Raw genomic sequence first — 47,060 nt, forward strand, 5'->3', positions numbered from 1 at the left:
TGCGTGCTCTGGGGGTACCCCCTGCTCGAAGAGCTTGGGGGAGTGCCGGCCGGAAGCCCTCGTGCTGGATGCACTCGGGCTTTCGGCCGGTGCGGCGAGAGGGCGTGCCGGGCGTCGCGACGGGGCGAACGTTGCCTGCTGGGGCACTAGGTCCCGGACCGGACCGTTCCCGCCCTCGGCGCCGTCCAGTCGGCGCCGCCGGCCGGAGCCGTGGCGGCGCTGGACGGCACCCCTCGCCCCGACACCGCCCAGCCGCCTCCGCCTGCGCGCTGGCCGGCTACGAGCGGCACACGATCACCTGCTCCGCACGGTTTCGGTCTCCGTTCCTGAAGCACTCCGGCAGGGCCGGGCCACCGGAGCCGGCGAAACCGTTTCACGGTCACAGCTGCCCGCCCCATAGGATTAGAACCTGGCGCCACATTCCCGCCTGCCGTGCGACGCCTGGCACGCACGCTCGCCGCGTTGCCGAATCGTCCACGTGGCTGTGCCACGAGGACGCTCCGGCGCCTTGCGATCGCACGCGCCGGACGCCGCACGGCCCGCCCCCCGGGCGGACGGCGGGAATGTGACGCCAGGTCCTAGGCCCCAAACCACTCACACTCACCCCAGAGGATCGCTGCATGCCTGGCATCACGCGCGAGGAGGTCGCCCACCTCGCCCGGCTGGCGCGTCTGGAGCTGAAGCCCGAAGAGCTCGACCACTTCGCGGGACAGCTGGACGACATCATCGGCGCGGTGGCCCGCGTCAGCGAGGTCGCCGACCAAGACGTACCGCCGACCTCGCACCCGCTCCCGCTGACGAACGTCATGCGCCCGGACGAGGTCCGTCCCTCGCTCACTCCCGAGCAGGCGCTCTCCGGAGCCCCGGCCCAGGAGCAGCAGCGTTTCAAGGTGCCGCAGATCCTGGGGGAGGAGTAACCCGCCATGACGGACAGCCCCATCATCAAGCTCACGGCCGCCGAGACCGCCGCGAAGATCGCCTCCGGCGAGCTCACGGCCGTCGAGGTCACCGAGGCCCACCTCGCCCGGATCGAGGCCGTCGACGAGAAGGTGCATGCCTTCCTGCACGTCGACCGCGAGGGCGCGCTCGCCCAGGCCCGTGCCGTCGACGAGAAGCGGGCCAAGGGGGAGAAGCTCGGTCCGCTGGCCGGCGTTCCCCTGGCGCTCAAGGACATCTTCACCACCGAGGGGGTCCCGACCACCGTCGGTTCGAAGATCCTCGAAGGCTGGATCCCGCCGTACGACGCGACCGTCACCAAGCGGCTCAAGGCCGCCGACGTGGTGATCCTCGGCAAGACCAACATGGACGAGTTCGCCATGGGGTCCTCCACCGAGAACAGCGCCTACGGGCCGACGGGCAACCCCTGGGACCTGACCAAGATCCCCGGCGGCTCCGGCGGCGGTTCGTCCGCCGCGCTCGCCTCCTTCCAGGCCCCGCTCGCCATCGGCACCGACACGGGGGGCTCCATCCGCCAGCCCGCCGCCGTCACCGGCACGGTCGGCGTGAAGCCGACGTACGGCGGGGTGTCGCGGTACGGCATGGTCGCCTTCTCCTCCTCCCTGGACCAGGGCGGCCCCTGCGCCCGCACGGTCCTGGACGCGGCCCTGCTGCACGAGGTGATCGCCGGCCACGACCCGATGGATTCCACCTCGATCGACGCCCCGGTCCCGCCGGTCGTCGAGGCCGCCCGCAACGGCAGCGTCGAGGGCATGCGCGTCGGTGTCGTCAAGCAGTTCCGCGGCGAGGGCTACCAGGCCGGTGTCATCCAGCGGTTCGACGAGTCCGTCACCCTGCTGAAGGAACTGGGCGCCGAGATCGTCGAGCTGGACTGCCCGTCCTTCGACCTGGCGCTGTCGGCGTACTACCTGATCGCGCCCTCGGAGTGCTCCTCCAACCTCGCCCGCTTCGACGGCCTGCGCTACGGCCTGCGCGCCGGCGACGACGGCACGCACTCCGCCGAGGAGGTCACCTCCCTGACCCGCGAGGCCGGCTTCGGCCCCGAGGTCAAGCGCCGCATCATGCTCGGCACGTACGCGCTGAGCTCTGGCTACTACGACGCGTACTACGGCAGCGCCCAGAAGGTCCGCACGCTCATCAAGCAGGACTTCGACAAGGCGTTCGAGCAGGTCGACGTGATCGTCTCCCCGACGACCCCGACCACCGCCTTCCCGATCGGCGAGCGCGCCGACGACCCGATGGCGATGTACCTCGCCGACCTGTGCACCATCCCGACCAACCTGGCGGGCAACGCGGCCATGTCGCTGCCGTGCGGCCTCGCCCCGGAGGACAACCTCCCGGTCGGACTGCAGATCATCGCCCCGGTCATGAAGGACGACCGCCTCTACAAGGTCGGCGCCGCCGTCGAGGCCGCCTTCGTGGAAAAGTGGGGCCACCCGCTGATCGAGGAGGCTCCGTCGCTGTGAGCGCACTGTCCAAGGCCAAGGGCTTCAAGAAGTCCAAGTCCGGTCTGTACATCTCGATGGCCACGTCGGCGTTCGGCGCCGTCGGGGTCTACAAGCAGATCAAGAAGGCCCGCGGAGACAACGACACGCTGCGGCTGCTCGACGCCGTCGTGACCGGAGCGGCGGTCGTCACCAACCTGGCCATTCTCTACCGCGAGCTGAAGCAGCTGGGCGACGACGACGTCCTGTTGGGCTGAGAGGGAAGTTTCACCGTGACCATCACGACCGACCTGGTGTCGTACGAGGACGCACTCGCGTCGTACGACCCCGTCATGGGCCTCGAGGTCCATGTCGAACTCGGCACCAAGACCAAGATGTTCTGCGGCTGTTCGACCGCCCTCGGGCAGGACGCCAACGCGCAGACCTGCCCCGTCTGCCTCGGCCTGCCCGGCGCGCTCCCGGTCGTCAACGCGACCGGCGTCGAGTCCGCGATCAAGATCGGCCTCGCGCTGAACTGCGAGATCGCCGAATGGTGCCGCTTCGCCCGGAAGAACTACTTCTATCCGGACATGCCGAAGAACTTCCAGACCTCCCAGTACGACGAGCCGATCGCCTTCAACGGCTACCTCGACGTACAGCTGGAGGACGGCGAGACCTTCCGCGTGGAGATCGAGCGCGCCCACATGGAGGAGGACACCGGCAAGTCCACGCACGTGGGCGGTGCGACGGGCCGTATCCATGGCGCCTCGCACTCGCTCCTGGACTACAACCGCGCCGGCATCCCGCTCATCGAGATCGTCACCAAGCCGATCGTCGGCGCGGGCGAGCGTGCCCCCGAGGTGGCGAAGGCGTACGTCCGTGAGCTGCGCGAGGTCATCAGGGCGCTCGGCGTCTCCGAGGCCCGCATGGAGATGGGCCAGATGCGCTGCGACGTGAACCTGTCGCTGCGCCCGAACGGCACCGAGAAGTTCGGCACGCGGTCCGAGACGAAGAACGTCAACTCGCTGCGGTCCGTGGAGCGCGCGGCCCGCTTCGAGATCCAGCGGCACGCGGCCGTGCTGAGCAGCGGCGGGACGATCGTCCAGGAGACCCGGCACTTCCACGAGGACACGGGGTCGACGACCTCGGGCCGCGTGAAGGAGGAGGCCGAGGACTACCGGTACTTCCCGGAGCCCGACCTCGTCCCGGTGGCCCCGTCCCGAGAGTGGGTCGAGAAGCTGCGGGCCGCGCTGCCCGAGCTGCCGCTGGTCCGCCGCAACCGGCTCCGCGAGGAGTGGGGCGTCTCGGCCACCGACATGCAGGCGATCCTCAACGCCGGTGCCCTGGAGCCCATCGTCGCCACCATCGAGGCCGGGGCCGACGCCGCCTCCGCCCGCAAGTGGTGGATGGGCGAGCTGGCCCGCAGCGCCAACGAGTCGGGCAAGGCGCTCGACGAGCTGGCGATCACGCCGCAGCAGGTGGCCCGGGTCACGGAGCTGGTCGCGAAGGGTGACCTGAACGACAAGCTGGCCCGTCAGGTCATCGAAGGCGTCCTCGCGGGCGAAGGCACCCCGGACGAGGTCGTCGACAAGCGAGGTCTGAAGGTCGTCTCCGACGAGGGCGCGCTCACCGCCGCCGTCGACGAGGCCATCGCCGGCAACCCGGCCATCGCGGACAAGATCCGCGGCGGCAAGGTGGCCGCGGCCGGCGCGTTGGTCGGCGCGGTCATGAAGGCGACCCGTGGTCAGGCCGACGCGGCCCGCGTGAAGGAGCTGATCCTTCAGAAGCTGGGCGTCAGCGAGGGCTGACCTCCGCGAACCCCACAGGGGGGATGCGCCGAACCGGTGCATCCCCCCTGTGCGCTTGTCCTGCGTGGGACTGCGCTTGTACCTACAGGCGACGGCCGACGACCCGGACGAAGCCCAGCGTGCGGCCCTGGTCGAGGCGCAGCATCTCGGCGCACTGTCCGGCCATCCGGATGTGCCACTCGTCCGTGTGCTCCTCGGCCACGACCTCGCACCACCGCAGCCAGTCGCGCCAGCCGTCCTCCAGCCAGTCGGCCGTCTCGACCTCCACGGCCCCGCTGCGGGTCCACTGGCGCCGCCACCAGGCGGCCGTGTGGAAGCACCAGAAATCCGGCTCCCAATACGGCTTGAGGTGCTCCGGCGGCTCGACGCCGTCGATCTCCTCGCGCAGCGCCGGTACCACGACCCCGATCCGCCCGCCCGGCTTCAGCAGCCGGGTCAGTGTGGGCAGATACAGGTCGTTGGTGCCGAAATACTGGTACGCGTCGACGGAGGCGATCGCCTCGAAGCCGCCCTCGCCGAACGGCAGGTCGTGGGCCTCGGCGAACACGGGCAGGACACGGTCCGCGACGCCGGCCTCGGCGATACGGGCCGCGTTCTCGTCGGGCTTGACCCACAGGTCGGCGGCGGTGACCTGGATGTCGTACTCCTTGGCGAGGAAGATCGACGTCATGGCGCGACCGCAGCCCAGGTCGAGCACGCGGGAGCCGGGGCTCAGGGTGTCGAGCCCCAGAGCCGGGGACAGCCACTCCAGCAGCCACAGCGCGTGCGGGCCCATCTGGTTCTCGATGGTCCAGCGGGCGTCGTAGCGGTTGCTGCGCGGGTAGCGGGGGTGGCTGACGCGGTCAGTGAGGGGGTCGCTCGAGGTCCGGGAAGTGATGTCCGACATCGGGGAACGGGCTCCTTGAGTCCTTGAGGAAGAAAGGGGATGCGTCGGAGCTCGGTCGGACCGTCAAACAATGCACCTGCTTCGGCCGGGTGGCGGGGCGCCGCGGGCGTACCTCGGACCAGCGGACGCTAACAGCCGCCCCGTCGGCCCCGCACTCGGTTTTCCCATCCGACGCGCTACCGTCTCGGCCATGAGTGGACGCGCTGATTCCGACACCGATCCTGAGATAACGGACCCGGGGGCAGCCGCCGCGCAGGACACCGAGCCGGATGCCGTGCCGGACGACGAGCAGACTGACGCCGGCGAGCCGGACGACGTCGACGAGCCCGACGATGCCGACGATGCGGCGGAAGGCGCGCGGCGGGCCCGCTGGACGGCCGCCGGCACCGGCGCCGTCCTGGCTCTCGCGGGTCTGGCCGCGGCACTGCTCCGCCTCACCCGCTCCGCACCCGCACTCGTCCCGGCGGCGTACGCCGGCGGAGCGGCCGTCTGCGCGGGCGCCGCCGTGCTGGGCTCCCGGGGACGCACTAGGCGAGCGCTGTGGCTGCTGATCGCGGGACTGATGGTGATGGCGCTGGGGGACCAGTTCGACTGAGGGCGACAGAGTTCATCTGATTGTCCTGTGAGCTGTCTCCCACCGTTGTGAATAAGCCCACGAATACGACAATTGATCTCGTGTGCCTGCAAGAGTGGCTTTGCATTGCTCATGCGTTCTTTGCGGGCTGTTCAGTTCATGGACGACTGCTCCCGGTCAAAGATCCAAAAAAGTCACCCTGGGAGCACGTTTCGTGGCAGCCCTCGCACGCTGGTGTGTCCGACGCCGTCTGGTCACCGTTCTGCTCTGGCTCCTCGCCTTCGCGGGGGTGGCCGCGGGTGCCGCGGTCGCCGGCTCCGCGTACTCGAACGACTACCAGGTCCCCGGCACCGAATCGGGCCGCGCCACCCAGCTGCTGCATGAGGGCTTCCCGCAGCTCGGTGGCGACAGCGACACCGTCGTCTGGCACACCGCGTCCGGCGGCGTCCGCGCCGCCGACGTCGAGCAGACGATGACCCGCGCCCTGGAACGCGTCGAGAACCTGCCCGGCGTGGCCTCCGTGACCAGCCCCTACGGCGGGCCGGGCGCGGGACGCGTCAGCGCGGACGGCCGTACGGCGTACGCCACCGTCACCTTCGACGACCAGGCGCAGGACATCAGCCGGTCCGAGGCGCAAGCCGTCGTCGACACCGCGAAGAGCGCGGAGACCGACGGGCTCCAGGTGGAGCTGGGCGGCAGAGCCGTCGGGCTCACCGAGTCCTCCGGCGGGCATGTCGCCGAGGTCGTCGGCGTGGTCGTCGCCGCGGTCGTGCTGTTCCTCGCCTTCGGCTCGCTCGCCGCCTCACTGCTGCCCATCGCCACCGCCCTGGTCGGCGTCGGCACCGCCTACGCCGGGATCGTGCTGCTCGGGCACGTCATGACCGTCGCCGACTTCGCCCCCATGCTCGGCATGCTGATCGGGCTCGGCGTCGGCATCGACTACGCGCTGTTCATCGTGACGAGACACCGGCGCGGGCTGAAACGCGGGCTGTCCGTCACCGAAGCGGCCACCAACGCCGTCGCGACCACGGGACGGGCGGTCGTCTTCGCAGGTGCCACCGTTTGCATAGCCCTGCTGGGCATGCTGATCCTGCGGCTGAGCTTCCTCAACGGCGTCGCCATCGCCGCCGGCCTGACCGTGATCCTCACCGTCGCGGCCTCCGTGACACTGCTGCCCGCCCTGCTGTCCCTCATCGGCATGCGGGCGCTCAGCCGCCGCGAGCGCCGCCGCCTGGCGGAGCACGGGCCCGAACCCGAGCTGCCCACGGGCTTCGCCGCCCGCTGGTCGGCGTTCGTGGAGCGTCACCCCAAGGTGCTCGGGGCGGTCGCGCTGGTGGTCATGGCCGTCCTCGCGCTGCCCACGTTCTCCCTGCACCTGGGCACCTCCGACCAGGGCAACGACCCGAAGACGTCCACCACCCGCCAGGCCTACGACCTCCTCGCCGACGGCTTCGGCCCCGGCGTGAACGGCCCGCTCACCCTCGTCACGAAGGTCGACGGAGCCGACGACAAGCTCGCCCTGGACAACCTCGACGGCACGCTCCGGGCCACCGAGGGCGTCGCCGCGGTGACGCCGGTGACGTTCGACTCCGGCGGCCACACCGCGTACCTCACCGTCATACCGGAGTCCTCGCCGCAGTCGAAGCGGACCAGCGACCTCGTCGACCGGCTGCGCGAGGAGGTGCTGCCCCGCGCCGAGTCGGGCACCTCGCTCGACACGCAGGTCGGCGGCATGACGGCCGGCTACGACGACTTCGCCGACGTCATCGTCTCCAAGCTGCCCGTCTTCATCGGGGTCGTGATCGGCCTGGGCTGTCTGCTGCTCCTGCTCGCCTTCCGGTCGATCGGCATCCCGCTGAAGGCCGCCGCGATGAACGTCGCCGCCGTGGCCTCCGCCTTCGGGGTGGTCGTCGCGATGTTCCAGTGGGGCTGGGGCAGCGAACTGCTGGGCCTCGGCAGCGCGGGGCCCATCGAGCCCTTCCTGCCCGTGATCATGGTGTCGGTGCTCTTCGGCCTGTCCATGGACTACCAGGTGTTCCTGGTGAGCCGGATGTACGAGGAGTGGCTGGAGACCGGCGACAACCGGCGGGCCGTCCGGGTCGGGCTCGCCGAGACCAGCCGGGTGATCAACTCGGCGGCGGTCATCATGATCTCCGTCTTCCTCGCCTTCGTCCTCAGCGGTGACCGCGTGATCGCCATGTTCGGCATCGCCCTGGCCGCCGCCGTCGCCCTGGACGCCTTCGTCCTGCGGACGCTCCTCGTCCCCGCCCTGATGCACCTGCTCGGCGGCGCCAACTGGTGGCTGCCCCGCTGGCTCGACAAGGGCCTGCCGCGGATCAGCATCGAACCGCCCGAGGCCCGGGCCGCCCATGAGAGGCTGGCCGCCGCGACGGACGCCGAGGTGGCGGACGTCCTGGCGGAGGAGGAGCGGCAGCGGGATGTACGCGATATCCCTGGGTGACGACGGCGCGGAACTGCGGCCCCTGGAGCCCTGGCACGCGGAGGAGTTCTTCGCGCACCTGGAGCGGGGCAGGGAGTTCATCGGGCGGTTCATCAACTTCGGGTCGCAGGAGACGGACGTGGAGTCCGCGCGGGCCATGCTCCAGCGGTACGCCGAGATGCGCGCCGCCGACACCCGCTCGCTGCACGGACTCTGGCTGAACGGCAAGCTCGTGGGCGGCGTGCTGTTCCTGAACTTCGACGCCGCGAGCGGCAACTGCGAGGTCGGCTGCTGGCTGGAGCCGGCCGGGACCGGGCGTGGTCTGGTCACCCGGGCGATGCGCGTCCTCATCGACTGGGCGGTCGAGGAGCGCGGCATTCACCGGATCGAGTGGGTCGCTGCCTCGGGCAATCAGCCGAGTCTGAACGTGGCCCGGCGCCTGGGCATGACCCGCGACGGTGTGCGGCGCGAGGCCCACCCCTATGGTGGCGTACGGCACGATCTCGAAGTCTGGTCGGTGCTGGCACCCGAGTGGCGCGCCGCACGCGCGCGTGCCGCTCAGGACGATCATTAAGAGACTTCTCAGACAGCGACCCTACGGTGCGAGACATGGCAACGAACGCAGTGGACGAGACCGAGGCCACCGAGGCCACGACCGACGAGAAGGCGGTGGACACCACCAAGTCCGACGAGGTGACCAAGACCGAGGTCCCGGCCGAGGCCGCCGAGACCAAGGAGGAGGGACCCTTCGGCGTCGGCCAGGGCGCTGCCGCCGTGGTCTCCGCAGCGCTGGGCGTCGTCTCGCTCACCGGCAGCTGGCTCGGCACGGTGGCTGCCGCACGCCAGAACCTCATCGGTCAGCTGGAGACGGCGCAGAACGCGGACGTGGCCAAGCAGATCCAGGCGGTCTACGGCGACGCCTGGCAGACCACGGCCCTGTGGGGCGGCTTCTTCGCGCTGGTCGCACTGGTCGTCGGCGTTGCGACGCTCGCCCGGCCGGCGTTCGGCACGCCCGGCAGGATCCAGGCCCCCTGGATCAAGTCGGTCGCCTGGGCGGGTGTCGCGCTCGGCGTGATCGGCCTGTTCCTGGCCGTCCTCAAGTACACCGGCATCCTGCTCGGACTGCCGTCAGCGAGCTGAGTCACCGCAGGTCCTGAGGGGTCTTAGGGCATCCGTGAGCACCTTACGGAGGCCCTGAGGCCCCTCAGCCTCGTCTAAGGCCCTGCCCGCCCCCGAAGATGCGGAACTCTCCCGATGTGGCGGCCCCGCCTGGGAGACGAAGGTGGAGGCATCGCAGAAAGCGAAGCCCTCACACCCGACTCTCACCAAGGACACGTCATGTACGAGTACGAGTTCCAGCAGTTGCGCGCCGCCGACCTCATCCGCCGCGCCGGCCACGAGCGTCAGGTCCGCGAGGTCGCCCGGGCCCGCCGCGCCGCCCGTCGCGGAGCCGCCGAAAGCTCCGCCGAGCACGAGAGCCATAGCCACCGCCTGCGCAGGCCCCGGTCCGCCCGGGCCGCGTGAACAGCGGGGCGGGACCGGCCGGCAGCGTGACCGTCCGTACGGATGCGGCTGTCGATGTGGCGGCCGTCCGTACGGATGCGGCTGTCGATGTGGCGGCCGTCCGTACGGATGCGGCCGCCGGTCCCATGGCCCGCAGCGGCAAAACCGGTGCCGTGCCGCCGGACCCGCATGCGATGCTCGGGTCCGTGGAGACCAGGTCCGTCAGTCCCGTGTTCGTCGGCCGGGCCGCCGAGTTGACCATGCTCGACGAGGTGCTCGCCGGTGCCGCCGCGGGCGCCCCGCAGGCGTTGCTCATCGGCGGCGAGGCCGGAGTAGGCAAGACCCGCCTCGTCGAGGAGTTCGCCGCTGCGGCCCGCAGGCGGGGCGCGGTCGTCGCGCTCGGCGGCTGCGTCGAGATCGGCGCCGACGGGCTGCCGTTCGCGCCGTTCTCCACCGCCCTGCGCGCCCTCCGCCGCGAGCTGCCCGGACAACTCGCCGCCGCGGCCGCCGGGCAGGAGGAGGAACTGGCCCGGCTGCTCCCCGAGATCGGCACGGCCGCCGCGCGCGGGGCGGCCCGGCACGACGAGGACGGCATGGCCCGCCTCTTCGAACTCACCGCACGCCTGCTGGAGCGCGTCACCGCCGAGCACACCGTCGTCCTCGCCCTGGAGGACCTGCACTGGTCCGACGCCTCCACCCGGCACCTGCTCACCTACCTCTTCCGCACCCTGCGCACCGGCCGCCTCGTCGTCCTCGCCACCTACCGTTCCGACGACATCCACCGCCGCCACCCGCTCAGGCCCCTGCTCGCCGAACTCGACCGGCTCCGCACCATCCGCCGCGTCGACCTCGCCCGCTTCAACCGCGAGGAGGTGTGCCGCCAGGTCGCCGGCATCCTCGCCCAGGAACCCGACCCGGACCAGATCGACGCGATCTTCGAACGCTCCGACGGCAACGCCTTCTTCGTCGAGGAACTCGCCGTCGCCGCCCAGGAGGGCTGCCGCACGGGCCTGACCGACTCCCTGCGCGACCTGCTGCTCGTCCGGGTGGAAGGGCTGCCGGAGACCGCCCAGCAGGTAGCCCGGGTCGTGGCCGAGGGCGGCTCCACCGTCGAGTACCGGCTGCTGGCCGCCGTCGCCCGGCTCGCCGAGGACGACCTCATCGAGGCACTGCGGGCCGCAGTGAACGCCGGCATCCTCACCCCCGCGCCCGGCGGTGACGGCTACCGCTTCCGCCACTCCCTGGTCCGCGAGGCCGTCAGCGACGACCTGCTCCCGGGCGAACGCTCCCGCCTCAACCGCCGCTACGCCGAAGCCCTGGAGACCGATCCGGCCCTCGTCCCCGCCGACGAGCACGCGACCCGCCTGGCCAGCTACTGGTACCACGCCCACGACGCGGCCAAGGCCCTGCCCGCCGTCCTCGACGCCTCCGTCGAGGCCCGCCACCGCCACGCCTACTCGGAGCAACTCCGGCTGCTCGAACGGGCGATGGAACTGTGGGACGCCGCCCCCGAAGCCGTACGCCGGACGCTGCGGCCCGTCCACCACGCCGGGGTCCGCCTTCCCTCACCGCCTGAACGGCGCGGGGGGACCTCCGGCGGCGGCGACCCGGAGGCCGGCGCGCCGCGCTACCTGGACCTGCTGGCCGAGGCGGCCGTCGCCGGACGGCTCTGCGGGGAGCGCGAGCGCGCCCTGAAGATCACCAAGCGGGCGCTGCGCCTCCTGGAAGAGGAGGACGATCCCCTGCGCGCCGCCTGGTTCTGGATCCAGCGCTCCCGGCTGGTGCAGCGGCTCGCCCGCGGTGACGGCTGGAAGGAGATCGCCAGCGCGCAGGAGCTGGTCCGCGGCCTGCCGCCGTCCGAGGTGCACGCCGAGGTGCTCGCCACGGTCGCCCACTGGTCGATGCTCCACCAGCCGGGCCCTCAGGCGCTGACGGCCGCCGAACGGGCGGTGGAGTACGCGCGCATGGTGGGCGCGGAGGACATCGAGGCCAACGCCCGGCTCACCCTCGGCGCACTCATGATCGACGCCGGGCAGATCGAGGCCGGGCTGGCCCATATGTACGAGGCCAGGGACGAGGTCGTGGCCCGACGGCTCGCGGCGGTCGTGGGCCGCAGCCATGTGAACCTGCCTTCCGCCCTGGAGGGCATCGGGCGTTCCGAGGAGGCCGTGGACGTCCTTCACGAGGGCCTGCGCCTCACCGGCAGGATGGGCCTGCGGGACGCGGAGGGCTGGGTCTGGGGCAATCTCGCCGAGTCGCTCATCTCCCTGGGCCGCTGGGACGAGGCGGCCGAGGCGGCCGTCAACGCCCAGCGGCGTGGGCAGACGGCCGCGCCGTACGGGTCCGGTGCCAACAGCCTGGCGTTTCTCGCGCTCGCCCGCGGCCGGGTGCCCGAGGCGGCACGTCATCTCGCCGAGGGCCGCGCCTCCTACGGCCCGCACGACCCCATGCCGCAGCACGACCTCCCGCTCTCCTGCCTCACCGTCGCCGTCGCCGTCGCAGAGGTCCGCCTCCCCGACGCCCGCGCCGAACTGGCCCGCACCCTGGAGTCCGGCTTCCCGCCCGGCACCCAGCGTTACGCCTGGCCGCTGCTGCTCGAAGCCGCCACGGCCGAGGCCGACGCCCGGGCGGTGCCGACCGCACGGGACGGCCGCGCAAAGACTCTGGAGAGCATCTTCGAGGCCGTCAAATGCCTCACCACGAACGCCCCCGTCTGGCTCGCCCACGAGAAGTGGGTCCGCGCCGAACTCCACCGCGCCGAGAGCCGGAGCACCCCGGAGACCTGGTCGGAGGTGGTCACCGTCTTCGAACCCCTGGAGCGGCCCTACGACCTCGCCCGCGTCCGGTACCGACTGGCCGAGTCACTGCTGACGGGCGGCGGCGAGGCCGACGAGCGCGACCGTGCCAAAGAACTGCTCCGCCTCGTCCATGCCGTCGCCCGCCACCTCGGGGCCCGGCCGCTCGCCGACGCCGCCACCGCGCTCGCCCAGCGCGCCCGCCTGCCGCTCACGCCCGCCGCGGAACCGGCCCCCGCCCCCGCGGACCCCGCCGGAGCCCTCGGCCTCACCAGCAGGGAACGGGACGTGCTGCGCCTGGTCGCCGCCGGCCACACCAACCGCCGGATAGCCGAGGAACTGTTCATCTCCCCGAAGACAGCGAGCGTCCACGTCTCCAACATCCTGGCGAAGCTCGGCGTCTCTGGTCGCGGCGAGGCGGCGGCGGTGGCGCACCGGCTGGGGCTGTTCCCGGCCGAATCCGTCACATCCCGGTCGGCGGGCTGAGGCATACGCTGTAAGAGACGTCGCGGATGTCGCGGCCGAGGGAGGCTCCGTTGTTCAACATGTTCGAGGAACTGTTCTCACCCGGCCGCAAACACACCCGTGACGAGCAGAACCGCCTGGAACTGACCCGCGAGGACGTCGGGGACGGGGATCCCGGACGCGGGCCGATAGACCTGTCGTCCGGGAAGGTCGTCGTACGATCGCCGCAGGAGCCGGAGGCCGAAGACCCCGAGGAGTGAGCCCGGGCTACGTCACCCGCAGTTCCAGGATCCGGTCGTCCCCGTCCTCCGGATTGCCCCGGCCGTCCGTGTTGCTGGTCACGAGCCACAGCCGGTCGCCGCCCGCCGGGACCACCGTGCGCAGCCGGCCGTACTCGCCCTCCAGGAACGCCTGCGGCTCGGCCGACGCCTCCGTGCCGTTCAGCGGGATGCGCCACAGCCGCTTGCCGCGCAGGCCGGCCATCCAGATCGAACCTTCGGCGTAGGCGATGCCGCTGGGCGAGGCCTCGGCCGTGGTCCACTGGTCGATCGGGTTGTGGAACCCGGAGTCGTCGGACCTGCCCTCCGCCTCCGGCCAGCCGTAGTTGTCGCCCGGCTTGATCGCGTTGAGCTCGTCCCAGGTGTCCTGGCCGAACTCCGAGGCGAACAGGCGCTGCTTGCCGTCCCAAGCGAGGCCCTGCACATTGCGGTGGCCGAACGAGTACACCGGCGAGTCCGGGAACGGGTTGCCCGGCGCCGGCTCGCCCTCCGGGGTCAGTCGCAGGATCTTGCCGCCGACGGAGTCCCTGTTCTGGGACAGGCCCGTGTCACCGCTCTCGCCCGTGCCGACGTACAGCATCTTGTCCGGGCCGAACTCGATCCGGCCGCCGTTGTGGACAAAGCCCTTGGGGATGCCCCTGAAGACCGTGTCGGGAGCGCCCAGCTGCTCGCCGGAGGGCTTCTTCTCGTCGTACAGCATGCGGACGATGCGGTTGTCGGAGGCCGAGGTGAAGTACGCGTAGACCATGTGGTCCGAGGCGTAGTCGGGGGACAGGGCGATGCCGAGCAGGCCGCCCTCGCCGGCGGCCGATACGCCCGGCACCTCGCCCAGCTCGGTCTTCTTTCCGGTCTTCTCGTCGACCCGGACGATCGTCCCGTCGTCCCGGGAGGAGACGAGCAGGCCGCCGCCGGGCAGCGGGGCGAGGCCCCAGGGGGAGTCCAGGCCCTCGGCGACGGTGCGCACCACCTTCACCGAGCCCTTGGCGGGCGGTGTCTCCTCGGCGGCCTGCCCCGCCGGTGCGGACGGCCCCGGTGCCGTACGGCTCGGGGAGGCGCTCCCGTCCGTGCCGGACGATCCTCCGCCGTCGGAGGAGCAGCCGGCCGTCAGCAGGAGCGCGGCGGCGGCCAATACGGTCGGCACGGCTCGACGTTGCACGATCATGGTCCCTTCGAGCGGCGGCGGGTCCTACCTGTCATACACCTCCCGCGCCTCCGAAGTTCCCGATCGCCCAACCCCGAACCGCGAACGCGGGCACCCTCAGGGCCTTTGCCCGGATCCCTCCGCGCGACGGGGCCGCGCCCGCGGGACCGCCGCAGCCCGACGGCGCCAGTCCTTCGGCAGCCGGGATGCCGCCGCGGCGCCAGTCCTTCGGCAGCCCGGGGCCCGCCGGTCACCGATTCCGCCGCGTGTGACCGCGGCCCGGTTCCGGATCAGCCCCACGATCCGTGTGCGGGTGGCACTTCCGCCACCTTTGAGGCTTTGCCGGAAGCCCTCCGCGTGACGGGGCACACCACCCCTGCGCGGACTGCCGTCGGCCGGCGGTGCGAGCTTCGGGCAGCCGGGCCGCGTCCCCGGCACCGGCCTTCGGTAACCCGGAGGCCGCCGGTGGCGAGCCGCCGTGCGTAGCTGTGGCCGGTTCCGGATCAGTCCCACGACCCCTGTGCGGGAGGCAGTTGCGCCACCTCTCGCAAGTCCTCGGTCGTCAGGCGCAGGCTCGCCGCCGCCGCGTTCTCCGTGACCCAGCGCTCCTGCTTCGTGCCGGGGACCGGGACCACGTGCGGGCCCTGGGCGAGGACCCAGGCGAGGGCGACCTGGGCGGGGGTGACGTGCTCGCCGTGGCGGCGGGCCACCCGGCGCAGGCCCGCGACGATCGGCTGGTTCGCGGCCATCATCTCGGCCGTGAAGCGGGGGTGCCGGGCCCGGACGTCGTCCGCCTCGAAGCCCGCGCCGGGCCGCAGCCTGCCGGTCAGGAAGCCGTTGCCGAGCGGCATCGCCGCCAGAAAGCCGACGCCCCGCGTCTCGCACCACGGCAGCAGCGTCTCCAGCGCCTCCGGCGACCACACCGACAGCTCCGCCTCCACCGCGCTCACGGGGAACACCTGCTGCACCCGTTCCAGCTGCCGGATCGTCGCGTCGTGCAGCCGGGCACCGGAGCGGCGGCCGGCCCGCGCGCCCACCGCGCAAATGCCCAACGACCTCACCTTCCCGGCCTGGACGAGCTCCGCCATCGCGCCCCACGTCTCCTCGACGGGGACTTCCGGGTCGGCCCGGTGCAGCTGGTAGAGGTCTATGACGTCCGTCTGGAGGCGCCGCAGCGACGCGTCGCAGGCCCGTTTCACATATCCCGGGCGGCCGTTGGCGACGATGTGCTGGTCGCCCACGAGCAGACCGACCTTCGTCGACACGAACGCGTCCGACCGCCGCTCCTTCAACGCCCGCCCCACCAGCAGCTCGTTGGTGAAGGGGCCGTACATGTCGGCCGTGTCCAGCAGGGACGAACCCAGGTCGAGCGCCCGGTGCACCGCCCTGAGCGACTCGTCGCCACGCTGCCGCGACGCGCTGTACGCCCAGCTCATCGGCATGCACCCGAGTCCGACGGCCCCCACCGCGAGCGCCGCCGCGCCGATCGTCCTGCGCTCCACCTGGTCGTGACCCTCCCTGTTCCGGCCACCCAACCTAACCTCTGCCGCCGCACCCGCCTGACATAGCCTCCAGAGCATGACTGCTGACGTGTGGCTGCCCATCCCGCCGGACGAGATCGAGGGACTCCCCGAGGGCCCCGCCTACCGCTTCTGGAACGGGGAGGAGGACTTCCCCGCGGACCCGGCGGACTGCGCCTTCTACGCCGTGCCCTACATGAAGCCCAGTCCCCTGTGCGTGCGTCCCATGCCGGAGATGAGCCACCTACAGGTCGTGCAGACTCTCTCCGCCGGCATCGACCACGTGGAGCCGGGGCTGCGGCAGCTGCCTCCGGGCGTGCGGCTGTGCAACGCGCGCGGGGTGCACGAGGCCAGCACCGGAGAGCTCACCCTGGCGCTGATCCTGGCCTCGCTGCGCGGTGTCCCCGACTTCGTCCGCGCGCAGGACCGGGGGGAGTGGCTCGCCGGGTTCCGGCCCGCGCTCGCCGACAAGAACGTCCTCATCGTCGGGTACGGATCGATCGGCGCGGCCATCGAGGACCGGCTCGTTCCGTTCGAGGTGGCGCGGGTGGCGCGCGTCGCGCGCTCCGAGCGCACCACGGCGCGCGGGCCGGTGCATCCGCTCACCGAACTCCCCGCGCTGCTCCCGGAAGCGGACGTCGTCATCCTGTCCACGCCGCTCACCGAAACCACCCGTGGCCTGGCCGGGGCCGACTTCCTGTCCCGGATGAAGGACGGCGCGCTCCTCGTCAACGTCGCCCGCGGCCCCGTCGTCGACACCAAGGCGCTGCTCGCAGAACTCGAGAGCGGCCGCATCACCGCCGCCCTCGACGTCACCGAACCCGAGCCCCTGCCGCGCGAACACCCCCTGTGGCGTGCGCCGGGGGTACTCATCAGCCCGCACGTCGGCGGACCCACCTCCGCGTTCCTGCCGCGCGCCAAGCGGCTCCTGGCGGACCAGTTGAACCGTTATGTGAACCGGGAGCCGCTGCGCAACGTGATCCTTACGACGGGTGCATCAACCGGCTGATCCGAACTTCGGGTACCGTCCGCAATCCTTCGGGCGCGGTGGGTACTCATACATCTATTGATCGTCACGGAGCGTAGAGAACCTATGTCCCTGAGTGACGAGACTGGTGTATCGTCCCGACAGGGGCTGCGCCGGGGACAGTTCGGCGCCGGGGACGGACAGTTCAGGACTGTGAGGGGGGCGACAGGCGATGCACGGCCTATGGACGAGCGATCCGACGGGGCGGGGCTGCCGGCGGCGACCCTGGCGGACGGCCGCGAGCAGACGCGGTCACCACGCCGATCACGGCGGGCAGCACACCCACCACAGCGACCACCGCACCGACCACAGCCATCACCACCGCAGGCCCGGCAGCCGCAGAAGGCATGCCCAGCCGACGCACCGGGGCCCGCGGGACCCGGGAGCGGCACGAACCGGGAGGGTCCGGTGAGCGCGCCGCCGACCCCCACACCCACGCTCGACGGAGCGCTGCGGGCACAGCCTCCGTCCCCCGGGGCACTGCTGTCCCGCACGCCGGCCCCCGGCCCCCGGTCCGGACCGGCCCTCCAACTCGTCCTCGCCCTGGTCTGCGCGGGATACGCCGTCGGTTCCGCGTTCGGCTGGGGTTCGTACGAAGTGGCCCTGATCATGGGCGACTTCGGGCTGAGTGCCGCGGCGGCCACCGCCGCCGTGTCGTGCTTCCTCTACGCCCGCAGGCGCCACACCCGCTTTCGACCCGCCTGGCTGCTCTTCGGCCTCTCCTCGGTCATGGCGTCCCTGGGCAACCTGGTCTGGGGGTGGTACGAGGTCGTCCTCGGGCAGCCCGTGCCCAGTCCCAGCTACGCCGACCTGTTCTTCCTCTGCTTCGCGCCGCCCGCGATCGTCGGGCTGCTCGTGCTCGCCAAGCGGCCGGTCACCAAGGCCGGCTGGGTCTGCCTCGGTCTTGATGCCTCGCTGATCGGCGGCTCGCTGCTCACCCTGGCCTGGAGCCTCGCCCTCGCCCAGGCCGCGAAGTCCGAAGGGCCGAGCGTGGCGCACACCGCACTGTCGCTGGCCTACCCGCTGCTCGACATCGTGCTGGTCAGCATGGTGCTCGCGCTGCACTTCAGGCGGTCCGCGGTGAACCGCTCCGCGGTCAACACCGCCATCGGCGGGCTAGCGCTGACCGTGATGTGCGACGCCCTGTTCGCCTCACCGCTGATGCACCACGACTACCGCTCCGGCGGGCTGCTCGACGCGGGCTGGTTCGCCGGCTCGCTGCTCCTGGCTTACGCCCCGTGGGCCGGGCCCCGTACGCCGGACACCGACCGGCACGGCCCGGACCGGCAGAGCACGGCAGGGCACACGCGCGTGGTGCACGAACACGTACCCGGCCAGCGCAGCGGCCCGCACCACGCTCCGCCCCTGCCCGGAGGCGAACTCGGCCGGTACCCGGCCGCCCGGCCCATCGCCGGCTCCCTCGCCGCCCTCACGCCGTATCTCGCGGCCGCCGTGTGCACCCTGGGGATCCTCTACAACGTCCTCAACGGCCGCAGCGTCGACCGCGTGGTCCTGCTCACCGGTGGCACCGTCGTGCTCGCGCTCGTGGTGCGCCAGGGCATCATGCTGCTCGACAACATCACCCTCACCCAGGAACTGGCGCAGAAGGAGAACCACTTCCGCTCCCTGGTGCAGGGCTCCAGCGACGTCATCATGATCGCCGCCCCCAGCGGCGTCCTGAGGTACGTCTCCCCGGCCGCCGCCGGTGTGTACGGCCGCCCGGCGGAGGAGCTGGTGGGTACGGAACTGGCCGGTCTCATCCATCCGGAGGATCTGGGCTGCGTCGTGCACGAGGTGCGGCGTTTCCTCGCCGCCAACCCGGTCGAAGAACCCACTACGCGCATCGAGTGCCGATTCCGGTCAGGTGACGGAGGCTGGCTGAACGTCGAGTCGACCGTCAACCGCCATCACGGCGGCCTCATCTTCAACAGCAGGGACGTGACCGAAAGGGTCCGGCTCCAGGCCCAGTTGCAGCACAACGCCGAGCACGACCCGCTCACGGACCTGCCCAACCGCGCTCTGTTCACCAAGCGCGTCCAGCACGCCCTCTCGGGCCGCCGCGCCTCCGACCGGGGCGTGGCCCTGCGGAACACGGCCGTGCTGTTCATCGATCTCGACGGCTTCAAGGCCGTCAACGACACGATCGGGCACCAGGCCGGGGACGAGCTGCTCGTCCAGGCCGCCCGCCGGCTCCAGGACTCCGTCCGGCAGGGCGACACCGCCTCCAGGCTGGGCGGGGACGAGTTCGCGGCCCTGATCGTCGGGGACAACACCCGCGACCGCGAGGCGCGGCAGCGGCACATACTGGAGCTCGCCGACCGCCTCAGGAAGACGCTCTCCCAGCCGTACGTCATCGACGGCAACGATGTCCGTGTCAACGCCTCCATCGGCGTGGCCTTCGCGGAAGCGGGCCTCGGTGCGGGTGAGCTGCTGCGCAACGCCGACCTGGCCATGTACCGGGCCAAGGCCGGTGGCAAGGGCCGCGTCGAGCTGTACAAGCCGCAGATGCAGCAGGACGTCGTACGCAAGGCGGAGCTGGCCACGCGCCTGCGGGCCGCGTTGCACGACGGCGAGTTCGCCCTGCTGCACCAGCCGGTGGTGTGCCTGGAGAACGGCCGGATCTCGTCGGTGTCCGCGCAGGCGCGCTGGCGCTCCTCCCAGGGGGTGCTGTTCACCCCGGCGGAGTTCCTGCGCGTGGCCGAGGACAGCGACAAGACCGCCGAGCTGGGCCGGTGGATGATCGAGGAGGCCGTCGAGCAGGCCGCCGAGCGGCACGCGACCGGGCTGTCCGCGCCGGTCGTGGTCCGGGTGAGCGCCCGTCGGCTGCTGGACCGGTCGATGCCGCTCGGCACCATCGAGGCGCTGCTCACGCGGCACGGGCTGCCGTCCGGGTCGCTGATCATCGAGCTGTCCGACGCCGACCCCAGGGCCGGTCTGGACGAGCTGGAGCGGCGGCTGGGTGCCCTCAGAAGGGTCGGTGTCCGGATCGCGCTCGACGGGTTCGGCAGTGGCTACGGGGCGATCACGGCCCTCAGGCGGCTGCCCGTCGACATCCTCAAGCTCGACCGCAGTCTGGTCGAGGGCGTCATCGAGTCCGCCCGCCTGCACAAGATCACCAGTGGGCTGCTGCGCATCGCCGGTGACCTCGGGCTGAAGTCCGTGGCCGACGGGGTGGATCTGCCCGAGCAGGTCGTCGCCCTGCGGGCGATGGGCTGTACGCACGGGCAGGGCATGGCGTTCTCCGGACCGCTCGACGAGTACCGGCTGCGCCGGGCGCTCGCTTCCGGCCACTATCCGGTGCCGCACGGACCGGCCGAACCGGCGTTCGCGGGCGGCGCCCCGCGGGTGTACAGCTCGGGTGTGTCCGCCGTCATCGGAGGCGGTACGGCCTTCCGCTCACATAATGAGACTCCCGTCCCACCCACTTGACAGTGAGTGCGTGCCGGGGAGAGGGTCTGTGCCATGCGCACCCGAATTCTCGTACTTGGAAAGCGCGTCGGCTGACGCTGAGCCTCGACCGCTCAGCGATCCCACCCGGCGCGCTCCCCTCGCTTGCCTTATGGCACGAGGGGTTTTTTGTTGCACGGGCGCCTTCCGTGCAGCAGTCGAAAACCGCACAGACTTCGCAAAAAACCCTCAGCATCTGAGAAGAGAATGCCGATGACCGAGCAGGCCACCGGGGCCCATCACCCGCAGCCCCGGCCCCGATCCGGAGGACAGCACTCCGCCCCCGAGCAGGTGACGGGCGCGCAGTCCCTCATCCGCTCCCTCGAGGAGGTCGGCGCCGACACGGTATTCGGCATTCCCGGTGGTTGCATCCTTCCGGCGTACGACCCGCTGATGGACTCCACCCGCGTGCGTCACGTCCTGGTGCGCCACGAGCAGGGCGCCGGCCACGCGGCCGAGGGGTACGCGCTGGCCACCGGCAAGGTCGGCGTCTGCATGGCGACCTCGGGCCCCGGCGCGACCAACCTCGTCACGCCGATCGCCGACGCGCACATGGACTCGGTGCCGATGGTCGCGATCACCGGACAGGTGGCCTCCAAGGCGATCGGCACGGACGCCTTCCAGGAGGCGGACATCGTCGGCATCACCATGCCGATCACCAAGCACAACTTCCTCGTCACCAAGGCCGATGACATCCCGCGGGTGATCGCGCAGGCGTTCCACATCGCCTCCACCGGCCGTCCCGGGCCGGTCCTGGTCGACATCGCCAAGGACGCCCTCCAGGCGAAGACGACCTTCTCCTGGCCGCCGGCCATGGACCTGCCCGGCTACCGCCCGGTGACCAAGCCGCACGCCAAGCAGATCCGCGAGGCCGCCAAGCTGATCACCCAGGCCCGCCGGCCGGTGCTGTACGTCGGCGGCGGCGTGATCAAGGCCCAGGCCACCGCCGAGCTGAAGGTCCTCGCCGAGCTCACCGGCGCGCCCGTCACCACCACCCTGATGGCGCTCGGCGCGTTCCCCGACAACCACCCGCAGCACCTGGGCATGCCCGGCATGCACGGCTCGGTGGCCGCCGTCACCGCCCTGCAGAAGGCCGACCTGATCGTCGCCCTCGGCGCCCGCTTCGACGACCGCGTCACCGGCAAGCTGGACAGCTTCGCGCCCCTCGCCAAGATCGTCCACGCGGACATCGACCCGGCCGAGATCGGCAAGAACCGCGCCGCCGACGTGCCGATCGTCGGTGACGCCCGCGAGGTCATCGCCGACCTGGTCCAGGCCGTGCAGAAGGAGCACAGCGAGGGCCACCAGGGCGACTACAGCATGTGGTGGAACGACCTGAACCGCTGGCGCGAGACCTACCCGCTCGGCTACGACCAGCCCGGCGACGGCTCGCTCTCCCCGCAGCAGGTCATCGAGCGCATCGGACAGCTCGCCCCCGAGGGCACGATCTTCACGGCGGGCGTCGGCCAGCACCAGATGTGGGCCGCGCACTACATCGAGTACGACAAGCCGGGCACCTGGCTGAACTCCGGCGGCGCCGGAACCATGGGCTACGCCGTCCCGGCCGCCATGGGCGCCAAGGCCGGCGCGCCGGACAAGGCGGTCTGGGCGATCGACGGCGACGGCTGCTTCCAGATGACCAACCAGGAGCTGGCCACCTGCGCCCTGAACAACATCCCGATCAAGGTCGCCGTCATCAACAACGGCGCCCTCGGGATGGTCCGCCAGTGGCAGACCCTCTTCTACAACCAGCGGTACTCCAACACCGTGCTGCACTCCGGCCCGGACGACGTCAACCCGCAGGCCCGCGGCACCCGCGTCCCCGACTTCGTGAAGCTGTCGGAGGCCATGGGCTGCTACGCCATCCGCTGCGAGTCCCCGGACGACCTCGACAAGGTGATCGAGGAGGCGAACTCGATCAACGACCGCCCGGTCGTCGTCGACTTCATCGTCCACGAGGACGCCATGGTCTGGCCGATGGTCGCCGCCGGCACCTCCAACGACGAGATCATGGCCGCCCGGGACGTCCGCCCCGACTTCGGCGACAACGAAGACGACTGAGCGAGAGAGACCGAAGAGATCATGTCCAAGCACACGCTCTCCGTCCTGGTGGAGAACACCCCCGGCATCCTCGCCCGGATCGCCGCGCTGTTCTCCCGCCGCGGCTTCAACATCGACTCGCTCGCCGTCGGTGTCACCGAGCACCCCGACATCTCGCGCATCACCATCGTCGTGGGGGTGGAGGACCTGCCGCTGGAGCAGGTGACCAAGCAGCTCAACAAGCTCGTCAACGTGCTGAAGATCGTCGAGCTGGAGCCGTCGCAGGCGGTGCAGCGCGAACTCGTCCTGGTGAAGGTGCGCGCCGACAACGAGACGCGCTCCCAGATCGTCGAGATCGTCCAGCTGTTCCGCGCCAAGACCGTCGACGTCTCCCCGGAGGCCGTGACCATCGAGGCCACCGGCTCCGGCGAGAAGCTGTCCGCGATGCTCAAGATGCTGGAGCCGTACGGCATCAAGGAGCTCGTCCAGTCCGGCACGATCGCGATCGGCCGCGGCGCCCGTTCCATCACGGACCGGTCGCTGCGCGCCCTGGACCGGTCGGCGTAAGACCTGAACCGGGCGGTCGGCGCGCCGTCGGCCGCCCGTATTCCGAGACCCTCAAGCTTCCCTTCCGCCCCCCGTCATACGGTGGGACGCAACACCTGCACTCCCGAGGAGAGAACCCAAAGTGGCCGAGCTGTTCTACGACGCCGACGCCGACCTGTCCATCATCCAGGGCCGCAAGGTCGCGGTCATCGGTTACGGCAGCCAGGGCCACGCCCACGCGCTGTCGCTCCGTGACTCGGGTGTCGACGTGCGCGTCGGTCTGCACGAGGGCTCCAAGTCCAAGGCCAAGGCCGAGGAGCAGGGCCTGCGCGTGGTGACGCCGTCGGAGGCCGCCGCCGAGGCCGACGTCATCATGATCCTGGTTCCGGACCCGATCCAGGCCCAGGTCTACGAGGAGCACATCGCCCCCAACCTGAAGGACGGCGACGCGCTGTTCTTCGGCCACGGCCTGAACATCCGCTACGGCTTCATCAAGCCCCCGGCCGGCGTGGACGTCTGCATGGTCGCCCCGAAGGGCCCGGGCCACCTGGTCCGCCGCCAGTACGAGGAGGGCCGCGGCGTTCCCTGCATCGCCGCCGTCGAGCAGGACGCCACGGGCAACGCCTTCGCGCTGGCCCTGTCGTACGCCAAGGGCATCGGCGGCACCCGCGCCGGCGTCATCAAGACGACCTTCACCGAGGAGACCGAGACCGACCTGTTCGGTGAGCAGGTCGTCCTCTGCGGTGGTACGGCCGCGCTGGTCAAGGCGGGCTTCGAGACGCTGACCGAGGCCGGCTACCAGCCGGAGATCGCGTACTTCGAGTGCCTGCACGAGCTGAAGCTGATCGTGGACCTCATGTACGAGGGCGGCCTGGAGAAGATGCGCTGGTCGATCTCCGAGACCGCCGAGTGGGGCGACTACGTCACCGGCCCGCGCATCATCACGGACGCCACCAAGGCCGAGATGAAGAAGGTCCTCGCCGAGATCCAGGACGGCACCTTCGCCCAGACCTGGATGGACGAGTACCACGGCGGCCTGAAGAAGTACAACGAGTACAAGACGCAGGACTCCGAGCACCTGCTGGAGACCACCGGCAAGGAGCTGCGCAAGCTCATGAGCTGGGTCGACGAGGAGGCGTAAGCCTCACGGCCGGGGGCCGGAGCGACAGGCTCCGGCCCCTTCGGCCAACCCGGGGTAACGTCGGAGGTACGGCGTTGTCCAACCCGTCCGGCCACGGACGGGTGATCCTTCCGCAGCGGCGCAAGACGACGCCCCCGGCGCCACTAGACTGCTGCACTACATACGCGTCAGGCCCACAGCGTCGTGCGTCTTCCACGCGGCTAGCCCCTCCACCGCCTGCGGCCGTCGGGACGGCCGTCCGCAGCATTGGACTTGTGAGGACTCACGTGAGCTCGAAACCAGTCGTACTCATCGCTGAAGAGCTGTCGCCCGCCACCGTCGACGCGCTGGGCCCGGATTTCGAGATCCGGCAGTGCAACGGCGCGGACCGGGCCGAGCTGCTCCCGGCCATCGCCGAGGTGGACGCGATCCTGATCCGTTCGGCCACCAAGGTCGACGCCGAGGCGATCGCCGCCGCGAAGAAGCTCAAGGTCGTCGCGCGAGCCGGCGTCGGCCTGGACAACGTGGACGTCTCCGCCGCCACCAAGGCCGGCGTGATGGTCGTCAACGCCCCCACCTCGAACATCGTGACCGCCGCCGAGCTCGCCTGCGGTCTCCTCCTCGCCACCGCCCGCAACATCCCGCAGGCCAACGCCGCGCTGAAGAACGGCGAGTGGAAGCGCAGCAAGTACACGGGCGTGGAGCTGGCCGAGAAGACCCTCGGTGTCGTCGGCCTCGGCCGCATCGGCGCGCTCGTCGCGCAGCGCATGTCCGCCTTCGGCATGAAGGTCGTCGCCTACGACCCCTACGTGCAGCCCGCCCGGGCCGCGCAGATGGGCGTCAAGGTGCTGTCGCTGGACGAGCTGCTCGAGGTCTCCGACTTCATCACCGTCCACCTCCCCAAGACGCCCGAGACGCTCGGCCTGATCGGCGACGAGGCGCTGCGCAAGGTCAAGCCGAGCGTGCGCATCGTCAACGCCGCGCGCGGCGGGATCGTCGACGAGGAGGCGCTGTACTCCGCCCTCAAGGAGGGCCGGGTCGCCGGTGCCGGTCTCGACGTGTACGCCAAGGAGCCGTGCACCGACTCGCCGCTCTTCGAGTTCGACCAGGTCGTCGCCACCCCGCACCTCGGTGCCTCCACCGACGAGGCGCAGGAGAAGGCCGGTATCGCCGTCGCCCGCTCCGTGCGTCTCGCACTCGCCGGTGAGCTCGTGCCGGACGCGGTGAACGTCCAGGGCGGGGTCATCGCCGAGGACGTCAAGCCGGGTCTGCCGCTCGCCGAGCGCCTGGGCCGGATCTTCACCGCGCTCGCCGGTGAGGTCGCGGTCCGCCTCGACGTCGAGGTCTACGGTGAGATCACCCAGCACGACGTGAAGGTGCTGGAACTGTCCGCCCTCAAGGGTGTCTTCGAGGACGTCGTCGACGAGACGGTGTCCTACGTCAACGCACCGCTGTTCGCCCAGGAGCGCGGCGTCGAGGTGCGGCTGACCACCAGCTCGGAGGCGACCGAGCACCGCAACGTCGTCACTGTGCGCGGCACCCTCGCCGACGGCGAGGAGGTGTCGGTCTCCGGCACGCTGGCCGGCCCCAAGCACCTCCAGAAGATCGTCGCCGTCGGCGACTACGACGTCGACCTCGCGCTCGCCGAGCACATGGTCGTCCTGAAGTACGAGGACCGGCCGGGTGTCGTCGGCACGGTGGGCCGCATCCTCGGCGAGGCGGGCATCAACATCGCCGGCATGCAGGTGTCGCGGGCCGTGGCCGGCGGCGAGGCGCTGGCGGTGCTGACCGTGGACGACACGGTGACCTCCGGTGTGCTGGCCGAGGTCGCGGCGGAGATCGGTGCGACGTCGGCTCGTTCCGTGAACCTGGTCTGAGGTTGCCGTTGTCCCTGGGGGCTTTACCCCCAGGCCCCCGTTCGCCCTGAACGGGCTCGTCCTCAAACGCCGGACGGGCTGAGTCGATCAGCTCGTCCGGCGTTGTCGTGCGCGGGCACCCGCCGCAGCATGACCGCCGCCAGTACGGCCGCGCCCAGCAGAGTCACGACCCCCGCCAGGGCGGCGCCCCGCATTCCGCTGGTGAACGCCTCCCGGGCCGCCGTCGCCAGGACGTCCCCCGCGGGTCCCGGCAGCTGCTCGGCCACGGCCAGGGCGGCGCCCAGCGTCTCGTGAGCGGGAGCCGGTGCCGAGGCGGGGATCTCGTGGCGGTAGACCGCCGTACCGATCGATCCCAGGACCGCCATCCCCAGGGCCCCGCCGAACTCCGCGCCGGTCTCCATCAGGGAGGAGGCGGTCGCGGCCCGGTCCACCGGGGCGGTGCCCATCGCGAGGTCCATGATCTGGGTCGTCGCCATGACGACCCCGCAGGCCAGGACCCCGCACGCGGCCAGCACCAGCCACATCGACTCCGTACCGGCGACGGCCAGCAGGCCGTAACCGCTCGCGGAGATCGTGAAGCCCGCCGCGACGACGGTGGCGCGGGCGACGCCCTTCTGGACCAGCCGGGTCGCCAGCGGGGCCGCCATGCCGATCGGCACCGACGGCAGCAGGCCCCACAATGCGGCCTCCATCGCGCTCTTGCCGAGCACCGACTGGATGTACTGCGTCGTGAAGAACGCCGAGCCCATCATCCCGAACAGCGCGAGCAGGTTCAGGACGACGGCGGGCCCGAACCCCCGGCCGCGGAACAGCGCGGGCGGGATCATGGGTGAGGCCGACGTGCGCTGGCGGTGGACGAAGAGGGCGGCGAAGAGCAGGCCGACGGTGACCGAGACGACGTACCGGACGTTCCAGCCGTCCGAGGTGATCTCCTTCAGGCCGTAGATCACCGGGAGCACCGCCGCCATCGAGAGCGGCACGCTCAGCCGGTCGAAGCGGCCCGGGACGGGGTTCCTCGACTCGGGGAGCAGGATCGGGCCGAGGACCAGCAGCAGCGCCATCGCGGGCAGGTTGACCAGGAAGACCGAGCCCCACCAGAAGTACTCGACGAGCACGCCGCTCATCACCGAGCCGAGCGCGACGCCGCCCGTCATCACACCGGACCACAGGGCGATCGCCTTCGCGCGCTGCGCGGGGTCGGTGAACATCGTGCGGACCAGCGCCAGCGTCGACGGCATCAGGGTCGCGCCGCCGATGCCCAGCACGGCGCGGGCCGCGATCAGGGCCTCGGCGCTGTGGGCGTACGCCGCGGCCAGCGAGGCGGCTCCGAAGGCGCCGGCGCCGATCAGCAGCAGCTTGCGGCGGCCGATCCGGTCGCCCAGCGCGCCCATCGTCATCAGCAGGCCGGCCAGGACGAAGGCGTAGATGTCGAAGATCCACAGCTGCTGGGTGCCGGTGGGCTCCAGGTCGGCGCTGATCTCCGGTACCGCGAAGTAGAGGACCGAGACGTCCATCGAGACCAGCAGCAGCGGCAGCATCAACACGCCGAGAGCGGTCCATTCGCGGCGGCCGGCGCGGACCGGGGAGTTGGTGTTCGTCGTCATGGGCAGGACTGTACGAGCGTATTAAACGCTTGTCTAGTACGGTTGTATAGGACGTGCGTATGTGACGTATGTATGGATCCGCGGGTAGGGTGAGATGTCATGGGACACCGTGAGGATCTGCTCGAGGGCGCCAAGCGCTGCCTGCTGGCGAAGGGGTTCGTGCGCACGACCGCGCGCGACATCGTCAAGGAGTCGGGGACCAACCTGGCGTCGATCGGCTATCACTACGGCTCGAAGGACGCGCTGCTGGCGCAGGCGTACATCGAGATGGTGGAGGGGATGTCCGACGCCTTCGAGGGCGGCGGTGAGCTGAGCGGGGAGCCGGGGTCACTGGAGCGGTTCGCCGACGTGTGGGCGAACATCATCTCCACCATGCGGGACCCCGGTTCGCTGTGGCGCCTCAGCATGGAGATCGTGGCTCTGGGGGACCAGCTGCCGGAGGTGCGGGAGCATCTCGCGCAGGCCCAGCGGGGCGGGGCGCGCGGCATCATCACGCTCTTCCACGGCGGGAACGAGGAGGACGTCCCCGAGGAGAAGGTCGACACCCTCGGCTACTTCTATCTGACCCTGATGATGGGGGTCATGGCGCAGTGGACCTTCGATCCGAAGACCGCCCCCGAGGCCGGGCAGCTCGCCGAGGGGCTCCGCCAGGTGATCGAGGCCGCTACTCCGAAGTGACGCCGACGCGTCCCTCGCGCATCTCGACGACCCGGTCCGCGAAGTGCCGTACGACCGCCCGGTCGTGGCAGATGAACAGGTAGCCGAGGCCCAGGTCGTCCTGGAGGTCGGCGAGCAGGTTCAGCACGCCCGCGCGTACCGACGGGTCGAGTGACGACACCGGCTCGTCGAGCACCAGCAGCCGCGGTTCGGACGCCAGGGCGCGGGCGATGCCGGCGCGCTGGCACTGGCCGCCGGAGAGCTCGTGCGGGTGCCGGTCGCCGTACGCGGGGTCCAGGCCCACCCGGTCGAGGAGTTCGGCGACCCGGGCCGGGCCGTCGGCGGGATGCCAGCGGCCCTGGACCTTCAGGGGTTCGGCGATGGCGTCGCGGATGTGGTGGCGGGGGCTCAGCGAGCCGTACGGGTCCTGGAAGACGGGCTGCATACGGGGCCGCAGCGGGCGCAGCTCGCGCTCGGTGAGGGACGTCAACTCCCGCCCCTCGAAGTGGACTTCCCCGCTCGTCGGGCGGCGCAGCTGGAGCACCGCCAGGGCCGTGGAGGACTTGCCGCAGCCGGACGGGCCGTTCAGGGCGAGGGTCTCGCCGGCGGCCAGGGAGAAGGAGACGCCGTCAACGGCGGTGACCGTGCCGTAGCGGACGACCAGGTCTCGGACGTCGAGCAGGGGTTCGCTCATGCGGGCTGCCGCTCCTTCAGGAACAACTCGGCGGCCGGGTGGGGGAGTTCCTCCCAGCGGTGGCAGGCGACCAGGCGGCCGGACACCTGCCGGGGCTCCGGTTCCGCCGTGTGGCAGGAGTCCGCCGCGAGCGGGCAGCGCGGGGCGAAGGCGCAGCCCGGCGGAAGGGCGCCCGGGGCGGGCGGGGTGCCGCGCAGGGCGGGGAGGCGACGGCCGGGGGGCGCGTTCTGCGGGAGGGATGCCAGCAGTCCGGCCGTGTAGGGGGCGCGGGGCCGGGCCAGCACCTCGTCGGCGGCGCCGAGTTCGGTGAGGCGTCCGGCGTACATGACCAGCACACGATCCGCGTGGCCCCGCACGACGTCCATGTCGTGAGTGACCAGGACGAGCGCGGCGCCGACCGCCTCCCGCTGCTCGGCGAGCAGCCGCAGCACCTGGTCGCGGCGCTCCTCGTCGAGGGCGGTGGTGGGTTCGTCGGCGACCACGATGTCCGGTTCGTTGATCGTGGCCATGGCGATCACCGCCCGCTGCCGCATGCCGCCGGAGTACTCGTGCGGATACGCCCGTGCCCTGCGGGCCGCGTCCGGGATGCCGACCCGGTCCAGGGCCGCAACCGCACGGGCCCGGGCCTCCTTGCGGGAGACGCCGGCCACCGACCGTACGGCAGCGGCGAGTTGGTCGCCCACCGGGTGCACGGGGGACAGCGCCGACAGGGCGTCCTGCGGGACCAGGGAGATGCGGCGGCCGCGGTGGGCCGAGAGATCCGGGTGGATCGTCCCGCTCGTGGTCGCGCCGCGCGGCAGCATGCCGAGGAGGGCGCGGGCCGTGAGGGACTTGCCCGCCCCCGACTCGCCGACGATCGCCAGCACTTCGCGCGGACGGACGTCGAAGGACAGGCCGCGCACGGCCTCGACCCCGTCGAAGGCGATCCGCAGCTCGCGCACCGACAGCAGTGGCTCAGACTCCAACGGGGGCCTCCTTCTTGACCGGAGCCGGGGTGACGCGCCGTATCCTCCGGCCCTGGGTGAGCGCCGCCCCCGAGACCGCGAGGCCCGCCAGCAGGGCCAGTGCCACCGCCGGTGCGAGGGCCGCCCACGGGGCGCGTTCCACATAGGCGCGGGACTCGTCGAGCAGCAGACCCCACTCGGGGGCGGGCGGCTGGGCGCCCAGACCCAGGAAGCCCAGCGAGGCCAGGGCCAGGGCGATGCCCGGCAGGCGCAGCAGGGCGTGGCGGGCCACCGGGGCGGCCACGGACGGCAGAACGTGCCGGGTGAGGATCCAGAACGGGCTCGCCCCGATGGCCCGTTGGGCGGTCAGGAACGCCGACGCGCGCACCTCCTGCACCAGTGCCGCCGCGTGCGCGGACAGGGCCGGCCAGGAGATCAGCGCGACCGCGAGGGCCGCGCCGCCGGTGCCGGGACCGGCGGCCGCCGCGACCAGGATGCCGACGATCACCGGGGGCAGGGCGTTGGCGATGTCCGCCGCGCCCTCCGCGATCCGGGGCAGGAAGCCCAGAGCGAGCGCGATCAGCAGGCTCAGCAGGCAGACGGCCGTCGCCGTGCCGACCGTGGAGGCGGCGCCGTGGCCCAGCCGGGCGAGCACGTCACGGCCGAGACCGTCGGTGCCCAGCGGATGCGCCCAGGAGGGCGCGGCCAGCCGGTCCATGGTGTTCACGGCGTACGGGTCGCGCGACAGGCCCCAGCCGATCGTCACGGTGAGGACGGTGAACAGCGACAACGGGATCGCGGGATGTGCGCGCACCGGCCGTGCCGGAGGCAGCGACAGCGAGGCGTCACGCAGGGCCGGGCCCAGTAGCCGCCGTCGCGCGAGCGCCGCCAGCGCACCCGTGACCAGGCCGAGGGCGAGCAGGGCGAGCACCGAGCCCTGGAGCAGCGGCAGGTCCTGTGACTTGGCGGCGCCGAGCGCGGTACGGCCGATTCCCGGCACGGCGAAGACCGTCTCCACGGCGACCGCGCCACCGGTGAGCCCCACGGCGACCATCCCGAACTGCGGGACCAGCGGCGGCAGGACGCGCCGCAGCGCCGCCCCGGCGATCCGCGCCCGGCTCACGCCGGCGCCCCGCCACAGCTCCACCCACCGCTCGTCGAGCACGGCGGGCAGCGCGTCCGCGACCAGCCGGCCGAGCAGACCGCCGCCGGGGACGCCGAGGGCCACGGCGGGCAGGACCATGTTCTCCGGCCCCACCCAGCCCGACGTCGGCAGCCACCCCAGCCACACCCCGAACACCAGCAGCGCGACCGTGGCCAGCAGGAACTCGGGTACGGCGGCCAGCATCGCGGCCCACGCCCCGTCCGAGGCCCGGCCCCGCACCAGCACCGGCGCGACCAGCGTGCACGCCAGCAGCAGCGCCACACCGAGCGAGGCGCCCATCAGCGCCAGCGACACCTGGAGCCCGGAGACCACGGAGGGCAGGACCTCGGTGCCCGACACCCAGGACGTGCCGAGGTCGCCGCGCAGGAGGTCCGAGGCCCAGCCGCCCAGCAGGGACAGGGGACCGGCGTCGAGACCGAGGTCCCGTCGTACGGAGTCCAGGGCTTCCTCGGTCGGGTCCTGCTCGGCGGAGCGGGCCCGCAGCACGGCCAGGGCCGGGTCCCTGCCGGAGAGCCAGGGCAGCAGGCCGACGGCCGCCAGGACGGCGATCAGGCAGAACAGGCGGGTCAGCGCGGCGGCGCCGGCCAACCGCCGTATACGGGACCTCACTTGACGTAGGTGTCCGCCGTGACCAGCTCCCGCTCGCGCGGGTCGTGGGCGGCGTCGGTCACGTCGGCGGCGTCGCCCTGGATCACGCGCTCGTGCAGCATGGGCACGGCCGCGTCCGTGCCGAGTACGGCGGCCTCGGCGGCGATGACCGCCTTGCGCCGGGCGTCACCGGTCGGCGTGTCGCCGGCCTTCTTCAGGGCCTTGTCCACGGCCGGGTCCGCGAGCTGGGGGATGTTGAAGGAGCCGTCGGAGGAGAAGTCGCTGTAGAGATAGGCGGCCGGGTCGCCGGAGTCGAGGACGGTGGCGCGGGAGAGGATGAACGCGTCGAACCGGCCCGCCAGCGCGTCGGACTCGATGTTGGCGTACTCGCGGACGTCGAGCTTCACCTTGAACCCGGCCTTCTGGAGCTGCTGTTGCAGCGCGGCGGCGACCTCGGGCAGCTCGGCGCGGTCGGTGAAGGTGCCGATGGTGATCGTCTTGCCGGCCGGGTCGCCGGCCTTGGCCCGCTGCACCGGCTTGCGCAGCTCGGCCGCCCACGGGAGGGCGGGGCCGAGCAGCCCCTCGGCGACGTCGGCGCGCCCCTCGTACACGCCCTTCACGATCGACTCGGCGTCGATCGCCTCACGGGCCGCCGCCCGCACCGCGGCGTCCTTGAAGACGCCCTTCTCGGTGTTGAGGTACAGGGTGTTGGTGCGCGGCATCGGGACTTCGGTGATCAGGTCCTGGTCGAGGACGGCGGCCTGCGACACCGGCACCGCCTCGACGATGTCGGCCTCGCCGCTGCGCAGGGCCGCGGCGCGGGCGGTGCCGTCCGGCACGAACCGCACGTCGATGCCGGGGGCCTTGGCCTTCTTCCCCCAGTAGCCGTCGTAGCGGTCGAGGGCGGCGGAAGAGGTGCCGTTGACCTTGGTCAGCTCGAAGGGGCCGGTGCCCGCGCCGACGGGGCTGACGGTCTTCCCCTTGTAGGCCCTGGCGGCCAGGATCGACAGCTGCGGGGAGCTGAGCCGCTGCGGGACCAGGGGGTCCTCGGTGGCGGTGGTGACGGTGACCTTGTCGCCGTCGGCCTTCGCGGTCAGGTCCACGCCGTCGAGGATGCGGGGCTTGGGGGAGGCGGCTGCGGCCTTGGTGAGGGAGTTGACGACGGTTTCGGCGGTGAGCTTCGTGCCGTCGTGGAAGGTGACGCCGTCGCGCAGGGTGAAGGTCCAGCTCCGGCCGGACTGGGCCCACTCGGTGGCCAGCGCCGGTTCGGCGTCACCGTCCGCGTCCAGTTTCACCAGGGTCTCCGCCGTCGACCAGCGCGACAGCTTGAAGGCGTCGTCCGACAGCGGGGACAGCCCCGAGCGCGGTGGCTGCATCATCGCGAGGCGTATGCGCTTGCCCCCCGCCCCGGAGTCGTCCGTGGCCGACTGCCCACCGGAGAAGCAGCCGGTGAGCAGGGCGGAGGCCGCGGTGACGGCGGCAAGGGGGATGAGTCGAGCGGGGACGCGCACGGGACACCTCGGTCAAGGCCTGGTAAATGGTTGAACGCGCCATGACCGTAGCATGATGACAATCGTTTTCAGAAGTGGCCGAATGTCAGGGGACGGGGCGGAAGTGCTTCCGCAGTGCCCAGGCGGCGAGTCGGCGGCCCGTGGCGCTGCCCTCCTCGCCGGCCGTGCGGTGTGGATGCCGCCCCAGACCCGGGCGTCGACGACGTCCTGCTCGTACTCGTGGGCGTAGCGGTGGTGGCGGGATGCGCCGGTGGTGATCGACCGGATGCGCAGGTCGACGCGGCAGGTGCCGAGGAGCCGGGTCGGCGTGCGCGTCAGCGCGCCGCCCATGGTGGCGTGGCCGCTGAGGTAGTCGGGATGCGCCGGGGTGACGAGCAGCGGCTCCCGGTGCCGGTCCGCCCCGGGTCGCCGGGGTGACGTCGGTGTCCGCCTCCCGGACGGCGGTGACGGGCCGCCAGGTGCCGTAGTGCGGTTTGGCGTCCCAGGCGGCGATGATGGCGTCCGCCTGGGCTGTGCTGTCCGCCGTGTACAGATCGCGCTCTCCTGCTGCCGCAGGGGCTGGTCAGCGAGGGCTGTGCGACGGGGCCACGAGGTGAAGGAGCGCCTAGGCTACTCATGGCGGGCAGGCGAAGTGGACGTGGCCGTCAACGGCCTCATCCAGCATTCGGAGAAGTCACCGTTGCCGATGACGGCGCGGAGGGTCAGGACGGCTTCGGCCCCGGCGAGGCTCAGCCGCAACGCGGCCGGAAGCCCGCCGACCAGGTCGGCACCAACCACACATCCACCGGCGAACCCACCGGGCCACCGGCCCGTCACACAGCTTTGCCGCGTTGTCCTCACTGGTCCCGGGGCCGGATACTGCCCCGTTGTCCACGGACAGGATCTCGCTCATCGTCTCCCGCGTGATCTCCAGCCGGGACACCACCCCTTACTGCTCAGCCAGAAAGGACGTCAACTCTGGGATCTGGCCCTGGAGTTCAACGATCCGCCCTGCGCGGCAGCCGCCCGCCGTTCCAGTTCATCCAGCCACGACACCATCGCTGCCTCCCCCCCCGAACCTGGACACGACGATCCGGCAAACGATCCGCAGCAGCAACAGCCCGCCACGCCGACCTCACTCAGGAAGGGCCACACCTCGCGAGGGACGTGGTCACCGACACCTCCAGCGCCGAGCTGACCACTGTGGACGCGCAACGGCGTCGTCGAGCAGACCCGCGAGCACGGCTGTTGTCGCCGCTTTGGTGTTCCGGGGGAGTCGACCGCGACCGAGAGGGCGCAGGCAAAGCAGAACGCCCGGCTGGAATTTCCCAGCCAGGCGTTCTGCCCTTTTCCTGTCCACGGTCAGTGGATCACCATGTCACGGCGGCGTGTATCCGCCGCACACCGCAGGAGCCGGCGGCTACGACCGCCCCGAGCCGGGTGCGTCGGCAGCGTGGACCTGGCGGATGAAGCGTCGTTGCCACGGTACTTCCACCGCACGGGGGTGGTAATTCCGCCTCACCCATTTGACCGCTTCCTTGGGATCCATGCCCTCGAAGACGCAGAGTGCCGAGAGCCCCGTACCAGTCCGGCCGATGCCGCCTCCGCAGCAGATCTCCACGCGTTCGTCCGCGGCCCGGTCGTAGGCGATGCGAAGTTTACGCATCGCGTCCATCGGGTCGGCGGGAAGCCAGAAGTCGCGCCAGGGAATCCACAGGGACTCCCACGGCGGCTTGGGCGGCTCGTGGTCCGTCAAGTGCACGGCTAACGTGGGGGTTTGCCCCTCCGGCAGGTCGTACCTGAGTCCGCGTCCGCGAATCGTCCGCCCCGAGGGGAGGGTAACTACCTTGGGGGTGTCGGTGTTCCACATTTCGGTCATGATGAATTCCGTTTCGATCGGTTTCGCAAGATCGAGGTGTCTGCCATGGCGATCATCCCCAGCGGGATCTGGGGAAGGGTCTGTTGAGCATGGAGGACCAATGCGAAGGCTAGACCCTCGGCCTGCCCGAGGACGCCCGCTGTAGCGCCCAGCACGGCCGCCTCGAAGGTACCCAGCTGGCCCGGCAAGGTCGGCAAGATGTTGGAGACCTCGATGGACAGCAGTACAACCACCAGGACGGCCACCGACAGCGGTAGGTCCAGAGCCTTCGCGACGGCCACCGCAGCCAGGAAGTCCAGTGCCCTGGTGGCGACCGCGGCCGCCCCCACCTCCGCGAAGACGCGCGGACGCCGCACCGGCCCGAGTGCCGTGCGCGCGTCGAACACGACTTTGCGCAGTCGGCCCTCCCGGGAGGGGGCGGAGGGAGTGCGCGCGACCCTCACGATCAGTACGGTCTCCACCGTCAGCACGGCCACGTACAACCAGGCGACGGCCACCGCCCAGCCCGGCACATCGCTCCCCGGCCACCAGACGAACACCAGGAAGGGCACCAGGCCCAGGCTGGAGAAGTACTTGCGGACCAGCATGAGCGTGACGGTCACCGTCCGGGCTATCCCTTCGCGCAGCAGATAGCCGATCCGGACGAACTCGCCCACCCCCTCCGGGCTGACGGCCGCCGCTGCCTGGACGGCGAACTCGATCCGCACCAGAAGGGGGAACCGGATCCGGGGCTCGGTGAACATCGCGTTCCAGCCTATGGCCCGGGTCGCCTGCGAGGCCACATTGGCCAGCGCCGCCAAGACCAGCCAGCGCCAGTCGGCGACCTTCAGCGCCGCCCACAGATGACCCAGGTCCATACCCCATAAGGTGACCACCAAGCTGACGCCGACCGCCACGAACAACAGCGCCCGGATCACCCGGTTGCGCGTGCTGTGATCCTTCGGCGGGGACTCGGTCGGGGTCACGGCTCGCTCCGCAGTAACCGCACAGTGCCCGCATCGCCGTCCACGGTCACCATGTCCCCGGTTCCGATCTGCGAGGTCGCGGTCCTCACGCCCATCACCGCCGGGATGCCGTACTCGCGCGCCACCACCGAGCCGTGGGACAGCGCGCCCCCGACGTCGGCCACCACGGCCCCGGCCCGGGTCAGCAGCGGCGCCCATGCCGGAGTCACCTGGCGGACGACGAGGACCTCGCCCGACTCCAGTGCGTCCGCGTCCGCGACCTCGTGGATCACCCGAGCACGGCCCGTGTAGCTCCCCGGGCTCACCGCTGATCCGCTCAGCCCGTCGCCCTTGTCGTTCCCCCGCTCGGTCCCGAACAGCGCCAAGGAGGTGATGTCGGACCCGAAGAGCATGATCCGCGCGTCGGCGGGGACCACATCGGGCGGATCGAGCCGCCGCTGCCACTGGCGTCGCAGTCGGCGCTCACGCACCAGGTCGCGCCACTGCGCGTCGCCCGCGCCGGTGCTCACCCAGCCGCTCAGCTCCTTCCCGGTCAGGTAGAACACGTCTTCGTCGACGTCGAGCAGGTCGGCGAGGGCCAGCCGGCGGCCGAGTTCGAGATATCCGGCCCGCATGAACGGCCAGCCGAGCGTGAAGTAGTGCAGGGCCTCGTCCCGTACGCCGCTCCAGTGGTTCGCCCACCGGTACACCCCGCGCCGCAGCCGGCCCAGGGGACCGCGTCCGAGCCTGAGTGCCGGGACGCCGCCAGGGCCCGATGCCGGTGCCGGGGGGCTGGGTTCGCCGCTGTTGCGGCGGTCGGCGATCACCGAGCGAAGCATCGAGGGATCGTCGACCGCGGTGGGTTCGGCCGGGTCGAGGCTGTACACCAGGTGGCCGAAGCGCCGCAGGTACTCCTGCAGCAGTTGTTCCTCATCCTCCAAAGGGGCCTCGGCGACCCGGTCCAGGGCACGGTCGGCCTGGTGGGCGAGCCGGTCGTCGCCCACGAGGAGGGATCCGGGCGTGAGCCCGGCCGTGCGCCGGCCGCCGCGCGCCAAGACCGCCCCCAGCAGCCACTCGGTGGTGTTCCAGTGCCAGGCGAGGCCGCCGATCACCGCCCAGTAGCGGGCGCTCAGGTCCTCGACTGCCCGGATCCGGCGCAGCACTTCGGCAGACGTCAGGTCCTCGAGAGGCGTGTCCCGCGCATGCTCCAGGCCCGCCTGGAGCGCGGGCAGTATGTCGTCCCGCCAGCGCCGCTCCACTGGTGAGAGGTGGAAGGCAAGCCAGCGCGCGGTGAGTCGCAGGGTGCGCAGCGGATGTTCGGAGAGGGGGAAGTCGAAGCGCAGATAGGCGAACCCGTTCACGGTCCCGTGCATGGGCTCCGGGATGAGCGGGCTGCGCGCGCGCAGTCTGCGTGGACCGCCCCAGTTCGTCGCCCACCGGTCGATGAGCGAGGGGAACAGCGTCGTGGCAAAGAGCGGGGAGAGCGGATCGGACAGCCACGAGTCGCAGATACTCATCCGGGCCCACCGTGCCCCGGGCACCTCGCTCGCCCAGTCGCCGAACTGCGTCGGCTGCGGGACGGCTGCGGTGATCGGGCGAGCCTGCAGCAGGTGCAGCCCGGTGTCGTCCAGCGCCCACTCGATGTCCTGCGGTCCACCCAGCGCCCGTTCCACGGCCAGCGCTGTGCGCACCAGGGAACGGAGAGGTCCCTCGCTTCCGTCCGTCCCGCCCATCTGTTCCCCGAACGCGGTGCTGAACACGGGCGCGTGCGGTTCCTTTCGGGAGAACGCTGCCCGGTTCGGCTCCACGGTCCCGTCCACGAGCTGATCGCCGAGCCCCTCGACCGCCTCCACGAGCACCAGATGGTCGTCGTTCGCGACAGGGGCCTCCGCGGTGAACACCACCCCGGCCCATTCGGGGGCCACCATCGCCTGGACCACGACAGCCATCGCCGGGGCCTGCTCGGCAAGACCGAGCCGGCCCCGGTAGACCTCGGAGGCGACGGAGTGCCGGGACCGCTGGCAGCGGCCGACGGCGGCCAGCAGCTCGTCGAAGGTGCGGACGCCGAGCACGCTCTCGTACTGGCCGGCGGCACTGCCCGCCACACCGTCCTCGTTGGTGGCCGACGACCGCACGGCGACGCCGTGCGGGGAGGGCAGGGCCTCCCAGCACGCCCTCACCTGGGCGACCGCGTCGTCGCGCAGCCCCGACCCGCCGGTGTTCTCCCCACCTTCCTCCAGGCCCGCCGTGGTGGTGAAGACATCCACCGGGAGACAGAACCCCGGAGGTACGGGAAATCCCGCCGCTACCAGTCGGCCCAGCCCCTTGGCCTTGCCCCCGACCCGTTCGACGGGCAGGTCTGCGGCCTCGGCCAGGCTCACGACACCCTCAGCCATGCTCTGCGACCTCCACCCACTGCTGATAGAAACGTCGGAATCGCCGTACGGCCTCGTCACCGGGCACGTAGATGCCGTGCCGGTCCCCCGGCAGCAAGGTGTCGAAGATCGGGAGGTCCTGGCGGGCGGCCACCTGCACCTCTGCGCGGTGGACGAGCGCGCGCAGCCACCCCAGGGCCCCCGCCCCGTCGGGGTCGACGACGGCATTGATGTGCTGAATGCTGTGGTGCTCCCCGATCGGGGTGACGGCCAGGATCATCCGGTACAGGCGTCGGCCGTCCGCGTAGTACTCGATCTCCTGGCAGCTTGCCCAGCCGCGCATCCGCAGGGTGAACTCGCCCGCGTTGAGCCCGAACACATTCGATACGGTGCCCAGCACGCCCCGGTATGCGGGCCAGGTCAGGGTCGCGTCGCAGCGGGGTTCCGGTTTGTCGTCCTGCGCCCCGTCACCGGCCGTTCCCTCGCGCGGGTCCTGGAACGCGATCCGGGCCTCCCCGGTCACCGTCAGCCCGTGCAAGGCCACCAAGTGGTCGGGATCGTAGGTGTTCTCCAGGATCCGCCGGGTGGTGGCCCGGGTCGGGTCGGCCAGCCGGAACCTCCGGATGCCGGGAACCTGCCGCGATTCGAGGTCCGGGAGATCCGGCGGTTCGTAACGGGGCGCCCCGCTGCCGTACCACGCCCACACGTAACCCGAGCATTCGCGGGTGGGCAGCGCGGTGACGGCGGCCCGCGCCGGAGGACGCCGCCCCGGCACGAAGACACATGCCCCGGACTCGTCGAACCGCCAGCGGTGGAAGGGGCATTCGAGCGTGCCGTCGACCACCTTGCCGCCGTGCAGGGCGGCCCCCGCGTGCGGGCAGATCGCGCTCTGTACGTGGGCACGGCCGTCGTTGCCGCGCCAGCCCACGTAGGAGTCGCCGAAGAGGGTGATCCGGCGTGGCCGCCGCTTCAACTCCCCGGAGGGCAGCGCGACGTACCAGCCCGAGGCGAGGTTGGTGACCGGCCTCGCCGACGCCGCGATCCGATCGGACGTACTGCGCCTCATCGCGCCTCCTCCCGAACACTCCGCCGGAGCTTCCGCGCCGCCCTCGGACGGTCTCTCACTTGTCCCCCCGTCCCGTCCAACGGCGATGAAACTGGCGGAATCGCAGCACTCCCTCGTCGTCGGCGGTGTTGATCGAACCGTCGGTTTCCCCGGCGTCCCGGTAGATACGCAGATCCGCCCGGGTCCCCCACCAGTGCTGGAGCCGGTACCCCCAGAAGACCGGGGAAGAGCCGAGCAGACCACCGGCCCGCGGCACGACGGTCCAGCCGTGCATCGTGGTCCGCCCCTGCGCCACCGGTGTCACGGCGAGCAGCTCGTGTGCCACCGGGCGGTCGTTCAGCTCGAAGGTCAGCACCTGGTAGGAGGGCGTCGAACGCAGGTGCAGACAGAGTCGGCCCAGACCGCCCGGCCGCCGGTCCAGCGGAGCCGGCAGCGTGATCGCGTCCGTCGTGATGCGCGCCGCGATCGTGTGCGGGTCCTCCTTGGTGTCCCAGGTGAGCCGCAGACCGTCGGCGAGCCCGTGCACCACCGGGAAGTGGGGTACGTCGAATCCGTTCTCCAGCACCCGGCGTGCCGGTGCGGGGGTGTCGAAGGCGAACCGGTAGCGCCGGTGGGCCGGTGAGTCCTTGTCCAGGTGAGGGAAGTGCGGCGGCGGGTACTCGGGGTCCGCCGAGCCCACCCATGTCCAGACGTAGCCGAGCCCTTCCCAGGAGGGATGGACCCGGGCCGAGGCCCCCCGCGGCACCCTCCGGGTGGCGGGGGCGGCCACGCAGGTCCCCTCGCCGTCGAACCGCCAGTGGTGGAACGTGCACCGCAGCTCACCGTTCACCACCCGGCCCAACTCCAGAGCGGCCCCCTGATGGGGACAGAAGCGGTCCATCACTACGGCTGCGCCGTCTCCCGCGCGCCAGAGCACCACCTCCCGCCCGGCCACCACGGCGGCCCTGGGCCGCCGCCCGACGTGGCTGGAACGCCCGGCCACATACCAACCGCGCGCCAGATCGCGGGGCGGTTCGAGATCGCGGGGTGGTCGCCCCCGTACCGGCGCGAGACTCATCGGCCGACCCTTCCGTCTCCCGCGGCGCGGTCGACCCATGACTGGTAGTAGCGACGGAACCGGAGCAGCCCGTTGTCATAGCGCACGTACACGGTGGGCTGGGCGTTGCGGGTGGAGTCGTAGACGGGTACGTCCTGGAAGGTGCCGGCGCGGTTCTGGACCCAGAACAGGACGTAGTTGAAGAGGGTGCGGTACCAGCGGCCGGTGCGGCGCACCCCCGCCCAGCCGACCTGGCGGGTGACCCGGTCGCCCTCGGGGACGATGCCCATGATCACCTTGTAGATCTCGGTGCCGTCCACGTACGCCGTGAAGCGCTGGCCGCCCGGCCACCCGTCGACCAGCAGCTGCATGTGGCGGCCCATCGCGAAGGTGGAGACGACACCGGTCAGCCAGCCCAGGGGCGAGCGGCGCAGCGGCGGCCGCCACGGTCGGCCGGAGAACCAGACGCCGAACCAGGCGTCGTCCCGCGTCAGCGGCGGGCCGTTGTCCGCGGCCTCGGACTGATTGGCCAGCACGCGGAACTCCACCCCGTCCAGAGCCAGTCCGTGCAGGGCGCTGAAGTGCTGGTGGTCGACCGCGTTCTCCAGCAGTTGGCGGATCGTCCCGGTGGTCGCGTCGTCGTAGTGGAAGCCGAGGTAGCGACGGGGCCTGTCGGTCAGCGCCGGGAACTCCGGGAGCTCGAAGAGGGGTTCGGCGGTGCCGTACCAGACCCAGACGAAGCCGTATGCCTCGCGGGTGGGGTAGGACCGGGTCCGGGCCGTCGTCGGGATGCGTGAGAGACCGGGGATGGCGGAGCAGACCCCGTTCCCGTCGAACCGCCAGTGGTGGAAGGGGCAGCGCAATTCGCCTTTGACGACGTCCCCGAGGCCCAGGTTGGCACCCTGGTGCGGGCAGTGCGCGGCCACGCAGCGCGCCGCTCCCTTCCGGTCGCGCCACAGCACGACCTCACGCCCGAACAACCGCATCCGGTGCGGCCCCTTGCCCAGACGGGAGCTCTTGATCGCGACATACCAGGACGCGGCGATGTTCGCCCCGGCGGGATTCGGCGGAGCGGCCGAGGCGGGGACGGTCCGCAGCTCTTCCTGGGAGCCCTCTGCGCCGATCACGCCGCCGCCCGGCCGTGAACCACCTGCGCGGCCCAGCGAAGCATCGCCGCGCGCTCGCCGAACCCGTCGAGCTCCGCCACTGCCTGCGTGATCAGTCCGCGCACCCGCTCGCGGGCCTGCTCCACTCCCACCAGCCGGGGATACGTCCACTTGCCCGCGGCCCGGTCCTGGCCGACATCCTTGCCGAATTCTTCGAAACTCGATGTCTCGTCGAGAATGTCGTCGACGATCTGATAAGCGAGTCCGAGGTTTCGCGCATACGTGGTGAGGCGGGCAATGTCGGCCTTCGACGCCCCTCCCAGAATCGCCCCGGTGACCACGGACGCCTCGATGAGCGCGCCGGTCTTCTTGATGTGCATCTCCTCCACGGTCAACGGGTCGACATCGTCACGACCCTGGGAGTGGAGGTCGATCGCCTGTCCGCCGGACAGCCCGGACGGGCCGACCACCTCGATCAGTTTGGCCATGACGCTCAGCAGTCTTTCCGGATGCAGCGAGTCGGAGTTCTGGAGTATGAACTCCAGTGCGTAGGCGAGCAGCGCATCGCCCGCCAAGAGCGCCATGCCCTCACCGAACACCCGGTGGTTGGAAGGGCTGCCGCGGCGGAAGTCGTCGTCGTCCATGGCCGGCAGGTCGTCATGGATGAGCGAAGCTGTATGCAGCATTTCCAGGCCGCAGGCGGTGGGGAGCGCAACCGAGACGTCGGTGTCGAATATCTGGTAGGCCAACAGGCACAGAGTCGGCCGGATGCGCTTTCCATCGGCCAGCAGCGAGTAGGCCATGGCCTCGCGGAGTCGAGGCGGCTCCACCGAGTCGACAGAGGAGCGCAGTTTTTCGTTGACCTGGCGACGGAATTCTTCCATCGGTACCGGAAATTCTGTTTCTGCTTGGGTGCTGTCAATCGCGAAAGACACGAATGCTCACTCTCCCCATGAATGCGCCGACGGGCCATCGAGTGATCGGAGGACGGTGATGGCGCCGCTTCACGGCGATGAAATAGAGACTGACGGCGGATTCCAGCGCCCATCGCATTTATCCGGGCTGCGGAAGTGCTGCGTTCGGCTCGCCGGGGTCCTTCGTGCAGAGATTGCGGAGATGACGAAGGAGGGACCGCAGTGCGACAGCGGATCCGCTCAGATCGTCAGTACACGCGCGCTCGCGCCGGGCGTCGTCGTGGACAGCGGACTGCCGGCCACGCTCATGCGCTTCAGCCAGCGGTCCGTACCGTCGAACCGCGGTAGGAACGCCCGGCGGCCGTGCACGGCGCGGTAGTTGTCCACGATCAGCACGTCGCCCTGGCCGACCACCACGTCCTGCTGGGCGCGAGTGAGCTCGTCGACGATCGCGGCCAGCGCCTCGGCGGCCTCGCCGTCGTCGGCCACTGCGGTCGTGTACGGTGCGTCGATCCGCAGACAGGGGGACTCGGGGTCACCGAAGAGGAGCGCAGCCGGCTCCGGGTTCTCGTACATCTCGCGCGCACGCCTGAGCATGTCGCTGTCCGGGGCGATCCTGGCCAGTTGACGCAGGTGCTCCAGGTCGGGCCGGATGAGGAAGCGGCGCTCGCGGAGCACGGACCGGTGGTGCTCGGTCAGCCGCACGTCGTTGACCGTGCCGAGCGTGGTCGGCACCCGGCCGGGGTTCCTGATGCCCAGGAGCGCCAGATAGCGGCATCTGTCCTGGTGGAAGCCGTCCTCGGTGTGCCACTCCAGAGCGACTGAACCATGGCCGCTCTGCTCCTCTCGGTCGCTCTCGACCGGGACGAGGTTCTGCACCATCCGACCGCGCTGGATGGTCGGCCAGGCGAAGACCTCGCCCAGACTGGCGGCCAGCAGGGCCAGCTGCGCCTCCTCCAGCGCCTGGCGTCCGCAGTCGAGGGCTTCCTGCCAGGAGAGCGGTGTGGGCCCGCACCGGTCAGGGTCGACGCGCACCCCTGAGATTCGCAGTGCACACAGCGAGGAAGAGTCCTTGAACTCATTCAGTACCGAGCGAATGGACTCCGGTATTCGATGAATGTGTTCTTCCAGGCCTTCATAGAAAAAGGGCCTCGCGGGAGACCCCTGAGCGGCCAGAGCTGTCTGGGCCGCCGCGCACAAACCATCGGCCTCTTCAGCCGACAGAACGTACCCTAAAACAGACGGAGAGTGTTCTAATGCGACGTCCATTGCGAGTCCCCCATGGTCGGTTGGACATGAATCTGTGTGTCAAGTCTTCCGAGCGAGCCTGGACGGTGCGGATCTTGATGGTACACCATGTTCATCACTCGTTCAGGTGAAGTCGTCCTGAACGACCCGTCCTGGCACCCCAGTTGAGCGTCCACGGATCGGACGCGCTGCGCGGGGGGCTCGGCTCTAGGAGGCTGGATTGAGCACGATGCGAAATCTGAGGCTGGCGGCTTCTCGGCGCGCCAAACGGTTGTTGGCTTCGGCCGTCACCCAAGTGGCCCCGCCCATTCGACGCGGCACCGAGGCCGCCATCAGCGAGCGTATGCACGGCCCCGTCTTCGGGTCCTCCCTGAAGCAGCAACTCCGCGCGACTCCAGTACGGTTGACGGCGCGGTATCTCGCCTTCGCGGTGAAACGCGCCCGCCTTGCGGCTCTCGCTCCGGAGCCCATAGGAGGCAATCTATCCGGACATTTGGCGGAACTTCGGGATGCAGGTATCGAAAAGATCCTGAACCGTCTTTGTGCCCGCATCCCCGATGGCGGGCGGGCCCAGCGGGACGTCACGGAACTCGCCGACGTGGAGTTCGCGATCCGTGCGGGCGAGGCGAAGCCGGAACAACTGCGGCGACTCATGGAGTTGGCACCCAGTGAACTGCGCATCGTCCGCGACCTCGGCCGGCCCTGGGACCGCGACGGTGACGCGGAACTCCGCGAGGCGCTGCGCCCCGCCGAGAGCCTGGCCTACGTCGCGTGGGACCTGAAGCAGTACGCCTCCGCCACCGAACCGATCAAACGCACCAACATCTACGCCGCCTTCGTCGAGACCTACGGCGACACGGCCGCGGAACGAATACGCGAAGAGGTCGCCCACTTCGAGGCACGCTTCGAGCAAGGACTGCGATCGGTCGGCGTGGCGGACCGGGAGCGACTCGAACGTGCGTTTGTGCTCAACTGCGCCCCGCTCCGGGACGCCTTACCGGATCCGGCCGCCGACCGGCACGAGGAGAGGAACGCGGCTGAAGGCGTCTCCAGCGCCGTCGTCCTGTTCGGCCTGCTGTGCGCCCTGGGATGGCTCGTGGCCTACGTGGCCATCGTCTACCGGGGATTCGCCGACCAGACGTACGGTGTGCCACTCGCCGCCTTCTTCGCCAACCTCACCTGGGAGTTCGCCTACGGCTTCCTCCTGGACCCGTTGGGTGACTACTTCCACACCGCGAGCATCGCCGGCTTCCTGGTCGACGTGGTGATCGCCTGGCAGGTGTGGAAGTACGGTGCGGCGCAGTTCCCGAACAGCACACTCGGCCGCTATTTCCGGCCACTCTTCGGGGTGTGCGTGGCCGCCGCCCTGTCGGTCAACTACCACGCGTTCATCGACCTGGCAGACCCCGACGGGGAGTACACCGGATTCGGCATCAACCTCATGATGTCCATCCTGTACCTCAAGATGCTGGAGGACCGCGGATCGCCCGCGGGCCAGTCGATGTACATCGCCATCGGCAAATGGCTGGGCACGCTGTGCGCCTGGATCGCCACGGCCCTCACCGTCACCACCTCACCGCAGCGGACCTGGCCCACCAGCTGGTCCGAGTTCGTACGGAAGTCGCTGGGCCATCGCTCGTACCCGCTGACGCCGTTGATCAATGTCATGTACGCCTGGACGTTCCTGCTCGACGTCGCCTACTGCGTCCTGCTCCACCGCTCCCTCAAGGCCGCCGGCATGTCGCCTTGGCGCCGGCTCTGAGCATCTCCGCTCCACCAAGGCCCCGGTCCGCGCTCGCACGACAGGAGGGAAGGGTTGTGAACGTGCCCCGCCAGCAGGGCGCCGGCAACGCCGAGGAAGCACGCCGGGACACCCCCGGCAAGGTCATCACCGCCAGGAGGGGCGGCGCCGACCCGATCACCGTCGAGCCCACGCCGTGACCGGCGCCGCAGCCGGGACCGCCTCCAGACCTCTCCTCGGATCGGCGGTCGCGGCGCTGGCGCTCGCCGCACTGACCGCGCTGGTGGCCTCCGGGAGCGACCTCGTCAGCGCGTTCGACGCCCGGTTCCGTGCAGGGGCCGACCGCGCCTTCGGGGCGTCGGCCGGGTCCTGGCTCGGCCCCGACGGGCCGGCCGATGCGGTCGGTTCGGCCCTGTTGGGGGCAGGCCTGCTCACGGCGCTCGGCGTACTGCTGTACCGTCGCCGGCCCGGCGCCGCACTGTGGGTGCTCGTCGGCCTGACCGTGCAGTTCGCGGCGGAAACGGCACTCGAGACGCTGGTGGGACGGCCCATGCCGCTGCCGGCCGACGGCTCTGCCCCCGACCCCGGCTACAGCTTCCCGTCCGGGCACGCGGCCTCCGCGACGCTCATCCTCATGGTGCTCCTGGCTGTGCTGCGTACCGGCACGCGAGTGTGGTGGTCGTGCCTCGCCCTGGGCTCGGCCCTCGTGGCGGCCGTCGGCGTCTCGCGCGTGCTGGCAGATGCCCACCACGCCGCCGATGTCGCGGGCGGCGTCCTCCTGGGGCTCGTGGTCGGCTGCGCGGTCGCCTGGCGTGTCGGCGTCCGCTCCCCGCACCTCTCCGGAAAGGAAACCCGATGAACAGTTTGGCCCGCCTGGCGGCGACCCCGTTGGGGAAGGCGGTGGGCATTACCCGGGACTACGTGTCGCAGATGTACTACGTCGTGGACGAGGTACCGCGCAGACAGCGCTTACGTCTGACACCCGTGTTACTCGCCGTCGAGTACCTGGTCTATCGCGTCGACTCACTGGCGGAACGCAACACGGAGGTGGACCTCGACGCCGAACGCAACAGCGACTACGAGGCGTTCCACACGTACAAGAAGGCTTTCGAGAAGGTCCTGCGGTTCGTCGGGGCGTGGAATGAGGATGTGGCCTGCCTGGTCGACGAGGCGGAGCAGTTCATCCGCCTGGAGAACGCCACCACGTCGCGCGGCACCATCACCCGTCAGGACTCCCTCGCCCTGGTCGAACTGCGGCCCACCGACGTACGCCTGCTGCGCGCCATGACCTTCGCCCTGCGCGGACGGTCAATGGACCCCGCGACCCGGGACCTGCTCTGGCCGGTGGAAGTGCTCGCGGACATCGCGAACGATCTCGAACATTACGAACAGGACGTCGCCCTGGGCACCTTGAACGTCTACGCCGCCTTCGCGAAGCTCTACGGCGACACGGCCGCCACCGAGCTGCGCCGCGAGGTCGACCGGTACGAATCGATGTTCCTGGAGCGCCTCTCCGCCCTGCCACCCGAGCGGCGCGCCCAGGTCGCGGAGGTGTGCCGACGCCGTTATGCGGCGGCCGTGCGGCCGTATCCCCCCTTGATCACCCAGCCCCCGGCCCTCGCGTCCCCTCCCCGGCCCACCGGCACGAGCCTGCGCAAGAAAGTCGCCATCGGCACGGCCCTGGCCGTCGGCTTGTTCGCCGCAGCGGCGTACGGCCGTGGGCAGTACCGGCCGTCGCGCACCTCCTCATTGCTTCGCAAA

38 protein-coding genes are annotated in these 47,060 nt (G+C 71.0%); 22 read left to right on the forward strand and 16 right to left on the reverse strand.

The window, feature by feature from the left end; translation table 11 throughout:
* Positions 1 to 620 precede the first annotated feature (620 nt).
* The 4 genes from gatC to gatB are packed head-to-tail and all read left to right on the forward strand — an operon-like array spanning position 621 to position 4,189.
* Positions 621 to 917, forward strand: a complete 297-nt coding sequence (gene gatC, locus AOQ53_RS32695) for an Asp-tRNA(Asn)/Glu-tRNA(Gln) amidotransferase subunit GatC (RefSeq protein WP_004925108.1) — start codon at positions 621 to 623, stop codon at positions 915 to 917.
* 6 nt (positions 918 to 923) lie between these two features.
* Positions 924 to 2,423 (forward strand): Asp-tRNA(Asn)/Glu-tRNA(Gln) amidotransferase subunit GatA, encoded by a 1,500-nt coding sequence (gene gatA, locus AOQ53_RS32700; protein ID WP_059422772.1) that lies wholly within the window; start codon positions 924 to 926, stop codon positions 2,421 to 2,423.
* Positions 2,420 to 2,659 carry a hypothetical protein gene (locus tag AOQ53_RS32705; RefSeq protein ID WP_030851407.1) on the forward strand — a complete coding sequence of 80 codons (240 nt, stop codon included), beginning with the start codon at positions 2,420 to 2,422 and terminating at the stop codon, positions 2,657 to 2,659. Before gatA ends, AOQ53_RS32705 begins: the two co-directional genes overlap by 4 nt.
* 15 nt (positions 2,660 to 2,674) lie before the next feature.
* Positions 2,675 to 4,189, forward strand: coding sequence for an Asp-tRNA(Asn)/Glu-tRNA(Gln) amidotransferase subunit GatB (gene gatB, locus AOQ53_RS32710; protein WP_059422774.1), 1,515 nt, complete (start codon positions 2,675 to 2,677; stop codon positions 4,187 to 4,189).
* 82 nt (positions 4,190 to 4,271) lie between these two features.
* On the opposite strand, the gene AOQ53_RS32715 is transcribed toward gatB, so the two are convergent.
* The gene (locus AOQ53_RS32715; protein WP_059422776.1) at positions 4,272 to 5,075 is read right to left on the reverse strand and encodes an SAM-dependent methyltransferase; all 804 of its coding nucleotides are present in this window, start codon (positions 5,073 to 5,075) and stop codon (positions 4,272 to 4,274) included.
* Between the two features lie 190 nt (positions 5,076 to 5,265).
* Here AOQ53_RS32715 and AOQ53_RS32720 point away from each other — a divergent pair, with 190 nt between their 5' ends.
* The 7 genes from AOQ53_RS32720 to AOQ53_RS32750 all read left to right on the forward strand — a co-directional run bounded on the left by AOQ53_RS32720 (position 5,266) and on the right by AOQ53_RS32750 (position 13,112).
* A complete protein-coding gene (locus AOQ53_RS32720) occupies positions 5,266 to 5,670 on the forward strand; it encodes a hypothetical protein (protein ID WP_063889026.1) in 405 nt (134 codons plus the stop codon).
* A 193-nt stretch (positions 5,671 to 5,863) separates the two neighbouring features.
* The gene (locus AOQ53_RS32725; RefSeq protein WP_059422779.1) at positions 5,864 to 8,110 is read left to right on the forward strand and encodes an MMPL family transporter; all 2,247 of its coding nucleotides are present in this window, start codon (positions 5,864 to 5,866) and stop codon (positions 8,108 to 8,110) included.
* Entirely contained in the window at positions 8,088 to 8,663 is a 576-nt protein-coding gene (locus AOQ53_RS32730; RefSeq protein WP_059422781.1) for a GNAT family N-acetyltransferase, read from the forward strand. Before AOQ53_RS32725 ends, AOQ53_RS32730 begins: the two co-directional genes overlap by 23 nt.
* A 35-nt stretch (positions 8,664 to 8,698) precedes the next feature.
* Positions 8,699 to 9,229, forward strand: a complete 531-nt coding sequence (locus AOQ53_RS32735; protein WP_059422783.1) for a hypothetical protein — start codon at positions 8,699 to 8,701, stop codon at positions 9,227 to 9,229.
* 198 nt (positions 9,230 to 9,427) lie between these two features.
* Positions 9,428 to 9,613, forward strand: a complete 186-nt coding sequence (locus tag AOQ53_RS32740; RefSeq protein WP_059422785.1) for a hypothetical protein — start codon at positions 9,428 to 9,430, stop codon at positions 9,611 to 9,613.
* Positions 9,614 to 9,786: 173 nt separating this feature from the next.
* Complete coding sequence (locus AOQ53_RS32745) at positions 9,787 to 12,873, forward strand: helix-turn-helix transcriptional regulator (RefSeq protein WP_059422826.1); 3,087 nt, start codon at positions 9,787 to 9,789, stop codon at positions 12,871 to 12,873.
* A gap of 50 nt (positions 12,874 to 12,923) precedes the next feature.
* Positions 12,924 to 13,112 carry a DUF6191 domain-containing protein gene (locus AOQ53_RS32750; RefSeq protein ID WP_059422787.1) on the forward strand — a complete coding sequence of 63 codons (189 nt, stop codon included), beginning with the start codon at positions 12,924 to 12,926 and terminating at the stop codon, positions 13,110 to 13,112.
* Between the two features lie 7 nt (positions 13,113 to 13,119).
* On the opposite strand, the gene AOQ53_RS32755 is transcribed toward AOQ53_RS32750, so the two are convergent.
* Together AOQ53_RS32755 and AOQ53_RS32760 are read right to left on the reverse strand one after the other, a co-directional pair.
* Positions 13,120 to 14,292 carry a PQQ-dependent sugar dehydrogenase gene (locus AOQ53_RS32755; RefSeq protein ID WP_059422789.1) on the reverse strand — a complete coding sequence of 391 codons (1,173 nt, stop codon included), beginning with the start codon at positions 14,290 to 14,292 and terminating at the stop codon, positions 13,120 to 13,122.
* A gap of 482 nt (positions 14,293 to 14,774) precedes the next feature.
* Positions 14,775 to 15,773, reverse strand: a complete 999-nt coding sequence (locus AOQ53_RS32760) for an aldo/keto reductase (RefSeq protein ID WP_059422791.1) — start codon at positions 15,771 to 15,773, stop codon at positions 14,775 to 14,777.
* A gap of 76 nt (positions 15,774 to 15,849) precedes the next feature.
* Here AOQ53_RS32760 and AOQ53_RS32765 point away from each other — a divergent pair, with 76 nt between their 5' ends.
* The 6 genes from AOQ53_RS32765 (at position 15,850) to serA (ending at position 25,848) form a co-directional block, all read left to right on the forward strand.
* A complete protein-coding gene (locus AOQ53_RS32765; RefSeq protein WP_059422793.1) occupies positions 15,850 to 16,800 on the forward strand; it encodes a 2-hydroxyacid dehydrogenase in 951 nt (316 codons plus the stop codon).
* A gap of 426 nt (positions 16,801 to 17,226) precedes the next feature.
* Positions 17,227 to 20,247 (forward strand): putative bifunctional diguanylate cyclase/phosphodiesterase, encoded by a 3,021-nt coding sequence (locus AOQ53_RS32770; RefSeq protein ID WP_059422795.1) that lies wholly within the window; start codon positions 17,227 to 17,229, stop codon positions 20,245 to 20,247.
* Positions 20,248 to 20,478: 231 nt separating this feature from the next.
* Positions 20,479 to 22,326, forward strand: a complete 1,848-nt coding sequence (locus AOQ53_RS32775; RefSeq protein WP_174523386.1) for an acetolactate synthase large subunit — start codon at positions 20,479 to 20,481, stop codon at positions 22,324 to 22,326.
* A gap of 21 nt (positions 22,327 to 22,347) precedes the next feature.
* On the forward strand, positions 22,348 to 22,872 hold the full coding sequence (gene ilvN / locus AOQ53_RS32780) for an acetolactate synthase small subunit (RefSeq protein ID WP_010048631.1): 525 nt from the start codon (positions 22,348 to 22,350) through the stop codon (positions 22,870 to 22,872).
* 121 nt (positions 22,873 to 22,993) lie between these two features.
* Positions 22,994 to 23,992 (forward strand): ketol-acid reductoisomerase, encoded by a 999-nt coding sequence (gene ilvC / locus AOQ53_RS32785; protein WP_059422798.1) that lies wholly within the window; start codon positions 22,994 to 22,996, stop codon positions 23,990 to 23,992.
* 266 nt (positions 23,993 to 24,258) lie between these two features.
* A complete protein-coding gene (serA, locus tag AOQ53_RS32790) occupies positions 24,259 to 25,848 on the forward strand; it encodes a phosphoglycerate dehydrogenase (RefSeq protein ID WP_059422799.1) in 1,590 nt (529 codons plus the stop codon).
* A gap of 62 nt (positions 25,849 to 25,910) precedes the next feature.
* Here the strand turns inward: serA and AOQ53_RS32795 are convergent, their stop codons facing one another.
* Complete coding sequence (locus tag AOQ53_RS32795) at positions 25,911 to 27,452, reverse strand: MFS transporter (protein WP_059422801.1); 1,542 nt, start codon at positions 27,450 to 27,452, stop codon at positions 25,911 to 25,913.
* A 99-nt stretch (positions 27,453 to 27,551) separates the two neighbouring features.
* Between AOQ53_RS32795 and AOQ53_RS32800 the strand changes: the two genes are divergently transcribed.
* Positions 27,552 to 28,130, forward strand: coding sequence for a TetR/AcrR family transcriptional regulator (locus tag AOQ53_RS32800; protein ID WP_059422803.1), 579 nt, complete (start codon positions 27,552 to 27,554; stop codon positions 28,128 to 28,130).
* On the opposite strand, the gene AOQ53_RS32805 is transcribed toward AOQ53_RS32800, so the two are convergent.
* From AOQ53_RS32805 to AOQ53_RS32860, 12 genes are all read right to left on the reverse strand, one after another.
* Complete coding sequence (locus AOQ53_RS32805; protein WP_059422804.1) at positions 28,117 to 28,803, reverse strand: ATP-binding cassette domain-containing protein; 687 nt, start codon at positions 28,801 to 28,803, stop codon at positions 28,117 to 28,119. The two genes, AOQ53_RS32800 and AOQ53_RS32805, sit on opposite strands and share 14 nt — an antisense overlap.
* Positions 28,800 to 29,768, reverse strand: coding sequence for an ABC transporter ATP-binding protein (locus AOQ53_RS32810; RefSeq protein ID WP_059422806.1), 969 nt, complete (start codon positions 29,766 to 29,768; stop codon positions 28,800 to 28,802). The genes AOQ53_RS32805 and AOQ53_RS32810 overlap by 4 nt, the downstream gene beginning before the upstream one ends.
* Positions 29,758 to 31,521 carry an ABC transporter permease subunit gene (locus AOQ53_RS32815; protein WP_059422807.1) on the reverse strand — a complete coding sequence of 588 codons (1,764 nt, stop codon included), beginning with the start codon at positions 31,519 to 31,521 and terminating at the stop codon, positions 29,758 to 29,760. Before AOQ53_RS32815 ends, AOQ53_RS32810 begins: the two co-directional genes overlap by 11 nt.
* Positions 31,518 to 33,011: an ABC transporter substrate-binding protein gene (locus tag AOQ53_RS32820; protein WP_059422808.1), complete on the reverse strand. Its 1,494-nt coding sequence runs from the start codon at positions 33,009 to 33,011 to the stop codon at positions 31,518 to 31,520. Before AOQ53_RS32820 ends, AOQ53_RS32815 begins: the two co-directional genes overlap by 4 nt.
* A gap of 1,399 nt (positions 33,012 to 34,410) precedes the next feature.
* A complete protein-coding gene (locus tag AOQ53_RS32825; RefSeq protein WP_059422810.1) occupies positions 34,411 to 34,869 on the reverse strand; it encodes a protein-tyrosine phosphatase family protein in 459 nt (152 codons plus the stop codon).
* The gene (locus AOQ53_RS32830) at positions 34,866 to 35,834 is read right to left on the reverse strand and encodes a lysylphosphatidylglycerol synthase transmembrane domain-containing protein (protein WP_059422811.1); all 969 of its coding nucleotides are present in this window, start codon (positions 35,832 to 35,834) and stop codon (positions 34,866 to 34,868) included. The genes AOQ53_RS32825 and AOQ53_RS32830 overlap by 4 nt, the downstream gene beginning before the upstream one ends.
* Positions 35,831 to 38,209 (reverse strand): PEP/pyruvate-binding domain-containing protein, encoded by a 2,379-nt coding sequence (locus tag AOQ53_RS32835; RefSeq protein WP_059422813.1) that lies wholly within the window; start codon positions 38,207 to 38,209, stop codon positions 35,831 to 35,833. Before AOQ53_RS32835 ends, AOQ53_RS32830 begins: the two co-directional genes overlap by 4 nt.
* A complete protein-coding gene (locus AOQ53_RS32840; protein ID WP_059422814.1) occupies positions 38,202 to 39,254 on the reverse strand; it encodes a Rieske 2Fe-2S domain-containing protein in 1,053 nt (350 codons plus the stop codon). The genes AOQ53_RS32835 and AOQ53_RS32840 overlap by 8 nt, the downstream gene beginning before the upstream one ends.
* Before the next feature lie 55 nt (positions 39,255 to 39,309).
* Entirely contained in the window at positions 39,310 to 40,311 is a 1,002-nt protein-coding gene (locus AOQ53_RS32845; RefSeq protein ID WP_063889028.1) for a Rieske 2Fe-2S domain-containing protein, read from the reverse strand.
* Positions 40,308 to 41,417 carry a Rieske 2Fe-2S domain-containing protein gene (locus tag AOQ53_RS32850; protein ID WP_078945614.1) on the reverse strand — a complete coding sequence of 370 codons (1,110 nt, stop codon included), beginning with the start codon at positions 41,415 to 41,417 and terminating at the stop codon, positions 40,308 to 40,310. Before AOQ53_RS32850 ends, AOQ53_RS32845 begins: the two co-directional genes overlap by 4 nt.
* Entirely contained in the window at positions 41,414 to 42,331 is a 918-nt protein-coding gene (locus AOQ53_RS32855; RefSeq protein WP_236711899.1) for a polyprenyl synthetase family protein, read from the reverse strand. The genes AOQ53_RS32850 and AOQ53_RS32855 overlap by 4 nt, the downstream gene beginning before the upstream one ends.
* A 219-nt stretch (positions 42,332 to 42,550) precedes the next feature.
* Positions 42,551 to 43,345 (reverse strand): TauD/TfdA family dioxygenase, encoded by a 795-nt coding sequence (locus AOQ53_RS32860; RefSeq protein ID WP_236711900.1) that lies wholly within the window; start codon positions 43,343 to 43,345, stop codon positions 42,551 to 42,553.
* A gap of 811 nt (positions 43,346 to 44,156) precedes the next feature.
* On the opposite strand from AOQ53_RS32860, the gene AOQ53_RS46855 reads away from it, so the two are divergent.
* The 4 genes from AOQ53_RS46855 to AOQ53_RS32875 form a co-directional block, all read left to right on the forward strand.
* On the forward strand, positions 44,157 to 45,320 hold the full coding sequence (locus tag AOQ53_RS46855) for a transmembrane-type terpene cyclase (protein WP_236711901.1): 1,164 nt from the start codon (positions 44,157 to 44,159) through the stop codon (positions 45,318 to 45,320).
* 56 nt (positions 45,321 to 45,376) lie between these two features.
* The gene (locus tag AOQ53_RS47515) at positions 45,377 to 45,499 is read left to right on the forward strand and encodes a hypothetical protein (protein WP_269085488.1); all 123 of its coding nucleotides are present in this window, start codon (positions 45,377 to 45,379) and stop codon (positions 45,497 to 45,499) included.
* Positions 45,496 to 46,158, forward strand: coding sequence for a phosphatase PAP2 family protein (locus tag AOQ53_RS32870; RefSeq protein ID WP_059422820.1), 663 nt, complete (start codon positions 45,496 to 45,498; stop codon positions 46,156 to 46,158). Before AOQ53_RS47515 ends, AOQ53_RS32870 begins: the two co-directional genes overlap by 4 nt.
* The coding region (locus AOQ53_RS32875; RefSeq protein WP_063889031.1) for a hypothetical protein at positions 46,155 to 47,060 on the forward strand (906 nt) is incomplete at its 3' end. The genes AOQ53_RS32870 and AOQ53_RS32875, both read left to right, overlap by 4 nt.

Source organism: Streptomyces azureus (assembly GCF_001270025.1).
GTDB classification, from domain to species: domain Bacteria; phylum Actinomycetota; class Actinomycetes; order Streptomycetales; family Streptomycetaceae; genus Streptomyces; species Streptomyces azureus.

Bases quoted from the DNA above. Each gene is read 5' to 3' on its own strand.
- AOQ53_RS32835 (WP_059422813.1), bottom strand. From the start codon at position 38,209: ATGGCTGAGGGTGTCGTGAGCCTGGCCGAGGCCGCAGACCTGCCCGTC.
- AOQ53_RS32755 (WP_059422789.1), bottom strand. From the start codon at position 14,292: ATGATCGTGCAACGTCGAGCCGTGCCGACCGTATTGGCCGCCGCCGCG.
- gatC (WP_004925108.1), top strand. From the start codon at position 621: ATGCCTGGCATCACGCGCGAGGAGGTCGCCCACCTCGCCCGGCTGGCG.
- AOQ53_RS32845 (WP_063889028.1), bottom strand. From the start codon at position 40,311: ATGAGTCTCGCGCCGGTACGGGGGCGACCACCCCGCGATCTCGAACCG.
- AOQ53_RS32775 (WP_174523386.1), top strand. From the start codon at position 20,479: ATGACCGAGCAGGCCACCGGGGCCCATCACCCGCAGCCCCGGCCCCGA.
- AOQ53_RS32745 (WP_059422826.1), top strand. From the start codon at position 9,787: ATGCTCGGGTCCGTGGAGACCAGGTCCGTCAGTCCCGTGTTCGTCGGC.
- AOQ53_RS32740 (WP_059422785.1), top strand. From the start codon at position 9,428: ATGTACGAGTACGAGTTCCAGCAGTTGCGCGCCGCCGACCTCATCCGC.
- AOQ53_RS32720 (WP_063889026.1), top strand. From the start codon at position 5,266: ATGAGTGGACGCGCTGATTCCGACACCGATCCTGAGATAACGGACCCG.
- gatA (WP_059422772.1), top strand. From the start codon at position 924: ATGACGGACAGCCCCATCATCAAGCTCACGGCCGCCGAGACCGCCGCG.
- AOQ53_RS32840 (WP_059422814.1), bottom strand. From the start codon at position 39,254: ATGAGGCGCAGTACGTCCGATCGGATCGCGGCGTCGGCGAGGCCGGTC.
- AOQ53_RS32800 (WP_059422803.1), top strand. From the start codon at position 27,552: ATGGGACACCGTGAGGATCTGCTCGAGGGCGCCAAGCGCTGCCTGCTG.
- AOQ53_RS32805 (WP_059422804.1), bottom strand. From the start codon at position 28,803: ATGAGCGAACCCCTGCTCGACGTCCGAGACCTGGTCGTCCGCTACGGC.
- ilvN (WP_010048631.1), top strand. From the start codon at position 22,348: ATGTCCAAGCACACGCTCTCCGTCCTGGTGGAGAACACCCCCGGCATC.
- AOQ53_RS32715 (WP_059422776.1), bottom strand. From the start codon at position 5,075: ATGTCGGACATCACTTCCCGGACCTCGAGCGACCCCCTCACTGACCGC.
- AOQ53_RS32735 (WP_059422783.1), top strand. From the start codon at position 8,699: ATGGCAACGAACGCAGTGGACGAGACCGAGGCCACCGAGGCCACGACC.
- AOQ53_RS32730 (WP_059422781.1), top strand. From the start codon at position 8,088: ATGTACGCGATATCCCTGGGTGACGACGGCGCGGAACTGCGGCCCCTG.
- AOQ53_RS32795 (WP_059422801.1), bottom strand. From the start codon at position 27,452: ATGACGACGAACACCAACTCCCCGGTCCGCGCCGGCCGCCGCGAATGG.
- AOQ53_RS32825 (WP_059422810.1), bottom strand. From the start codon at position 34,869: ATGACCGAAATGTGGAACACCGACACCCCCAAGGTAGTTACCCTCCCC.
- AOQ53_RS32765 (WP_059422793.1), top strand. From the start codon at position 15,850: ATGACTGCTGACGTGTGGCTGCCCATCCCGCCGGACGAGATCGAGGGA.